Source organism: Micromonospora sp. NPDC005707, from assembly GCF_040631005.1.
In the GTDB taxonomy this organism is placed as follows: domain Bacteria; phylum Actinomycetota; class Actinomycetes; order Mycobacteriales; family Micromonosporaceae; genus Micromonospora.
Genome location: NZ_JBEXYR010000006.1, coordinates 146,501 through 202,366 on the forward strand (window position 1 = coordinate 146,501; position 55,866 = coordinate 202,366).

Below are 55,866 nucleotides of genomic sequence, written 5' to 3' on the forward strand. Positions count from 1 at the left end.
AGCCGCCGTACTGCTGGCCGGGCTGGCCGGGCTCGGGGTAGCCGCCGCCGTACTGCTGGCCGGGCTGGCCGCTCTCCGGGTAGCCGCCGTACTGCGGCTGCTGCTGGGGAGCCGGCGGGTACCCGCCGCCGTACTGGGGCTGCTGCGGCGGCTGGTAGCCGCCGGGCTGCTGCTGGGGCGGGGGGTAGGAACCGGGGTAGGGATTGGACGGCGGCTGGGACATGTTTGGCAGCTCCTGCTGAGAAGTCCGGACGCGTGATCGTAGCCAGCAGCACCGACACCGCACTGTCCGGCCACCGACGACGTGACGAAACCGGAACCGGGTCGTGACCGGGCCGGCCGGGCGATGTCCGCGCGATGTCCGGCCGTTGACCGGCCGGCGGACGGACCGCTGCCCGGAAACGGCCGATCGCGGTGGCCGGACCGTCCGGAGGGGACGGCCGGCCACCGCGATCGTGGCGGAGCTGCGGGTGGTCAGCCGCGGAGGCTGGCGACCCCGCGGGGCAGGAACCGCTTGCCGGTGACCCGCTCGGAGGTGCCGGTCCGGTCCAGGTACGGCGTGACGCCGCCCAGGTGGAACGGCCAGCCGGCGCCCAGGATCATGCACAGGTCGATGTCCTGCGCCTCGGCGACGACGCCCTCGTCGAGCATGAGCCGGATCTCCTCGGCGAGCGCGTCCAGCGCGTTCTGCCGGACCTGCTCGGCGGTGAGCGGCTGGTCGCCGACCACGAGCAGCTTGGCGACCTCCTCGTTGACCTGGTCGTCGACCACGATCGGCTGGCCCGAGTCGGCGATCCGCTTGAGGTTCTCGCTGACGCCGAACCGCTCCGGGAACGCGGCGTGCAGGGTGCCGCCCACGTGGTACGCCACGGCCGGGCCGACCAGCTGGAGCAGGGCGAGCGGGCGCATCGGCAGGCCCAGCGGGTCCAGCGCGCTGTTCGCCACGTCCAGCGGGGTGCCCTGGTCGACGGCCGCGAAGACGGTGCCGAGGAAGCGGGTGAGCAGCCGGTTGACCACGAACGCCGGGGCGTCCTTGACCAGCACGCTCGACTTCCGCAGCTGCTTGCCGACCGCGAACGCGGTCGCGAGGGTGGCGTCGTCGGTCCGCTCGCCGCGGACGATCTCCAGCAGCGGCAGCACGGCGACCGGGTTGAAGAAGTGGAAGCCGACCACCCGCTCCGGGTGCTCCAGGTCGGCGGCCATCTCCGTGATCGACAGGCTGGAGGTGTTGGTGGCGAGCACCGCCTCCGGCTTGACGATCTTCTCCAGCTCGGCCCAGACCTGCTTCTTGACGCCGAGGTCCTCGAAGACCGCCTCGATCACGAAGTCGGCGTCGGCGAAGACGGACTTGTCGACCGAGCCGCTGACCAGGCCGTACAGCTTGGCCGCCGTGCCCTTGTCCATCCGGCCCTTGCTGACGGCCTTCTCGATCTGGGTGTGCACGTAGCCGACGCCCTTGTCCACCCGGGACTGGTCCAGGTCGGTCATGACGACCGGCACCTGGAGGCGGCGGGCGAAGAGCAGGGCGAGCTGGCTGGCCATCAGGCCGGCGCCGACGATGCCCACCTTGGTGACCGGCCGGGCCAGGCCCTTGTCCGGCGCACCGGCCGGCCGCTTGGCCCGCCGCTGCACCAGGTCGAAGGCGTACAGGCCGCTGCGCAGCTCCTCGGAGAAGACCAGGTCGGCCAGGGCCTCGTCCTCGGCCGCGGTGCCGGCCGCGAAGTCGGCGTCCTTCGCGGACTCCAGCAGGTCCAGCGCCTTGTACGCGGCCGGGACCGCCCCGTGCAGCCGCTGGTCCAGGGTCTGCCGGGCGAAGTAGAGCACGCCCGCCCACATGTCCTTGTCGACCTCGGGCCGGGTCACGGTGACCTCGCCCCGGACGACGCCGGCGGCCCACTCCAGGGACCGCTCCAGGAAGTCGGCCGGCTCCAGCAGCACGTCGGCGATGCCCATCTCGGCCGCCTGCTTCGGCTTGAGCATCTTGTTCTGCATGAGCGGGTTCTGCAGGATCACCTGGGTCGCGGCCGGGATGCCGATGAGGTTCGGCAGCAGCTGGGTGCCGCCCCAGCCGGGGACCAGGCCGAGCGAGACCTCGGGCAGCGCCAGGGCCGCCGCGCCCCCCGACAGGGTCCGGTAGTGGCAGTGCAGGGCCAGCTCCAGCCCGCCGCCCATCGCCGCGCCGTTGACGAAGGCGAAGGTGGGGACGGCGCTGTCCTTGAGCCGGGCGAAGACCCGGTGCCCGAGCCGGCCGATCTCCAGCGCCTGCTCGCGGTTCTCCAGCTGCGGGAGGCTGGTGATGTCCGCGCCCACGCAGAAGATGTACGGCTTGCCGGTGACCGCGATGAACGCCGGGTCCGCCGCCAGGGCGGCGGTGATCGCCTCGTCCAGGCTGGTCAGGCCGCCCGGGCCGAAGCTGTTCGGCTTGATGTGGTCGAAGCCGTTGTCCAGGGTGATGAGGGCGGCGGGACGGTCCAGCCCCGGTACGTTCACCTGGCGCAGCAGCGCCTTGGTGACGACCTCGTTCGGTGCGGCGAGCGCGCTCACTTGTTGTCACCCTTCCAGTGCGGGTTCTCCCAGATCACGGTGCCGCCCATGCCGATGCCGATGCACATGGCGGTGACGCCGTAGCGGACCTCGGGGTGCTCGGCGAACTGCCGGGCGAGCTGGGTCATCAGCCGGACGCCGGAGGAGGCGAGCGGGTGACCGATGGCGATCGCGCCGCCCCACGGGTTGACCCGCGGGTCGTCGTCGGCGATGCCGAAGTGGTCGAGGAAGGCGAGCACCTGCACGGCGAACGCCTCGTTCAGCTCGAACAGGCCGATGTCGTCGATGCTCAGGCCGGCGATGCGCAGCGCCTTCTCGGTCGACGGGATCGGGCCGACACCCATGACCTCGGGCTCGACGCCGACGAAGCCGTACGACACCAGCCGCATGCCGATCGGCAGGCCCAGCTCGCGGGCGGTCTCCTCGGCGACCACCAGCGCGGCGGTGGCGCCGTCGTTCAGGCCGGCCGCGTTGCCCGCGGTGACCTTGCCGTGCGGGCGGAACGGGGTCTTGAGGGTGGCGAGCTTCTCCAGCGAGGTCTCCCGGGGAGCCTCGTCGGTGGTGGCCAGGCCCCAGCCGGCCTCCGGGTCGCGGATCGCCACCGGCACGAGGTCGCCCTGGAGCTTGCCGTTGGCGTACGCCTTGGCGGTCTTCTGCTGCGAGGCGAGCGCGAACGCGTCGGTGCGCTCCTTGGTGATGTGCGGGACCCGGTCGTGCAGGTTCTCCGCGGTGGCGCCCATGACCAGCGCGGACGGGTCGACCAGCTTCTCCGCGATGATCCGCGGGTTGGGGTCGACGCCCTCGCCCATCGGGTGGCGGCCCATGTGCTCCACGCCACCGGCGATCGCCACGTCGTAGGCGCCCATGGCGATGCCGCTGGCGACGGTGGTGACGGCGGTCATCGCGCCGGCGCACATCCGGTCGATGGCGAAGCCGGGCACGGTCTTGGGCAGGCCGGCCAGCAGGGCGGCGGTGCGGCCGATGGTCAGGCCCTGGTCGCCGATCTGGGTGGTGGCCGCGATGGCGACCTCCTCCACCTTCTCCGGCGGCAGCTGCGGGTTGCGCCGCATCAGCTCGCGGATGCAGCGGATCACCAGGTCGTCGGCGCGGGTGTTGGCGTACATGCCACCCGCCTTGCCGAACGGGGTGCGGACGCCGTCGACGAAGACGACATCCCGAACTTCACGGGGCACTTGGAGCCTCCTTTTCGACCATGATTCGGCTTCCGCGCCGCGAGACGGCGCCACGGACCGAATGAGGGTCGGCCGGCACTGGCGGTTTCCCCCGGATGCTACTCGCCAGTAACCTCCGCCGACAGCACCCCCCATGTGGCCAACCCCACACCCCGCCGGGCTTCTCCGGAGGGGTCAGGAAGCCGGGAGGTGGAGGGCCTCCGTCAGGGCGGGAAGGAGGAGGCTGATCTGCCACTCCCGCGCACCGAAGGTGCGCAGGGTCTCCGCGACCGTGTCGTCGGTGATCTCCTCGGGAGGCTGCCAGGCCAGCCGGCGGATGGAGTCCGGGGCGATCAGGTTCTCCGGCGGCAGGTGGTGCGCGCCGGCGGTGCCGACCACCACCTCGCGGCAGCGGGCCAGCCGCCCGGCCGCCACCGGGTCGCGCTCCGCCCACCGGTGCGGCGGGGGCGGACCCTCCACCACGGGGCTCACCGGCAGGGCGTCGTCCGGCAGCTGGCGCGCGTCGTCCAGGGCCGCCAGCCAGGTACGCGCCAGCCGGCGCACCGAACGGCCACCGAAACCGGGAAGCGTCAGCAGGGTCTTCTCGTCCTTCGGGTCCAGCTCGGCGGCCGCCACGATGGCCGAGTCCGGCAGCACCCGGCCCGGTGCGGCGTCCCGCCGCGCGGCGATCTGGTCCCGCGCGTACCACAGCGAGCGCACCCGGGCCTGGGCCCGCGCGCCGCGCACCCGGTGGATGCCCGAGGTGCGACGCCACGGCTCGGCCCGGACCCGGGGCGGGCGGGCGCCGTTGCGCACCAGCGCGGCGAACTCCTCCGCCGCCCACGCCGACTTGCCCTGCTTGGTCAGCTCCTCGTCGAGCGCGTCGCGCAGGTCGACCAGCAGCTCCACGTCCAGCGCCGCGTACGTCAGCCAGGACTCCGGCAGCGGCCGGCTCGACCAGTCCGCCGCCGAGTGGTGCTTCTCCAGGCTGTAGCCGAGCACCTGCTCGGTCAGCGCGGCCAGACCCACCCGCTCGAAGCCGGCCAGCCGGGCGGCCAGCTCGGTGTCGAACAGCCGGCGCGGGCGCAGGCCCAGCTCGGCGAGGCAGGCGAGATCCTGGCTGGCGGCGTGCAGCACCCACTCGGCCCCGGCGATCACCGAGTCGAGGGCGGTCAGGTCGGGCAGCGGCAGCGGGTCGATCAGCGTGGTGCCGGAGCCCGCCCGGCGGAGCTGCACAAGGTAGGCGCGCTGGCTGTAGCGGTAGCCGGAGGCACGCTCGGCGTCCAGGGCCACCGGGCCGGTGCCGGCCGCGAAGCGGGCCACGACCTCGTCGAGCTCGCTCGGAGTGGCCACCGGCGCGGGCGTGCCCTCGCGCGGGGCGGTCAGCGGGACGGGCCCGCCGGCGGTGGGTTCGGTCCCCGCGTCCGCCGGCTCCGGCATGGCCGAGGACGGATGCGGCGAGGCCTCTTCCGTACGGCTTTCGGCGGCCCGACGGCGCAGGGGTGGTTCGTCGGTCACCTGACAACCCTAGTGCGCCGGGCGATCCGGCGTGCGCAGCCGGTCGGGCGCGTGTCGGCGGGATGTCCGGGAGGTGTCGTGACCGGTCGGGTTGCGCCGGGATGCCAGGGTCGGACACCGGGGGAGACAAACCCCTTTCACGCAGGTACGGTCCATCGAGCCGTGGCCCGCGAGGGCGTCGGTGCGGTCACGGGGGAGGACAGGCGATCATGACGGGCGCGTACGGGGCCGGGGACGGCGTGCCGGGGCCGGGCGGCGACGAGACTGCCGCCCCGGAGCGGGCCGGGGCCGACCGGCCTGGGCCGCTGCCGCCGCGCATCGTCCCGCCGACCGGCCACGCCACCGTTCCCGGCCAGCCGACCGGCTACCCCTCCGCGGGCCTCCCGGGCGCGCCCGCCGAGGGCTTCCCGCCGGGCAGCGCCCCGACCGGACCCGGTACCGCCTACGGCTCCGCGCCGACCGCCCCGGGCTCCGCGTCCGGCGCGGGCTACGGCTCGGTGCCGGCCCCCGGCTACGGATCCGTGCCCGCCGCCGGTGCGCCGGGCGCCGACCCCTCGGGGGCCCGAGCAACCTGGTCGGCGCCGCCGAACAGCGGCCAGTGGGGCGATCCGCCCGCGCCCACCCCGCGCACCCCCGACGACTGGCGCCCGGCGCCGCCGGACGCCGTGGCGGGGCAGCCGACCGCCCCGGCCCAGCCCTCCGCCTACCCGGCCCAGCCCACGCCCGGCCCGACCTACCCGGCCCAGCCCACCTCCGCCCCGACCTACCCTGCCCCGGCGGCCGGCGCGGCCTACCCGGCCCAGTCCCCGCCCGCCGCGGCCTACCCGGGCCAGTCCACCGCCGGTCCGGCCTACCCGGGCCAGTCCACGCCCGGCCCGGCCTACCCAGGGCAGCCCATCTCCGGTCCGGCCTATCCCGGGCAGCCGGTCGCCACGACGCTGCCGGGGTCGCCCACCGGGCAGCCGGAGCGTGGCGGGCGGGGGCGCCGGCTGCCGGTCGTGGCGCTCGTCCTGGCCGGGATCCTGGCGCTGGTGGCGGGCCTGCAGGCGTACCAGATCCACCGGCTGGACGGCCGGATCGCCGCCACCGACCGGCGGCTTGCCGAGGCGCAGGGCGCGGCCACCGGCCGGCTCGACGGCCTGGAGGAGCGGGCGGGTGTCCTGGAGAAGCAGGCCGGTGCCGCGTTCAACCCGGAGGCCGTGGCGAGCGCGGTGCTGCCCAGCGTGTTCCGGGTCCGGGCCGGCCAGTTCACCGGCACGGCCTTCGCCATCGGCAAGGCTCCGTCCGGGGGCGGCACCACGCTGCTCACCAACTTCCACGTGGTGGAGGCCGTCTTCACCGCGGGCGACCGCAAGGTCTTCCTGGAGCGGACCGACCAGCGGTTCGAGGCGACCATCGTCGAGGTCGACAAGGACAAGGACCTCGCCCACCTGCGCACCACCGCGAAGTTCACCGGCCTGGTCGCGGCACGTACGCCGGTGAAGTCCGGGCAGCAGATCGTGGTGGTCGGCGCGCCGCTCGGCCTCCAGGACAGTGTCACCACCGGCGTGGTGAGCGCGTTCCGCAAGGACGAGGGCGGCTCCGGTCCGGTGATCCAGTTCGACGCGCCGATCAACCCCGGCAACTCCGGCGGGCCGGTGATCAACGGCTCGAAGGAGGTCGTGGGCATCGCCACGGCCAAGGCCCGGGACGCCGAGGGCATCGGCCTGGCGGTGCCGATCAAGACCGCGTGCGACCGGTTCAAGCTCTGCTGACCGGCGCGCCGCCGGCGGCTTGACCGCGTACCGCACCGTCGAGGCGTGGGCCCTGCCACGCCGACCGCAGACCCCGGCCCTACGGGCCACCCCGCGGGGGACCAGCAAACCTGGAGGAAGAAGCATGTCCCAGCCACCGACCGGAGCGGGCGGCTACCCGCCCCAGCCGCCGGGGGGCACCGTCTACGGCAGCCCGTACGGGGCCCAGCCCGAGCCCCCGCAGCACGCGGCGGCCCAGCCCGAGCCCACCCTGCCGCAGCCCACCGCCCCGATTCCCGGGCAGTACGCGCCAGGCGCCGCCCCGGTCTCCGCGCCCGGGTACCCGCAGCCCATGTCGGCTCCGCCGACCTCCGGCGCGGGCGCGGCGCCCGGGTACCCGCAGCCCATGTCGGCCCCGCCGACCTCCGGCGCGCCGGGCTACCCGCAGCCGATGTCGGCCCCGCCGACGTCCGCCGCGCCGGGTTACCCGCAGCCGATGTCGGCCCCGCCGGGCTACCCGATGTCGGCCCCGCCCGGCCCGGTGCCGCCCTACGGGGCGCCCGCGGCGGGCGGCGGGAAGGGGCGAACCGCCCTCATCCTGGGCATCGTCGCCGGGCTGCTCCTGGTCCTCGGCGGCGTGATGACCGGCCTCTACGTCACCACCAACGGCAAGCTGCACAAGGCCGAGCAGCAGGTCAGCCAGCGGGACGGCACGATCACCGCGAACCGGCAGGAGATCGACAAGCTCAAGGGCGACCTCCAGACGGTGCGCGACAAGCTCGCCGACACCGAGCAGGACCTGACCGGCACCAAGAACGACCGGGACGAGCAGGCCCGGCAGAAGAAGGTCATCGGGAACTGCCTGGACAAGCTGACCGCGGCCATCGGGGCGGCGTCCCGGGGCGACAAGGCCGCCTTCGACGCCGCCAACAAGGGGCTGGACAAGGTCTGCGACGAGGCCGAGAACTACCTCTGACCCGGCTTCACCACGGGCCGCTCCGACCGTTCGGGGCGGCCCTCGCCGTGCCCGAAGCTGCGGATCTTGGCGAGTTGTCGTTCACCGCGAACGGCAACTCGCCAAGATCGCGGAAGGTGAGGTCAGGCGGCGCCGGCGGGGCGGCGGGTGTGTAGCGCCGTGACGCCGGGTGGGGGGAGGCCGGCCGTCGAGGCCAGCAGGGTGCACCAGCCGAGCAGGTGGGGGGCCAGGTCGGTGCTGAGCGGCGTCCAGGAGGCGCGGATCTCGATGTCGCCCGCGGCGGGCGGCCCGGCCAGCTCGCCGAACCGGGTGGAGAGCGTCTGGGTGACCGTGCCGCCGATGGCCCGGTAACGGGCCTCCTGCGCGTCGAGGGCGTCGGTCAGCCAGGTCCAGCCCACCCCGGGCAGCAGCGGGTCGCTGGCCAGGTCGACCTCCAGCTCGGCGGTCACGTAGGTCACCAGCCGCAGGGTGCCCTGCCACGCCTCGTGCCCGGCCGGGTCGTGCAGCAGGATGAGCCGCCCGGTGGCCACCTCGTCGCCGTCGCGCAGCACGCCGGCGGAGAGCGCGAACGCGTAGGGGGCCAGGCGCTGCGGTGCGCCGACCTCCTCCAGCACGATCTCGGGGCGGCATGTCACCGATCGCAGCCCCGCGACCGCGCGGGCGAAGGTTTCCGGGAGCGCGATCGGGGGGGCCATGACGGCAGCCTATGCCGCCCCACGCCGCCCGGTGTGACGGCACGCCGGGCGATCATCCCGATCATGCGGCCGGACCCCGTGAGAAGGGACCCGGGCGTCGACAAGGGGCTCCTCCTTTCACGTCACAAAAGGTGACGGTGGCGGCGGGAGGCGTCCGGGCGCGTGGCACGATTGCCGCGATGACCACCGACACCACGGGCACTGCCGCCCGAGACGGAGAATCCCGCCGCGGCGGGCCGGCCGACTCGCCCTTCGTCCGCGCCTGCCGGCGCGAGCCGGGCCCGCACACCCCGGTCTGGTTCATGCGCCAGGCCGGCCGGTCGCTGCCGGAGTACCGCGACATCCGGGCCAATGTGCCGATGCTGGACTCGTGCCGCCGCCCCGAGCTGGTCCGGGAGATCACCCTCCAGCCGGTCCGCCGGCACGGGGTCGACGCGGCCATCCTGTTCAGCGACATCGTGGTGCCGGTGGCCGCCGCCGGGGTCGACCTGGACATCGTGCCCGGCACCGGCCCGGTGGTGGCCGAACCGGTGCGCACCGCCGCCGACGTCGAGCGGATCAACCCGATCGGCCGCGACGAGGTGTCCTACGTGGACGAGGCCGTGCGCCTGCTCGTCACCGAGCTGGGCGACACCCCGCTGATCGGCTTCGCGGGCGCGCCGTTCACCCTGGCCAGCTACCTGGTCGAGGGCGGGCCGTCGCGGACCCACGCGAAGACCAAGGCGCTCATGTACGGCGACCCGGACCTGTGGCACGCGCTCTGCGCCCGGCTCTCCGAGGTGACGCTGGCGTTCCTGCGGGTGCAGGTCGACGCCGGGGTCTCCGCGGTGCAGCTCTTCGACTCCTGGGCCGGGGCGCTCTCCGAGGCGGACTACCGCCGCTACGTGCTGCCGCACTCGGCGTACGTGCTCGCCGGCCTGGCGGACGCGGGCGTGCCCCGGATCCACTTCGGGGTGGGCACCGCGGAGCTGCTCGGCGCGATGGGCGAGGCCGGCGCCGACGTGTTGGGCGTGGACTGGCGTACGCCGCTGGACGTCGCGACCCGCCGGATCGGTCCGGACCGGGCCGTGCAGGGCAACCTCGACCCGGCCGTGCTGCTCGCACCCTGGCCCGTGGTCGAGGCCGAGGTGCGCCGGATCCTCGACGAGGGGCGGGCCGCCCCCGGTCACGTGTTCAACCTCGGTCACGGCGTGCTGCCGGAGACCGACCCCGAGGTGCTGACCCGGGTGGTCGCGCTGGTGCACGAGCTGTCCGCGCGGCCGGCCGCGTAAGGGAGGGACGACCATGGCGCGACCGTGGCGGGTGGCGATCGTCGGTGGCGGGATCACCGGGCTGGCCGCCGCCGTCCGCCTGCGCGACCGCACTCCCGCCGGCACCGAGATCACCGTGTACGAGCAGTCCGGCCGCCTCGGCGGCAAGCTGCGCACCGGTGAGCTGGCCGGCGGGCCGGTCGAGTTCGGCGCCGAGTCGTTCCTGATGCGTGACCCGGCCGGCGGGGAGTCGGCCGTGGTGACCCTGGTCCGCCGGCTCGGCCTGGCCGGCGCGATCGTGCACCCCACCGTCGGGCAGGCGGCCCTGCTGGTCGACGGCGGGCTGCGCCCGGTCCCGGGCGGCACCCTGGTGGGCGTACCCGGGGATCTGGACAAGGTGGCGGCGGTGGCGCGGCCGGCCGCGGCGGCCGACCGGGACGGCGGTGCGCCGCTGCTGCCGCCGGAGGGCGACGTGTCGGTCGGCGCGCTGGTCCGCGACCGGCTCGGCGACGAGGTGGTGGCGCGCCTGGTCGACCCGATGCTCGGGGGCGTCTACGCCGGCCGGGCCGACGACCTCTCGCTGGTCACCACGATGCCGGCCCTGGCCCGGGCGGCCCGGGTCGAGCACACCCTGGTCGGGGCGGTCCGCGCCGCGCAGGCCGCCGCGCCCCGCGCCCCCGGCGCCCCGGTCTTCGGCACCCTGGCCGGCGGGCTGAGCACGCTCGTCGAGGCGGCGGCGCGGGAGAGCGGGGCGACCATCCGCCGGGACGCCGCGGTGCGCGAGCTGCACCGCACCCCGACCGGCTGGCGCCTGGTGGTCGGCCCCACCCGCGATCCCGAGTTCGTCGAGGCCGACGCCGTGCTGCTCGCCGTGCCGGCCCGCCCGGCCGCCCGGCTGCTCGACGGCCCGGCGCCGGAGGTCGCGGCGACCGTCGGGGGACTGGACTACGCCAGCGTCGCGCTGGTCACCATGGCCCTGCCCGAGCCGGAGCTGCCGGAGCTGTCCGGCTTCCTGGTCCCGGCCACCGAGGGGCTGCTCATCAAGGCGTCCACCTTCTTCACCACGAAGTGGGGGCACCTGCGCCGGTCCGACGGGCTCGCCCTGGTGCGCGCCTCGGTGGGCCGGTACGGCGAGGAGACCTCGCTCCAGCTCACCGACGACGACCTGGTCGCCACCGTGCACCGGGAGCTGTCGAAGGTGCTCGGCACGCCGCTGCCGGCCCCGGTGGCCCGGCACGTGCAGCGGTGGGGCGGCGCCCTGCCGCAGTACACGCCCGGCCACCTCGGCCGGGTGGCGGCGGTCCGGGCGGCGCTGCGTGCCGCCCACCCGACGCTGGCCCTGGCCGGCGCCGGCTACGACGGCGTCGGCATCCCGGTCTGCGTCCGCTCCGGCGAGACGGCGGCCGAAGAGATCATCACTGCACTGGGAGGATCGGCAGCATGACGGAGCAGACCAACGCGGCCCGGCTGCGGGAGCTCAACGAGACCATCAGCTACACCATGTGGTCGGTGTACCGGGCCACCAGCCCGCTCCCGTCGCTGCGCGAGAACGTCGTCGCCGAGGTCGAGTCGCTCTTCGAGGAGCTGGCCGGCAAGGACGTCACGGTCCGCGGCACGTACGACGTGTCGGGCCTGCGCGCCGACGCGGACCTGATGATCTGGTGGCACTCGTCCTCCAGCGACGCGCTCCAGGACGCCTACCTGCGGTTCCGGCGTACCACGCTGGGCCGCGCGCTGACCCCGGTCTGGTCGCAGATGGCGCTGCACCGGCCGGCCGAGTTCAACAAGAGCCACATCCCGGCGTTCCTGGCCAACGAGGAGCCCCGCGCCTACCTCTGCGTCTACCCGTTCGTCCGGTCCTACGAGTGGTATCTGCTGCCCGACGCCGAGCGGCGGGAGATGCTGGCGGAGCACGGCAAGATGGCGCGCGGCTACCCGGACGTGCGGGCCAACACGGTCGCCTCGTTCGCCCTCGGCGACTACGAGTGGATGCTCGCCTTCGAGGCCGACGAGCTGCACCGCATCGTCGACCTGATGCGCGACCTGCGGGCCGCCACCGCCCGCCGGCACGTGCGCGAGGAGGTCCCCTTCTACACGGGCCGCCGCCGCTCGATCGCCGACTTCGTCACCTGCCTGGTCTGACCCGTGCCGGCCGGGGCCGCGCTCCGCGACCCCGGCCGGACGGCGGTCAGGCGACCGTCGTGCAGGAGAGGATCCCGGGCACCGGGTTCGTCCCGCTCGACGTGCCGACGAACCCGAACGACGTGCTCGCCCCCGCGGCGAGGGTGCCGTTGTAGGCGACGTTGCGCGCGGTGACCAGCGTCCCGCTGGTGCTCACCGTGGCGTTCCACGCCGAGCTGACCTGCTGGCCGTTGGCGTAGTTCCAGCTCACCGACCAGCCGCGGATCGGCGAGCCGCCGTTGGTCACCTGCACCTCGGCCTGGAAGCCGCCGCCCCACTGCCCGGTGATCCGGTACGTCGCCGTGCACGCCCCGGCCGGGTTCGGTGTGGTCGGGGGCGGCGTGCTCGGCGGGGTGGCGGTCGGCGACGGCGTGCTCGGCGGGGTGGCGGTCGGCGACGGCGTGCTGGGCGGCGTGGTCGAGCCGCCGCCGAAGTCCACGTCGCTGCACAGGTAGTACGACTGGTCCAGGTGGCTGGCCTGCCAGATGGTGTAGACGACGTGCCGGCCGGTCCGGCCCGGCGCGTTCGCCGGCACCTGGATCGACACGCCCGAGGTCTCGGGCGTCCACTGGCTGGCCGGGGTGTTGCCGATCTGGCCGACCAGTTCCAGGTCGCTCCAGCGCAGCGGCGTGGTGAGCGCGTTGTAGCCCTGCTTCGTCACGTACACCCGGATGTAGTCGGCGCCGTGGCTGGCCTGGTCGTACAGCTTGATCCGAAAGTTGCTGGTCACCAGCGAGGTCTTCCAGGCGCCGACCGTGTCGAGGGCGTTGTAGCGCCCGCTGGAGGTGCGCCCGCCGCTGCAGAGCTGGCCGTCGGGGATGGCCGCCTGGTGGTTGCCGGCGACGCCCTCCCGGAACAGGCCGTTCCAGTTCCACATGGCGTTCGGGTCGGCCTGCCAGGCCTGCCAGCACATCGGGTCCTGCGTGGCCATCGCCGGGTTCTGGAAGTCGCTGCCCCAGCGCTGCCAGCAGCCGTAGTTGCGGGACGCCGGGTCGACCACCGACCCGTGCGCCGAGGCCGGGCCGGACAGGGCGGTGGTGAGCAGCGCCGCGACGACCGCGCAGACGCTCAGGATCGCCGCCACGAGTGGTGCGCGGCGGCGGTGCGGAGTGGACATGGTGAGCCTCCGGGGTGGGGATGTCGGTGCACGACGCCCGGACGGTGCGGGAGTTGCCCCCTCCCGCGGGACGGCTCGCGTGGCGGCTCCGCCTGGCACGCTGCCACAGGAAAGCGGTATCCGTCAATGTCTGCTCAGGCGGCGGCGCGGCCCTCCCGCCGCATGGGGGTGTGCGGGATGCCGTCCTCGACGTAACCGGGGCCGCTGACCGCGAAGCCGTGGCCGGCGTAGAAGTCGACCAGGTGGGTCTGCGCGTCCAGCACGCACGGGCGGTCGCCCACCGCCGCCAGGGCCTCGGTCAGGAGCGCGCCGGCCAGGCCCGCGCCGCGGGCCGCCGGGGCCACCACGACCCGGCCGATCCGTGCCACCCCGCCCGGGTCGGCGAGGATCCGCAGGTACGCCACCACGGCGCCGTCCCGGGTCAGCCAGAGGTGCCGGGTGCCGGGTTCGACGTCCCGGCCGTCCAGCTCCGGGTACGGGCAGGACTGCTCCACCACGAACACGTCGATGCGCAGCCGCAGCAGGTCGTGGAAGGTGCGCGCGTCCAGCTCGGCGAAGCCGGCCAGGTGGGACTCGGTAGGCATCCCGCGATGGTAGGCCCGTCCCGCGCGGTGCTCAGGCGGGGCGGGCGCCGACCGCGTCGCGGACCTCGGCGCCCTGGGTGCCCTCGACCGCGCGGGCGCAGTGTGCGCAGCAGAAGAAGCGGCCGGAGACCTCGACCCCGTGCCCGACGATCTTCGTCTGGCAGTGCTCGCAGATCGGCGCCATCTTCTGGATGGCGCACTCGAAGGAGTCGAAGGTGTGCGTGGCCCCGTTGACCGTGCGCACCTCGAACGCCATCCAGTAGTCGTTGCCGCAGACCTCACAGGTAGCCATACGAAACCCCCCGAAAACGGACCCGTCACCTCAGGGTCGGCCAGCGGACACGCCCCGGCAACCGAAACCGGCGAACCTGATCCGGCTCGACGGCGAGTCGCCCCCGGCGTGTCGCGCGTTAGCCCTGGTGACCGCCCTCGAACCCCGGAGGATCCGTGATCAAGCGCAACAAGCTCTTCGGCAACCAGACCCGGGTCACCTTCTGCCTGCCCCGGGACACCCCGCCCGGCACGGTCAGCGTCGTCGGCTGCTTCAACGACTGGCAGCCCGGCCGGCACGAGCTGGTCGCCCGCCGCGACGGCACCCGCACGGTGACGGTGCGGCTCGCCCCGGGCGAGTACCGCTTCCGCTACCTGGCCACGGGCGGCGTGTGGCTGGACGACGAGGCCGCCGACGCGGTCGACGAGAAGGGCAGCCGGCTGCTGCTCTGACCGGTCGGCGGCGTCGCGCCGTCAGCTCCCGCGCACCGTCAGCCCTGCGGCTCCAGCCGCACCGAGATCGAGTTCACGCAGTGCCGGGTGTCCTTCGGGGTGAAGCCCTCGCCCTCGAAGACGTGCCCCAGGTGGCTGTCGCAGCGGGCGCAGCGGATCTCGACCCGCCGCATGCCGAGGGTGTTGTCGGGGATCTCCTTGACCGCACCCGGGATGGCGTCGTCGAAGCTCGGCCAGCCGCAGTGCGAGTCGAACTTGTCCTCGCTGCGGAACAGCTCGGCCCCGCAGGCCCGGCAGTGGTAGACGCCGGGGGTCTTGGTCTCGACGTACTCGCCGGTCCACGGCCGCTCGGTGCCGGCCTCGCGGAGCACCCGGAACTCCTCGGGGCTCAGCCGGACCCGCCACTCGTCCTCGGTGCGGGGCAGTTCATTGTCGGAAAGACTCACCGCTCAACGGTACGTCGGCCGTCGGTGGCATCGCATAGTGTCGCCCAATGGCTGGCAGCAAGGCCGCAGTCGAGGAGATCGAGGTCGCTGGGCACACCGTCCGGCTGAGCAGCCCCGACCGGGTGATCTTCCCGCAGCGCGGTTTCACCAAGGCGGACGTCTTCCACTACTACCTGTCGGTCGGCGAGGGCATCATGCGGGCCCTGCGCGACCGGCCCACCACCCTCCAGCGCTTCCCGGAGGGCATCGAGGGGGAGGCGTTCTTCCAGAAGCGGGTGCCGGCCCGGGGCGTACCCCCGTGGGTGGCGACCGCGGAGATCAGCTTCCCCAGCGGCCGGAAGGCCGCCGAGCTGTGCCCGGCCGACCTGGCGCACGTGGCCTGGGCCGCGCAGATGGGCACCGTGGTGTTCCACCCGTGGCCGGTGCGCGCCGCCGACGTGGACCGCCCCGACGAGCTGCGCATCGACCTGGACCCGCAGCCCGGCACCGACTTCACCCACGCGGTCACCGCCGCCGGTGAGCTGCGCGGGCTGCTCGACGAGCTGGGGGTGACCGGCTGGCCGAAGACGTCCGGCGGCCGGGGCGTGCACGTCTACCTGCGCATCCAGCCGCGCTGGACGTTCGTCGAGGTGCGCCGGGCGACCATCGCGCTGGCCCGTGAGCTGGAACGGCGCCGCCCCGAGCTGGTGACCACCGCCTGGTGGAAGGAGGAGCGCGGCAGCCGGGTCTTCGTAGACTTCAACCAGATGGCCCGCGACCGCACCATCGCCTGCGCGTACTCGCTGCGGGCCAACGGGCGGGCCACCGTCTCCACCCCTGTTGAGTGGGCCGAGCTGCCCGACGTCGAGCCGGACGACTTCCACCTGGGCAGCGTGCCGGCCCGGTTCGCCGAGCGGGGCGACCCGCACGCCGGCATCGACGACTCCCCGTGGGACATCACCCCGCTGCTGGAGTGGGCCGAGCGGGACGCCGCCGCCGGTCAGGGCGACATGCCCTACCCGCCGGAATACCCGAAGATGCCCGGCGAGCCGAAGCGGGTGCAGCCCTCCAAGGACCGCGACCGGCCGCGCGCCTGACCGGCCGGCGAACGCTTACACCGCGGCAGCTCCGGGCCGCGTGATAACGATCACGTAACGCGCGCGAACCTTTCCCGCCCCCCGATGGGTCTTCCTGGTCATCGGCCCGCCGGGGCCAGGAGAGGACGTCGGATGAAGCTGGTGTGGAGGCGGGCGGTCGAGGCTCGTGGACTGCTGCTCGCCGCCGCGGTCGCGGCCCTGGTCGCGGTCGCGTTGGTCACCGGGCTCTCCGACTACAACCGCCGGGCGGTGGACGCCGGCGCCCGGGCGGTGCTGGACGCCGCCCCGGCCGACGAGCGCAGCCTGCTGGTCAGCGGCTCCGGGGGGCGCGACGCCGCCGAGTACGCCGACCGGGACCGGGCGGTCCGCGCCCAGTTCGCCAACGGCCTCGGCGGCGCCCCGGTCTCCGTGGCCACGGCCCGCTACGGCACCGGGCGGGAGCTGACCGGGGACCTCGGGCCGGCCCGCACCGACGACGACCCGATGTTCGCCAGCCTCGCCACGCTGGCCGACCTGCCGGGGCACGCCGAGCTGACCGGGGGGTCGTGGCCGACGCCGGGCGCGTCGCCATTGCAGGTCACCCTCCCCGAGAAGATCGCCGGCCAGCTCGGCCTGCGGGTCGGTGAGCGGGTGCCGCTCTACGACCGCAGCGCCGAGCGGGCCGGGGCCGTGGTGCTGGCCGGCACCTGGCGGCCCCGCGATCCGGCCGACGCGTACTGGCGGCTCGCGCCGGGCGTGGGCGACAGCCAGGGCGACGCGGCGAGCGACTCGTACGGGCCGTTCGCGCTGGACCCGGCCGACTTCGCGCGTACCTTTCCGGGTTCGACCTCGGGCTCCTGGCTGGTCGCCCCCGACCTCGCCGTGGTCGAGCCGAGCCGGCTGAGCGGGGTCACGGCGGCCCTCGCCACCGTCGTCGAGGACATCCCCGACGCCACCGGCCTCGGCTCCTCCACGCAGACCGTGAGCCACCTCGACCGGCTGGTCGACCGGCTCGGCCGGGCCGACCTGGTGGGCCGGTCCGCCCTGCTCACCCCGCTGCTGCTGATCGTGGTGCTCGGCGGGTACGCGCTGGTGCTGGTCGCCGCGCTGCTCAACGAGGACCGCCGGGGGCAGACCGCGCTGCTGCGCGCCCGCGGCGCCGCCCGTGGCCAGCTCGCCGGACTCGCCGTACGCGAGGCGACCCTGGTGGTGGTCCCAGCCGTGCTACTGGCGCCGGCGCTGACCGGACAGGCCGTGCACCGTCTCGGCGGGGACCTGCGGCTGGCCGACGGCGGGGTGGCCCGGATCTGGCTGGTCGCCGTCGCCACCGCGATCGGCTGCCTGCTCGCCATGGTGCTGCCGGCGCTGCGCCGCGCCGGCACCTACGTGGCGGACATGGCGGCCCGCTCCCGTCCCACCCGGGGCGCGGCCGTGCAGCGCGCCAGCGTCGACCTGGCCCTGGTCGCGCTGGCCGTGCTCGCCTGGACCCAGCTGCGGCAGTACTCGTCGCCGCTGGCCGGGGCCGGCGGCCGGCTCGGCATCGACCCGCTGCTCGCCGCCGCGCCCATCATCGGCGTGCTGGCCGGCGCGGTGATCGCGCTGCGGCTGCTGCCCCCGGCCACCCGGGTCGCCGAACGCTTCGTGGACCGGCGGCCGTGGACGGCCACCATGTTCGGCATGTGGCAGGCCGGTCGCCGGCCGCACGCCGGCCCGGTGCTGCTGCTCGCCCTCGCCGTCGGTGGTAGCACCCTGGCCTGGTCGCTGGTCGCCTCCTGGGAACGGTCGCAGAGCGACCAGGCCCGGCACACCGTCGGCGCCGACCTGCGGCTGGTCGAGCGGAACGGCGCCGCGCCCGCCGACCGGGCCGGCCGGTTGGCCACCACGGCCGGGCTGGACCGGGTGCTGCCGGCCTGGCGGGACGAGGTCCGGCTGGGCCGCGACGACCGGCCGGCCAGCGTGGTGAGCCTCGACGCCGCCGCCGCGAGCGGGCTGCTCCGCCTCGACGACGCGGCCGGCGAGGCGTCCACCGCCGCGCTGCTGGACCGGCTGGTCAAGGGGCGGGCCGCGCCCGCCGGGCCGGTCCTGCCGGCCGGCGCGCACACCCTCGCCGGCACCGTCCGCGCCCCGGTCGACACGGAGTTCGAGGTCCCGCGGCAGACCGTGTCCGTGCTGCTCACCACCGACACCGGCGTCGCCTGGCGGCTGCCGCTGGGTGTCGCCGGAGGCGACGGCCGCCCGGTGCGCTTCGCGGTGCCACTGCCGGAGACCGGCGGCGCGCCGCTGCGGCTGGCCGGATTCGAGGCCGACGGCGGCGACGCGGTCGGTCACGCGTACCGGATGAGGTTCGACCGGCTCCGGCTCACCGACGCCGCCGGGGCGGCGCTGCCGCTGCCCCTGGACGGGGACTGGCGGGTCGCCGACACCGCGCAGGGGCCGCGCGGCCCGGCCCAGGTCACCCCGACCACCGTCGACGCCACCCACGACATCGCGCTGCCGGCCGGGGCCCTGGAGTTCGCCCGCCAGCCCTCCTCCCGGTTCGCCGTGGTGCCCGCCGTGGACGACCCGCCGGTGCCCGCCCTGGTCACCCCCGGCGTCGCCGCGGCGCTGAACATCCGCACCGGTGACACCGTGCCCCTGCAGCTGTCCGGGGTGTCGCTGCCGGTGAAGGTGGTCGGTCAGGTGACCGCCGTGCCCGGCACCACCGCCGACGGCGTGCTGCTCGACCTGCCCGCCGCCACCAACCTGCTGCTCCGCCAGCAGGGCACCATCCGGCCGGTGGCCGAGTGGTGGCTGCGCACCGACGACGGCGGGCACGCCGCCGCGGCGGAGCACCTCGCCGCCTTCCCCGGCACCACACTTCTCGACCGCCGGCAGGTCGCCGCGGAGGCGGCCCACGACCCGTACTGGCGGGGCGCCCGCACCGGGCTGCTCGCCGCCGCGCTCGGCTCCGTGCTGCTCGCCCTGGTCGGGCTGGCCGTGGACGTCTGGGCCACCACCCGGCACCGGCTCGCCGAGTTCGCGGTGCTGAACACGCTCGGCGCGAACGCCCGGCTGCTGGCCCGCGCCCTCCTCGCCGAACAGGCGTTCCTGGCCGGCATCGGCGTCGGCGTCGGGCTGCTGGTCGGGGCCGGCGTGGCGGCCACCATGGTGCCGCTGGTGATCCTCACGCCGGCCGCCGGCCGGCCGGTGCCCGAGGCGGTGTTCACGGTGCCGTGGTCGCCCGTCGGGCTGACCGCCGCCGGGCTGCTGCTGGCCGCGCTGGCCTTCGCCGCCCTCATCACCACCGGCATCCGCCGCCGGGTGGCCGCCGCACAGCTCCGGATCGGGGGAGAACGATGAGTCCGTCAGGTGCGCCGCGGCGGGTCCGGGCGTACGGGGGGCACTTCCTGCTGCTCGCCGTCCTGACCCTGGTCACCGCGCTGCTGATCACCGCGTTGCCCCGGGTCGTCGACCGGCTCACCGGGCAGGGGCTGCGGGAGCACATGGCCGCCCAGCCGGTGGCCCGGCGCGACCTGACCTACAGCACCGAGCAGGTGGTGCTGCCCCGGATCGCCGCCCGGACCGCCGCCGCCCGCGCCGACGAGCTGGCCACCGTCGAGGCGCGGATGCCCCCGGCCGTGCGGCAGGTCATCGGCGAGCGGTGGTACGCGGCCCAGACCGGCTTCTCCCGGCTCACCGGGCCGACGCTGAGCGCCGACAAGGGGCTGATCGACCTCAGCCTGCGCACCATGACCGGGCTGCCCGAGGCGGCCACCCTGGTCGACGGGCGCTGGCCGGCCGACGGCCGCGGTGCCGGCGGCGCCATCGAGCTGGCCCTCGCCGACACCGTTGTCGGGCCGCTCGGGATCCGCGCCGGCAGCACCTTCGCGCTCTCCATCCTCGACGAGAAGGGCAAGCCGGTGCAGAGCATCAGGGTGGCCCTGGTCGGGGTGTTCCGGCCCACCGACCCGCACGGCGGGATCTGGGACGGGCTGCCGTCGATGCTGCGGCTCGCCGCGCCCACGGGCGACGGACAGCCGTTCCTGTCCGCCGGGTACACCTCCGAGGCCGGCTTCGACGCGGCCGCCGCCGCCGGCTGGGCGGTCAGCTACAGCTGGCGCTACCGGGTGGGGGCCGACCGGGTCACCGCCGGGCAGCTCACCGCACTGATCGACGGGCTCGCCGAGCTGGAGCGCACCCGCCCGGCCGGGCTCACCCTGACCCAGGGCGTCGACATCGCGCTGCGCCGCTTCGCGGAGTCGCTCGCCGCCGCCCGTACGCTGCTCGCCGTCATCGCGGCCGGGCTGCTCGCCACCCTGGCCGGCCTGATCCTGCTCGCCGCCCGCCTCGCCGCGCGCCGCCGCCAGACCGAGTACGCGCTGCTGCGCGCCCGGGGCGGGGCGACGACCGCGGTGCTGGGCCGCGGCCTCGCCGAATCGCTGCTGGTGCTGCCCCTCGCCGCCGGCGTGGGCTGGCTGCTCGGCGGGCTGGTCCCCGGTGGCGGCGCCGAGCTGCGCTGGGTGCTGCTCGCCACGCTGCTGGCCACCCTCGTCCCGCCGCTCTCCGCGCTCACCGCCGGCCGGGGCGGTGGCGGCCGGACCGACCTGGTCGGCGCCCGGTCCCCGGCCGTGCGGCTCACCGTCGAGGTGACCGTGCTGGCGGTCGCCGCGCTCGGCGCGTTCCTGGTGCGCCGGCGGGGCCTCACCCTCGACGGGACGGTGGACCCGCTGCTCGTCTCGGTGCCGGTGCTGCTGGCCGTCGCCGCGGCGCTGATCGCGCTGCGTGCCTACCCGTGGCCGTTGCGGCTGCTCAGCCGGGTCGCGGCCCGGGCGAGGGGGAGCGTCGCGTTCCTCGGCGCCGCTCGCGCCGGCCGGGCCGCCGCCACCGGCCCGCTGGTCGTGGTGGTGCTGTCCGTGGCGACCGCCGCGTTCTGCGGGGTGGTCGCCACCGGCATCGAGAACGGCCGGGACCGGGCCGCCGCGGCCGCCGTGCCCGGGGACGTGCGGGTCGACGGGGACCGGTTCGCCCCGGACACCACCGACGCGTTCGCGGCGCTGCCCGGCGTCCGCGCGGTCACCCCGCTGCTCGTGGAGGCCGGCCAGCGCCCGTACGCCGACCAGGCCGGCCGTTTCGCGGAGGTCGGGGACATCCGGGTGCTGCTCGTCGACGGCGCCCGGTTCGCCGAGGTGGCCGACCGCGCGGGCGTCCCGGTGACCGTCCCCGACCCGCTGCGCGCCACCGGCGACGGCACCGCCCCGCTGCCGGCGCTGGTCTCCCCGGCGCTCGCCGACGAGTTCACCGCCGCCGGGCTGGCCGACCCGGCCGGCCGCCGCCCCGCCTGGCTGGACGTGCAGGGCAACCGGTTCCCCGTGCGCACCGCCGCCACCGTCGACGAGTTCGCGCTGGTCGACCGGGGCGTGACCCGGTTCGTGGTGCTGCCCTGGCCGGCGCTGCCGGCGGACGCCCTGCACCCGCTCGCCCCGACCGCCTTCCTGCTGGCCGGCGACCGGGTGGACCCGGCCGCGGTGGCCCGGGTGGCCGTCGAAGGGCAGGAGCGCTACCAGCGCACCGGGGTGGTGGTCGGCGGCGAACGGCCCACCCAGCCCACCGTCACCACCCGGTCCGCGGTCCGCGCCGAGCTGGGCGGCAGCGGGGTGAACGGTCTGCTGGTCTTCGGTTTCACCATGGGCGCGGCCGGGGGCGCGGCGCTGGGGCTGCTCGCGCTGGCCTTCGCCGTGCTGGCCGGGGCGCGCGGCCGCGGGCAGGTCCTGTCCCGGCTGCGCACCATGGGCCTGTCCCGCCGGCAGTGGCGCGGGCTGCTGCTGGTGGAGCTGACCCCGCTCGTGCTGGTCTCCGTGCTCACCGGCGCGGTGGTCGGCGCGCTGCTGCCGGTGCTGCTCACCCCCGTGCTCGGCCTGCCCGCCTTCACCGGCGGGGTGGCCGTGCGGGCACGTTTCGAACCCGGCCTGGTGGCCGGGGTGCTGGGCCTCGCCGTGCTGGCCCTCGGCTTCGCCGTCGCCGTCGAGGCCCTGAACAACCGTCGGATGCGCCTCGGCGAGGTGCTCCGGCTCGGAGAGGAGAGCTGAGATGACCGCGATCGCCGAGGCGTCTGCCGTACCGGATCTGGCCGCCCTTCAGCAGCGCGCCGCGGAGCGCGCCGCCGAACGGGCCGGCGGCCGGGACCGCCTGCGCGGCCACATCGTCTGCGACGGGCTGGTCCGCATCTTCAAGACCGAGGGGGTGGAGGTCGTCGCCCTCCAGGGCCTCGACCTGGTCATCGACCGGGGCGAGCTGGTGGCGATCGTCGGCGCCTCCGGTTCCGGCAAGTCCACCCTGCTGAACATCCTCTCCGGGCTGGACACCCCGACCGCCGGCATCGCCCGGGTCGCCGAGTACGACCTGCTCGCCCTGTCGAACCGGCGCCGGCTCGCCTACCGCCGCCAGATGGTCGGCTTCGTCTGGCAGCAGACCGGCCGGAACCTGCTGCCGTACCTGACGGCGCTGGAGAACGTCGAGCTGCCGATGAAGCTGGCCGGCGGCCGCTCCCGGCGGGCCCGGCGGGAACGGGCCCGCCAGCTGCTCGACATGGTCGGGGTCGGCTACTGCGCGGACCGCCGGCCGGGCCAGCTGAGCGGCGGCGAGCAGCAGCGCTGCGCGGTGGCCGTGGCGGTGGCCAACGACCCGGAGGTGCTCTTCGCCGACGAGCCCACCGGCGAGCTGGACGAGGCCACCGGCGCCGAGGTGTTCGCGGCGCTGCGCACCATCAACGCCGAGCTGGGCGTCACCATCGTGGTGGTCACCCACGACCAGGCCGTGGCCGGCCAGGTCCGCCGGACGGTCGCCATCCGCGACGGCCGGACCTCCTCCGAGGTGCACCGCACCGCCCGGGTCGCCGCCGACGGCAGCACCGAGCTGGTCAGCGAGGAGTACGCGGTGCTCGACCGGACCGGCCGGATGCAGCTTCCGGCGTCCTTCGTGGACACCCTGTCCCTGCGTGACCGGGTGCGGCTCAACCTGGAACCCGACCACGTCGAGGTGCGGCCGGGCCACCGCGCGCACGCCGAGGAGAGTGAGTGATGACCGATCAGCTGACCGTGCCGCCGGCCCGCGTCGCCGTCGACGAGGTGGTCCGGGTCGAGGGGGTGAGCCGCACCTTCGGCAGGGGCGAGCACGCCGTGCACGCCGTGCGGGACGTGTCGTTCGCCGCCGGCCGGGGTGAGCTGGTCGCGGTCCGGGGCCGCTCCGGCGCCGGCAAGACGACCCTGCTGAACCTTGTCGGCGGGCTGGACCGGCCGGACAGCGGGCGGGTGCGGGTGGCCGGGCACGAGGTGACGACCGCCAGCGAGCGGGAGTTGCTGGCGCTGCGCCGGGGCACCGTCGGGTTCATCTTCCAGACCTTCGGCCTGGTCCCGATCCTGTCGGCGGCGGAGAACGTCGGGGTGCCGCTGCGGCTGGCCAAGGTGCCGGCCGCCGAGCGGGAGCAGCGGGTGGCCGTGCTGCTGGAGCTGGTCGGCCTGGGCGGGCACGCCGCGCAGCGCCCGTACGAGCTGTCCGGCGGCCAGCAGCAGCGGGTGGCGGTGGCCCGGGCGCTGGCCAACGAGCCGGACCTGCTCATCGCCGACGAGCCGACCGGCCAGCTCGACTCGGAGACCGGCCGGTCCATCATGGACCTGCTCCGCGCCGTGGTGCACGCCCGCGGCATGACGGCCCTGGTCGCCACCCACGACCCGGCCCTCATCGACATGGCCGACCGCACCCTGACCCTCCGAGACGGCCGCCTCCTCCCCAACTGACCCCCAGGGGGCCGCCCCCTGCCCCCCACCCCCGTCGATCATGAAGTTGGCGGCAGTCGGGACCGGCGTGTCGTGCCGCCAACCTCATGATCGACCGGGTTGGGCGGGGGCGGAGTGGCGGCGGTGGTAGGACCACGTGACCGCGAGGAGGACGGGGCCCCAGAGGAGGAGGGGGGCGTAGCAGGCCACCAGGAGGGCGAAGCCCGTCGGGGTGAAGCCGAGGTCGTTGCCGTGGGTGGGGACGCCCCAGGCGGCGTACCCCCAGATCAGAGTCAGTGCGACGGCGCCGACGGTGGCGACGGTGACCGCGAACGGCGGCGGCACCCGCCGGCCGCCGACCGGCGGCAGCCACCTCGGGAACACCTCGCCCCACGGGCGGACCAGGCCGAGCGCGAGCAGCGCCAGCCCCTCGGAGACCAGGCTCAGCGAGACGATGTAGACGCTCTCGCCGGGGCCCGGATCGACCGGCGTGCCGATCGGCAGGCCGGCGACCAGGGCGATCCGCCACAGCCCGGACGGCAGGACGAGCAGCGGGATCAGGTGCGCGGCGCGGACCGCCCACGCCGGCGCGGGACGGGCGTCGCGGAGGTGGCCGATGCGGGACTTGGTGTCGCTGGTCATGGGGCCTCCCCAGTGCTGGAAACTGCGCTCCAGCCTGCCGGCCGGCCCGGCGGTCGGCCTCCCCGCGACCGGGGAATCGGCTCCCCCGACCGGGGGAGGGGGCGTCCGGCCGCGTCAACCGGCGGCGGCCGGGGTCACAGCGCCAGCTTCATGCCCTCGTGGCTGGCCACAAAGCCGAGGTTCCGATAGAAGCGGTGCGCGTCGGCGCGGCTCTTGTCGGTGGTGAGCTGCACCAGCGCGCAGCCCCGCTCCCGGGCCCGGTCGATGGCCCACACCATCATCTCCCGGCCCACGCCCCGGCCGCGCAGGTCGGAACGGACCCGGACCGACTCGATGAGGGACCGCTCGGCGCCGTGCCGGCCCAGCCCGGGGATGTAGGTGATCTGCATGCAGCCGACGAGTTCGCCGCCGGCCTCCGCGACGACCAGGTGGTTGCGCGGGTCGGCGTCGATGGCGGCGAACGCCCGCTCGTACGCCTCGTCCACCTCGGTGAAGTCGCGGGCCTTGCCCAGCACGTCGTCGGCGAGCAGGGCGATGACGGCGGGCAGATCGGCCCGGACGGCCTCCCGGAAGATCACGTCGCTCATGCCGGGCAGCCTCGCACAGTCACGCCCGACGATGCGGACGCCTCGGTTGCCGGCACCGGACATCATGTGCGCCATGGACGCCCTCCTGTTGCCGTTCCGGTGGATCTACCGGGGTCTGGTGTGGTTCGCCAACTCGCCGCGCACGCTGATCACCTCGTACCTGCTCATGATCATGATCGCCGGCGTCCTGTACAGCCAGGCCGAGAACAAGGGCGCGGCGGACTCGATCTGGTGGGCCGTGGTGACCGCCTCCACGGTCGGCTACGGCGACATCTCACCGACCTCCTTCGCCGGGCGCCTCCTCGCCGCGCTGCTCATCTCCACCATGGTGCTGCTGGTCATTCCGCTCATCACCGCCCACTTCGCCAGCCGGCTGATCGTGGACGACGACGCCTTCGAGCACGCCGAGCAGGAGGAGCTGAAGGCGGACGTGCGGCGGCTGCGGGCCCTCGTGGAGGAGATGGCCGCCCGGCAGGGCATCGAGGTCCCCGAGCCGGCGCGCCCCGAGCCGGCCACCCCGACCTCGCCCTGGGAACGGGGGCGCCGGCGCCGCCTGCGCCGGTGAGCACGCCCGCAGGTCAGGGCCGGTCGAGCCAGGTGCGCAACGCCCACCACCAGCGGACGGTGTCCGGCACCGGGCACCGCGCGCCCTCCTCGACCGGCGGCCCGCCGGTGAGTTCCCGCAGCCGGCGCAGCCGGTAGCGCACGGTGTTCGGATGGACGTGCAGGGCGGCGCCGGTCTGGTCCAGCCGCTGGCCGTGGTCCAGCCAGGCCAGCGCGGTCGCGGCCAGCTCCCGGTGGAACTCGTCGGCCGGGTCGAGGCCGCCGAGCAGGGCGCCCCGGAGCAGTTCGGCGAGAGCCGGCTGGGCGGCCAGCGCGGTCTGGACGGCGAGGTCGGTCACCAGGTGCAGCCCGTGCAGCCGCCGGTGCGCCGCCGTGCGCAGGGCGGCCAGGCAGAGCGCGTACATGGCCGGCGCCCGGTCCAGCGGCCGGACGGGGGCGACCACCAGCAGCAGGTCGACCGGGCCGGCGGCCGGCAGCCGGGGGGTGAGACCGGCCAGCCGGTCCTCGACCGTGCCGAGCAGGCCGCCGCACCCGGAGAACTGCCGGTGCAGCGCGTGGGCCCGGACCGGGTCCGGCTGCTCGGCGACGAGGCAGTGGTAGCGCCCGTCGGGACGTAGCCCGAACCGGGCCAGCTCCGCGGGCGGCACGCCCGCCGGCCCGCCGAGCAGCAGCCGACGCAGCAGCCGGGCGCGGGCCGGCGCGCCGGTGCGGGCCAGCTCCCGCTCGGCCGCCCGGTGACCGTCGACCACGGCGCGTTCCACGGCCGCGGCGTACCGGCCGATGGTGAGCAGCCCCTCCAGCAGCACCTCGTCGGGGATCCCCGCCGCCCGCCCGTGCCGGACCACCAGCTCCACCGCACGGTCCCGGCCGGCCTGCACGCCGCACAGCAGCCCGGCCACGGAGACGCCCTGCGCCGCGCGGTCGGCGCCCAGCCGGCGCGCCTCGGTGAAGTCGCGCTCACCCGGGTCCTCCCGCCGCTCCAGCGCGCCGAGCCCGCTGGTGAGCAGGAGGACGACCTGGCGGTGGACCTCGGCCGGCGGGAGCCGGGCCACCTCGGGCGAGTGGGCGCGGGCGGCCCGGACCACCTCCTCGACGGCAACCGGGTCGGCGGCCAGGTCGCGCAGCAGCACCCCGAAGGAGGGGGCGCTCCCGGTCCGGGTCATCGGCTTCCGCCGCCTCCCGTTGTCGTCGCGGCACAACCCGGCCGGCCGGGTGTTGGCGTCCGGTCCCTATCCGGTGTGGCCGGCGGGTTGCTCTCCTGATTGTTACCGCAAGGTAACACCGCCCGGCGCAGAGAGAAACGTTGATGTCGCAACCGGCCACCAGGAGGCGTCCATGACCCCCGACCCGTCCCGCCCGCCCCGTCCCCGCGGCCGCCGCGCCGCCCTCGCCGCGCTGGCCGCCCTCACCCTGGCCGTGCCAGCTCCGGTGGCGGCGGCCCCCCGGCCCGCCGCGGCCGCCACGAGCCTGCAGGAGGTGATGTTCGTCGGCAACAACTGGGAGGGCACGGCCGACGTCATCCGGTCCCGCGGCGACTACGCGCGGCTCGGCCGGATCAACGTGGTCCCGGACCGCAACGAGCGGCTGCGCGAGATCTACCTGAACCCGATCCGGTTGGCGTTCTTCCTCGGCATCCGGCAGGGCCCCGGCGAGGGGCACGACCAGCTCGTCGACGACATGTACACCACACCGGACGGAACCGCCCTGGTCGTGTCCCGGCCCAGCTTCGCCGATGTGGTCTCCATCGACCTGGCCACCGGTCAGCTCCGCTGGCGCTTCGCGGTCTCCGGCTACCGCGCCGACCACATGGCCGTGTCACCCGACGGCAGCCGGGTGGCCGTCTCGGCCTCGACCGGCAACACCGTGCACGTGCTCGACATCCGCACCGGCCAGCAGCTCGGCTCCTTCCCCACCGGGGACAAGCCGCACGAGAACATCTTCACCGACGGCGGCCGGCGGCTGTGGAACATGTCCATCGGGGAGGTGAACACCGACCTGGACGCCCCCTGGCTGGACTGGACCAAGGGGGACCGGCGGATCACCGTCGCCGACACCACCACCTTCGGCGTGGTGCGGGTGATCGACATGCGGTCGCGGCTGGACGCCGCCGGCCGCCGGGACCTCTCCGACGCGGTCCGCCCGGCGGTCTTCACCCCGGACGGGAGCCGGCTCTACTTCCAGGTCTCGTTCCTCAACGGCCTGGTCGAGTACGACGTCGCCACCGACCAGATCACCCGGGTCGCCACCCTGCCGAAGAACCCGGCCACCAGCGAGGACCGCACCACCTGGGTGAACGACTCGCGGCACCACGGCCTGTCGGTCAGCCCCGACGGCGCCCGGCTCTGCGTCGCCGGCACCATGGACGACTACGCCACCGTCGTCGACCGGGCCACCCTGCACGAGGGGACCCTGGTGCCGGCCAGCAAGCCGTACTGGGCCACGGTCAGCGGGGACGGCCGGGACTGCGTCATCTCCGAGGCCGGCGCCGACCGGGTCACCGCGATCAGCTTCGCCACCGGGCAGAAGGCGGCCAGCGTGCCGGTCGGCGACCACCCGCAGCGGGTCCGCATCGGACACGTGCCGCTCGGCTGGACGCCCCCGGCGGCCGGCTGACCGGACCGCGCACCGTCACCGGGCGGGGCAGCGCAGCCCCTCCCGGGGGACGGTGAGCGAGACCAGGTACGCGTCGACGGCACCCGTCACGCAGGCGGTCTGCGGGTAGGCCGTGTGCCCCTCACCCTCCCAGGTGAGCACCCGGCCGACGCCCAGCATCGAGGCCAGCGCGGCGGTCTGCTCGTAGGGCGTGGCCGGGTCGCCGGTGGTGCCGACCACGAGGATCGGCGGCGCGCCGGCCGCCTTCCCGGTCGGGTACGGGTCACGCCCGCCGGGCCACTCCACGCAGCCGAGCATCCCGACCGCCAGCGCCGGGCCGAACAGCGGGTATTTCTGCCGCCACTGGGACTGGATCGAGCGGATCTGCTCCCGGGTCGGCTTCTCGGTCTCGTCGGCGCAGTTCACCGCCATGTTCGCGTCGAACATGTTGGAGTAGTGCCCGTTGTCCTCGCGGCCCGCGTACGCGTCGGCCAGCTTGAACACGCCGCTCGGGTCGCCGCCCTGCAACGCGTCGACCGCCCGGGCCAACTCCTGCCAGCCCTGCTCGGTGTAGAGGGAGGAGATGACCGCGTAGAACACCCAGCCGGCGGTGGCCTCCCGGCCGTCCCGGCCCCGCACCGGCGAGACCCTGGCCTTGTCGATGGCCGTGGTCACCGCGGCCCGGGCATCGGGCGCGATCGGGCAGCGGCCGGCGTTCGCCGCGCACCAGCGGGCGAAGTTGTCGAACGCCCGCTCGAAGCCCTTCGCCTGGCTCTCCGAGCCGGCCAGGAGCTTCTGCCGCGGGTCCACCGCCCCGTCGAGGACCAGCGCCCGCACCCGCTGCGGGTAGAGCTGGGCGTAGGTCGCGCCGAGCAGGGTGCCGTAGGAGTAGCCGAGGTAGGTCAACTTGTCGTCACCGACGGCCGCGCGTACGGCGTCCATGTCCCGCGCGGCCTGCTCGGTGCCGTAGAGCGGGAGCTGGGCGCCGTACTTCGCGCCGCACCGCTGGCCGATCCGCCGGTTGAGGTCGGCGAAGCCGTCGAAGGACCCCTGGCTCTCCGGGTCGGGGTCGTAGCCGAAGCTGGCGTCCAGGTCGGCGTCGGAGATGCACTTCACCGGGCTGGAGCGGGCCACCCCGCGCGGGTCGAAGCCGACGATGTCGAACCGGTCGGTCACCGCGGCCGGCAGCCCGCCGAAACCCGGCCCGAAGGACAGGTAGACCGCCGTGTCCACGCCGGACGCGCCTGGCCCGCCCGGGTTCACCACCAGCGACCCGATCCGGTCGCGCTGCTTGTCGGAGCGGATGCGGATCAGCGCGATCTCGAAGGTCTCCCCGGCGCCCGGCCCGGCCGTCGCGCCGGTCGCCGCACCGCTGCCCCAGTCGCGGGGGACGGCGATCCGGGCGCAGTCGTAGCGCATGCCCGCCGCGCCCCGCCCGACCAGCTCGTCCGGCACCTCGGGGCAGGGTCGCCAGGTCGGCGCGGTGCCCGGAGCGGCCGCCTCGCCCTGGCTCTCGGCCCGCGGGGCGAACGCCGGGAGCGTGCAGCCGGCCGTGAGCACCAGCGCCGCGAGGAACCCGGCCAGGGTGGGCCGGCGGCGGAACCGGTCGGAGAAGCGGGTCACGTGGAGCCCTCCATGATCGTGTGGACCGCCAGGCTACGCCCGGCCGGGCCCGTCGCCTGCGGTCGCCGCCGGGTCCCCCCGCAGCACCTCGTCGACGTCGAAGCGGATCGGGCGCTCCAACTGCTCGTAGGTGCAGGAGCGGGGGTCGCGGTCGGGACGCCAGCGGACGAACTGCGCGGTGTGCCGCAGCCGGTCGCCCTCCATGGCGTCGTAGCCCACCTCGACGACCAGCTCCGGGCGCAGCGGCTCCCACTCCAGGTTCTTGCCGCCGGTCCACCGGCTCACCCCACCCGGGATGCGCTGCCCCCGCTCGTGGTCGCCGTGCACCCACGGGTGGTCGCCGCCGACCTCCCGGTAGGGCTCCAGCTCGTCCAGCAGCTCCTTTCGGCGGGCCGCGGTGAACGAGGAGCTGACCCCGATGTGGTGCAGCACCCCGGCGTCGTCGTAGAGGCCGAGCAGCAGCGAGCCGACCACCGGGCCGGACTTGTGCCAGCGGAAGCCGGCCACCACGGCGTCGGCCGTGCGCGCGTGCTTGACCTTGAACATCAGCCGCTTGCCCGGCTCGTAGGGCAGGTCGGCCGGCTTGACGATGAGACCGTCCAGCCCCGCCCCCTCGAACACGTCGAACCAGCGCCGGGCCGTCTCCGGGTCGGTGGTCACCTGGGTCACGTGCACCGGGGGCCGGACCTTGGCCAGCGCCTTCTCCAGGCGGCCCCGGCGCTCCGGGTAGGGCCGGTCGGTCAGCAGCTCGTCGTCGAGGGCGAGCAGGTCGAAGGCGACGAAGTCGGCCGGGGTGGTCTCGGCGAGCAGCTTCACCCGGGAGGCGGCCGGGTGGATGCGCTGGGCCAGCAGCTCGAAGTCGAGCCGTGGCTTTCCGCCCGGGCCGTCCCGGCGGATCACGATCAGCTCGCCGTCGACCGCGCACCGCTCCGGGAGCTGGCGGCGCGCCTGCTCGACCACCTCGGGGAAGTAGCGGGTCATCGTCTTGCCGCCGCGACTGGCCAGCTCGACCTCGTCGCCGTCGCGGAAGATGATGCAGCGGAAGCCGTCCCACTTGGGTTCGTAGGTCAGGCCGGGATCGGTGGGTAGTCGGGGCACGCTCTTCGCCAGCATCGGCTCGACCGGCGGATTGATCGGCAGGTCCACGGCGACCAGTCAATCAGACCCCACCGACGGTCGTGAGGCAGATCACCGGCGGCGCCGGGCGGCGTGTCCCGTCCCGGTCCCGATCGTCACCCGCGACCGGATGGTGAAACCGCAGGTCAGCGCTACGGTCGCGGCGTGCCGGAGTGGAGCTGCGGATGCTGCGGTCGCTGGCGGGTCAGCGTGGAACTGATCCGCGGGCGCTACCGCTACCGGCTCGTGCACCGCTACCCGTCCGAGCACGGCGGCGGCGCGAACGTCGTCGGCGAGGTGGCCTCCGTGGCCGAGCTGGAGCTGCTGCTCCGCCGGTACGCCCCGGTCGGCCTGGCCGACCTCCGCGAGGCGGCCTGACCGGGATCACCCGCCGTCGATCACCGGCGTAACCTGACCCTGATCGCATCAGGGAGGAAAGCGGCATGCGTTTCGTCGAGTCCGTCGAGATCGCGGCCGACGCCGACCGGGTCTGGGCGGTGCAGACCGACGTGGAGCGCTGGCCGGAGTGGACGCCCTCGGTGACCTCCGCACGGCGACTGGAACCCGGGCCGCTCACCCTCGGCGCGACGGCCCGGCTGGCGCAGCCCCGGCTGCGCCCGGCGGTCTGGCGGGTCACCGAGATCGACCCGCCGCACCTCTTCGTCTGGGAGTCCGACACCCCGGGCGTGCACAGCCGCGGCGAGCACCGCCTCGTGCCGCTGGCCGACGGGCGGGTCCGCGCCGAGCTGGTAATGGCCCAGACCGGCCCGCTCGCCGGGCTCGTCGGGCTGCTCGCCGGCCGGACCATCCGCCGCTACCTGCGGCAGGAGGCCGAAGGGCTCAGGCGCCGCTGCGAGCGGGGCTGACCGCGCCGGGCGCACCCGCGACGAGCTTCTCCAGCACCGCCAGGCGGTTGCCGTTCTCGTCCGGCCGGTGCGCCACGACCCGGTAGCCGCGCCGCGCGTACAGGCTCAGGTTCTCCGCGCTCTCCGCACCGGTGAACAGGGCGAACCGGGCCACCCGCCCGGCGCAGGCGCCCTCCACCGCGGTCAGCAGCCGGCCACCGATGCCGCGCCCCTGCTGGTCCGGGGCGACCGCGAGGCGGCCGACGTGGGCGGTGTCGCCGTCGACCCGGGCGCGCACCGAGCCGACCAGGCGCGGCCCGAGCCGGGCGGCCAGCACCACGGTCGGGCCGGCCAGGGCGGCGCGGACCTCGTCCAGGGTCTCGGTCAGCGGGGGCAGGAACACGTCCCGGTAGCGCTGCGCCTCCACCAGGTACGCGGCGCGCTGCACGGTGAGGATCTCGCCGGCGTCCGCGACACCGGCCGGGGCGACGGTCAACTGCTCGGTCACCCCGCAAGCCCACCACAGCCCGCCGGACCGGCGCCGGGCGGGCCACCCCGCCCGGCCGTACGCTGGCGGGGTTTCCGCGTGGAGGAGGCCGACGTGCCCGAGCTGACGTACCCCGAGGTGGGCGCGACCCGCGACGGGCGCCTGCCGGCCGGCTACGACCACCTGCGCCACCGGGTCCGGCTGCCCGACGGCGGCTTCGCCGCCGCGGCGGACGCGGTGCTCGGCTGGCGGCTGCACCGGGCGGCCGGCGTCGTCATGCGCACCGGCGCGCCGCGCGCCGCCGCGGGCGTGCGGGTCACCCCGGGGCTGGGCGTCGGCCCGCTGCGGATCTGGGGCCCGACCGAGGTGGTCTGGACCGTCGAGGAGCCCGACCGGGCCGGGTTCGGCTACGGCACCCTGCCCGGGCACCCGGAGATCGGCGAGGAGGCGTTCCTGGTCACCCGGACCGCCGACGGCGTCTGGTTCGAGGTGACCGCGTTCAGCCGCCCGGCCCGCTGGTACGTGCGCGCCGCCGGGCCGCTCAGCCGGGCCGTCCAGCGGGGGTACGCCTGGTGGCTCGGTCGGACCCTGCGCCGGCTCTGCGCCGGTCACCGGCCGGCGTCGCCGTCTCAGTAGCCGGCGAAGGAGCGGATCGGGGCGCGCGGCCCGTACTTCGGCGCCTGGATGCCGGCGGCCTCCAGCAGCACGCAGACCCGGCCGCGGTGGCCCCGGAACGGCTCCAGCAGGGCCAGCATCCGGGCGTCGTCGCCGCGCGGCTCCCCGGCCAGCGCCCAGGCCACCGTGTTCGGGACGTGGTAGTCGCCGACGCTGACCGCGTCCGGGTCCCCGTACGCGATCCGGACCACCTCGGCGGCGGTCCACGGCCCGATGCCGGCGATCGCGGTGAGCCGGCGGGTGGCCTCGGCGGCGTCGACGCAGCGTTCCAGCCGGTCCGCGACGGCGGCCGCGCGACGCAGCGTGTCGGCCCGCCGCTGCTCCACCCCGAACGGGTGGAAGACCCAGTACGGCGTGGCCGCCACCGCCGCGGCCCCGGGCGGCAGGAGCAGCGGTTGCAGCGGCCCCGGCGCCGGCTCCCGGAAGTGCCGCACGGTCGCGGAGTACGCCCGGTACGCCTCCTTGCCGGTGACCTTCTGCTCGAAGACGGCACGCAGCAGCCGGGGGAAGACCTGGCCGGTGGCGGGCATCCGCAGCCCGTGGTGCTCGCGGGCCAGCCGGGCCACCAGCGGGTGCGCGCCGGCCAGCGCGGCGAACCCGCTCAGGTCGTCGCGGAGCCCGGCCACCGCGTCGGCCCGCTCGACCACCCAGTCAGCCCCCGGGCCGTAGCCCTCGGCGACCAGCTCGCCCGCCTCGGGACGCAGCGCGAGGGTGGCCGGGCCGGCCGGGGTGCGGGTGGCCCACCAGAAGCTGCCGGCGGCGATCCGGGCGCACGGGTCGTACGGGCTGAAGGTGAGGGCGCGGACCGAGGCGGCCAGTCGGTAGCCGGCCGGGGGGCGCAGCGTCCGGCGGGCGTCGGGGGAGGTCACCCCGCCACTCTGCCATGACGTCCTCCGGTGACAGCGGACACGGCGCGGGGTGCGGCGCCGGCCCGTTTTGTTCGGGGGCCTGGCGCCGCGCGGGGTGCGGCGCCGGCCCGCATCGGGCCGGCGCCGCGCCGGGACGCGGGGCTGCCGGATGGCCACCGTCCCGGAACCACGACGGTGGCCGGCCGCGCCCTCCCCGGCTGCGACCGGCCACCGTGACCGGGGTCCGTCAGTACGAGTAGCCCGAGTCGCCGCCCGAGTCGCCCGACGCCGGCGGGGCGACGGCCTTCGGGGTGCCGGTGGGCAGGCAGGTCAGGTTCTTCTTGCCGTTCGGGTCGACGACGAACCACGTGCCGCCGACGCCCTGGCCCTTCCACTGACCGGGCTTCTTGTCCCCGATGTAGCGGTAGACCGGCCAGCCCCCGATGGTGATCTGCCGGGTGCCGTCCTGCCGGGTGACGGTGCCGACCTTGTCGTCGGAGACGCCCTGGAGCTGCGGGTTGCCGTCGGTCAGCGCGGGCGGCCAGACCTGGGCGCACTTGTCGACGCAGTTGGACTGCGCCGGGTCGGCCGAGTCCTTGTCGAACCGGTACAGCACCCAGCCGTCCTGGTCGGTGACGACCTTGCCCATCCGGGGCAGCTTCTTGCCGACCAGTTCGTCGGTGAGTTGCACGTCGGACGGGGGCGCCTTGTCGTCGGCGGCCGCGTCCGGGGACGCGGAGGCTTCCGGTTCGGCCGACGCGGTGGGTTCGGCCGCGGCGACGGCGACCGGCTCGGCCGCGCTCGAGTTCGCCCCGTCGTAGCCCGCGGGGGCGCAGGCCGTTAGTGCGACCATCGCGCTCGCGACGATGACGGTCGTCCGCTTCAGGTGTGCCACGTGCCCTCCTCGTTCTTGGCAGTTCGCCGAGTAGTACGGGCGGTGCGCTGTCAAGGTTGAAGGGAAAAAGGTGCTCCATTTCACAGTGGATCGGTTGAACCGATCCGGCCGGCGGCGCGTGGGGGAGCACATCGGGCCGGTGTCCCCGGGAACGACGGAACGGCGCCGGGCGATGTCGCTGCCCGGCGCCGGCGTTCCGGCGGGATCAGAGGTCGCTCACCGTCACCAGCGGGCTGGCGATGCCGTTGACGTCGACCGACTGGACCTGGATCTTCTCGATGTCCTTGAGCGGGGCCGACGTGGACGCGCTCAACTCCAGCGGGAGCTGGTTGGTGTTCGTGCCGTAGCCGCCGCCCGGCACCGACCAGGTCGAGACCACCTCGCTCGTGGCGTTCTTGCGGACGACGACCAGCCGGCACGTGCGCGGCCCGGGCAGGCGGGTCAGCTGCAGGTCGATCTGGGTGCCGTACTCCTTCGACGCCAGCCACATGGTGGTCTTCACGCCGGTGCCCGGGTCGACCGCGTTGTGCTGGTCGCCCTCCTGCTCGTTGCCGCCGACGTTCGGGTCGTTGGGGTCGGACGGCTCGCTGTTCGGCGGAGCGGTGACGGGCGCCGTGAGGGTCGGCCCGGCCTGCGGGAGAGGCTTGTCGTCGCCGCCGCCGAACACCCCGGCCATGCCGACGCCGCTCAGGCCGCCGAACACCACGACCGCGGCCGCGGCGGCGAAGACCTGCCGCATCCGGGTCCGCCGCCGGTCGCGGCGCACCGCCACGAGGGTACGGTCCAGCAGCGCCGGATCGGTGTGCGTCTGCTCCAGCGCGGCCATCGCCTCGCCGTCGATGCCGGAGAGCATCCCCACCACCGGGACCATCGTCTCCAGCTCCGCCGCGCACGCCCAGCAGGTGGCGAGGTGCTCCTCGAACCGCTCCGAGTCCTGCGGGTCCAGCACGCCGAGCGCGTACGCGGCGACGTCCATGTGGTCCGCGCGGCTCATTCCGTCACCCCCCTCTCCTGCAGAGCCGTGCGCAGCGCGCGCAGCGCGTAGTAGACCCGCGACTTGGCGGTGCCGAGCGGAAGGCCCAGCTCCTCGGCCGCCTCGGGCACGGTACGCCCCCGGAAGTACGTCGCCACCAGGATCTCCCGGTGCGACTGGCTCAGCGTACGCAGCGCGTCCGCCACGGTCATCGTGCGCAGCACCCGGTCGGTGCTGTCCGCCTCGGCGAACGCGGTCAGGTCCCGGTCGTACGTCTCCGCCGGGCGGGCCTGTTCGCTGCGGTGCTCGTCGATGGCGATCCGCCGGGCCACCGTGACCAGCCAGGGACGCAGCGACCCCTGACCGTGGGTGCCCAGCCGGTGCGCGTTGCGCCAGGCCCGCAGCAGCGTCTCCTGCACGATGTCCTCGGCGCGCTGCCGGTCGCCGCCGGTCAGCCGCATCACGAACATCAGCAGGGGCCCGGCGTGCTCGGCGTAGAGCAGCCGGATCAGCTGGTCGGAGTGGCTCGCCTCGGTGGACGTGGCCTGGTGGCGTCCGGGCGCCGGTCGCGGCGTCACCGGATCATTCTGGCGATCCGAGGGGCAGGCGTCGACCCCCCGGCCCGACCTCGACGCGCGCGACCGGGGCTGTGCCCGGGCGAACATCCACTCGGGCCTCGCCACCTCGCCGTGCCAGCCGGCCGCCACCGCATGCATGCAAGACCTCCGGTGTCCAATGACTCAGCCGACCCCCCACGGGCATGGCCGCCCGGTGATACGCACCGGCCCGCCGAGCGGATCAACGCCGGACGGAAAAAATTCCGGGCGGGGGCGGGGTGGAGTCCGTGGCGTCGGCGTCGTGGACCACCGGAGCGCCCCCGACGAAGCGGTCCAGCTCGGCGCCGGACAGCACCCGGCCGGGGAACCAGTCGCCGGCGGCCCGCCGGGTCAGCTCGGGCACCGGCGGCTCCACCCGGGACGCCACGAGCACGAGGTTGCCGTAGCGCCGGCCACGCAGCACCGCCGCGTCGCCGACCACGCAGGCGCGGGGCAGCACGGTGCGCACCGTGGCGACCTGCCCGCGGGCGTGCCGCAGCGGCGGGCCGTCGGCGATGTTCGCCAGGTAGCAGCCGTCGGGCCGGAGCACCCGGGCCACCTCGGCGGCGTACTCGGCCGAGGTCAGGTGGGCGGGGGTGCGGGCGCCGGCGAAGACGTCCGCGACCACCACGTCGTAGCTGCCGTCCCGGCTCGACGTCAGGGTGGCCCGGGCGTCGGCGACCCGGACCCGCAGCCGGGGGTCCGCCGGCCAGGGCAGCTCCCGGCGCACCAGCTCCACCAGCGCGCCGTCCACCTCGGACACCCGCTGGGTCGAGCCGGGGCGGGTGACCTGGACGTAGCGGGGCAGGGTGAGCGCGCCGCCGCCCAGGTGCAGCACCCGCAGCGGCGCGCCGGCCGGCGCCACCAGGTCGATCGCGGCGGCCAGCCGCCGGACGTACTCGAACTCCAGGTGGCCGGGGTCGTTCAGGTCCACATGGGACTGCGGGGCGCCGTCGAGCAGCAGCGTCCAGGAGCCCGGCCGGTCCGGGTCGGGCACCAGCTCGGCCTGCCCCGTGTCGACCTGCGTGACCTCCCGGTCCGCGCCGCGTCGCCGGCCCATCAGCGCCGGATCCCCCGGGCCGCCGCGGTGAGCACCCGGTGCAGCAGGCGGGCGTCGCCGAGCATCCCGCGCAGCCGGCGCTCCAGGCCGGCGATGGGGATGAGGTTCTGCGGGGCGCGCGGGTCCTTGTAGGGAGTGGAGGCGAACCGGGGCAGCGTCACCAGGGACAGGTCGGCCAGCCCGATGGCCTCGGCCTCGGTCAGCTCGGCGGAGCACTCGACCCGCACGATGCCGGCCCACGGGGCGCCGCCGGCCACCGGCAGCCGCAGGTACCACGAGTAGCCGCCCCACGCGGTGCCCAGCCGGAACACGGGGCAGCGCTGCCCGGGGGCCAGCCCGGTGACCACCGCGGTGAGCCGGCCGTCCAGGTACTGGCTGTGCTGGGTCTTGATGTAGCCGAGGGTGCGGGGCAGGTTCCGCCGGCTGCGCAGCGGCCCGTCCACCACCAGCAGGTCGCCGTCGGCCCGTACCGTCTCGGAGACCGCCACCTCCAGGGCGGTCAGCGGGCCCTGCACGGCGGCGGGGAGCTTGCTCAGCTCGCCCGTGCCGCTCACCCGGTGCACCGGGTAGTGGATCGCGCCGGCCACCACGTCCTGCGCCGAGGGGCTGGCGGTGAACAGGCCCCGGCCCACCCGCGAACCGGCCAGCTCCGCCGCGCCCCGCTCCAGGTCGCAGCGGACCACCCCCGCCGCGTACGAGGCGGCGATGCCGGGGAACGAGCCGCCGTCGTCCTCCGCCGTCCAGACGCTGGCGTCGATCCGGCGTACCCCGTCGACCAGCAGCACCACGTTCGGGGCGGCGACGTCGCGTCGCGCGTCGACGGCCCGCCAGTCGGTGGCGGGCAGCTCGACGTCGGCGTCGACCTGGGCGCTGCTCGGCGCCGCCGGCCCGCCCCCCGCCTCGAACGACGCCCCGTAGGCCGGGTCCCACGCGTCGACGAAGAACCGGGCTCCCGCCCTCGACGGTCCCGTCACGCCGCGCTCCTCACAGGCCGGTCCGTTCGACGCGGGCCGTGCGGGCGTCCTTGCGGACCTCGAAGCGGACCGGGATCCGCTCGGCGAGCGCCGGCACGTGGGTGACCACACCGACCATCCGGTCGCCCCGGGCGGCCAGGTTCTCCAGGGTCGCCGCCACCGTGTCGAGGGTGGCCGCGTCCAGCGTGCCGAAGCCCTCGTCGAGGACGATCGACTCCAGGCTGGCCGCGCTCGTGGACATCCCGGCGAGCTGCTCGGAGAGGGCCAGCGCCAGGGCCAGCGACGCCTGGAACGTCTCGCCGCCGGAAAGGGTGCGCACCCCGCGCCGCAGCCCGGCGTCGTGGTGGTCGACCACGAAGAACTCGCCCTTGTCGTGCACGAGGTCGTACTGGCCGCCGGAGAGCTCGCGCAGGATCCGCGAGGCGCCGTCGACCAGCAGGTCCAGGGCCTCGGCCAGCAGCCAGCGTTCGAAGTTGTTGGCCCGCAGGTGCCCGGCGAGGGCGCGGGCCACCCGGGCCTCCCGCTCGTGGCCGGCCCGCTGCTCGCGCAGCTCGGCGGCCTGCTCGCGGCGCTCGTCCAGCCGGCGCAGCTCCGCCTCGGCCCGCTCCACCGCCACGGCGGCGTCGCGCTGCGCGTCCCGCGGTGCGGGCAGCCCGGCGGCGTCGAAGAGCCCGCCGATCCGCTGCGCCACCTCGCCCGCCGCGGCCTCGGCGGCGTCGACGGCGGCGGCCAGCCCGTCCCGGTCGGCGCGCCGCCGCCCGGCCTGCTCGCCGGCCCATCCGGCGAGGGCCGTCCAGGCGGCGGCCACGTCGTCGCGATCGGCGGCGGGCGGACCGAACCGGGCCAGCCCGTCGCGGACGGTGTCGAAGTCGCGCCAGGCCCGGCGCAGCCGATCCTGCGCCCCGTCGAGGGAGCTGCGGGCCCGGCGCGCGGCGTCGCGGCCGGCGCGGACCGCACCCGCCGCCTCCTCCAGCGCCCGGCGCAGCCGGGCGTGCTCGGCCAGGGTCCCGCGCAGCGCCTCCGGGGTGGCGGCGCCGGCGAGCTGCCCGTCCAGCTCGGCCAGCCGGGTCGCGAGCTGGTCGTGCTCGGCCCGGGCGCGCAGCAGCACCCGGTCCAGCTCGCGGGCGGCCGCGTCGCGCTCCTGCACCACCCGCTTGGCGGCCTCGCTGGCCGCCCGGGCCGCCTTGCCGGCCGCGAGGGCCCGGGTCACGGCCGACCCCTTCGGCACGGCCGGCACCCGGGGGACCGGCTGCTCGCAGACCGGGCAGGGGGCGCCGTCGACCAGGTGCGCCCGCAGCGCCACCGCCTGGTCGGTGGCCTTCGCCTCCTCGTGCGCGCGGAACGCCGCCTCCAGCTCCGCCTCGGCCCGTTCGGCCTCGGCCCGGGCCGCGGTGAGCGCGCCGGCCGCCGTGTCGTGCTCGGCCTGGGCCGCGTCCACCGCCGCGCGGACCGCCGCCGCCTCACCGGTCAGCCGCTCCCGGTCGGCGTAGGCCTTGAGCTGGAGGCGCAGCGCGCTCTCGTCGCCGGCCGCGGCAAGCTCGCCGCGCAGCTTCTCCTCGCGCTCCTCGGCCAGCCCGACGGCGGCGGTCGCCTCGTCCGCGGCGGTCCGCGCGGCGGACACCGCCCGGGCCAGCTCGGCGGTCCCGTCCGGCGGCCGGACCCCGGCCAGCACGGTCAGCTCGGCGTCGAGCGCCGCGAGCGCCGCCGCCTGCTCGCGCGCCGTCGCCCGCGCCCGCTCCAGCTCCGGTACGGCCGCCGCGACCGCCCCGGCCAGCTCGCGCATCGCCTCGACCCGCTCCCGGGCGGCGACCAGGCTCTCCTCGTCGACGTCGGCGAGGCCGCCGAGCACCTTGTCGACCGCCTCCAGCTTCGCCTCGGCCTGCCCGGCGCGCTCGGTGGCCTTCTTCTGCACCTCCTCGTAGATGCCCAGCCCGAGGAGGTTGACGAGGATCTGCTGCCGGGTGGCCGGCTTGGCGTGCAGGAAGTCGGCGAACTGCCCCTGCGGCAGCACGACGCAGCTGGTGAACTGCTCGTACGGCAGCCCGACCGCGTCCAGCACCGCCTGCTCCATCTCGGCCGGGGTGCCGGCCACCACCTCGCCGAGATCCTCCGGGCTGAGCCCGGTGTCGAGCTTGGTGACGTCGAACCCGGGCGGCATGAGCTCCAGCCCCGCGTTGGCGGTCTTCACCGTGCCCCGGCCGTCCCGGCGGACCACCCGGGTGGCCACGTAGCGGTCGCCGGCGGACTCGAAGACCAGCCGCACCCGCGCCTCGGTGGCCGACGGGGCGAGGGCGTTGGCCAGGCCCCGCGTGCCGCCCCAGCGGGGGACCGTGCCGTAGAGCGCGAAGCAGATCGCGTCGAGCACCGTCGACTTGCCCGAGCCGGTCGGCCCGACCAGCGCGAAGAAGTCCGCGTCGGTGAAGTCGACGGTGGTCTCCTCGCGGAAGACGGTGAAGCCCGCCATGTCCAGCCGCATGGGCCGCATCAGTGCTCCACCTCCTCGAGCAGCTCGTCGAAGAGCTCCCGGACGTCCTCGTCGGCGTGGCCCCGGCTGCCCAGGTAGTCGGCGAACAGCTCGCGCGGCGAGCGGCCGGCGCGCTGGGCCGTGCGGGTGCCGCTGCCCGGGGCGGGCACCAGCTCCGGGTCGATCCGGATCTCCAGCGCCCGGGGGAGCAGCTCCTGCACCTCCTCGCGCAGCCCGGCGCGGGGCTGCTCGCGGACGTAGACCCGCAGCCAGCCGTCGGGCACGTCGATCTCGGCGAGCTGGGCCAGGGTGCCGCGGACCGTGCGCAGCGGGACGGCCCCGGGCACCGGCACCTCCCGGATCTGCGCGGCGGTCGTCGCGGTCACCTCGACGATCGTCACCGACCCGACGTTCTCCTGCTCGCCGAAGTCGACGGCGAGCGGGCTGCCGCTGTAGCGGACCGGGCAGGGGCCGATCACCCGCTGGGAGCGGTGCAGGTGGCCCAGCGCCACGTAGTGCGCGTTGCCCGGGAACACGGTCGCCGGCACCGCGTAGCCGAGCACGGTGTGCGCGTCCCGCTCGCCGCCGCCGGTGCTCGCACCGACCACGGTGAGGTGGGCGGTGACCAGGTGCACCCGGTCCGGCTCGGTGAACCCCTCGGCCAGCCGGGCGAGCACCCGGCCGAGGTGGTCGGCGTAGGTCTGGTTGGCCTCGGCCGGGGTCAGCTCGTACATCTCCACGGCGCGTACGGCGTAGCGCTGGGAGAGGAACGGCAGCGCGGCGACCTGCCAGCGTTCGCCGTCGCGGGTGGTGCCGTCGATGACGTGCTCGGCCGGATTCTCCCGGACGCTGCCCCGCAGCGTGATCCCGGCGGCCTCGGCCCAGGGGCGCAGCGCGTCGAGCGCCGCGCCGTTGTCGTGGTTGCCGCCGATCGCCACCACGTCCGCCCCGGTGCGGCGCAGCGCGGTGAGCGCCCGGGTGACCAGCCGGGTCGCCTCCGGGGTGGGCGCCGCCGTGTCGTAGAGGTCGCCGGCCACGATCACCAGGTCCGGCCGCTCGACCCGGGCGATCTCGATCACCTGGGCGAGCACCTGCTTGTGCTCCTCGGCCCGGGACTGCCCCTTGAGGACCTTGCCGACGTGCCAGTCGGAGGTGTGCAGGATCTTCATGTCAGCCCTCTAGAACGGGATGTCGTCGTCGGAGGTGCCCGAGCCGACCACCGCGAACGGGTCGGCCGCCTGGGTGATCGAGCGCAGCGTCTCCGAGGGCGCCCGGCCGGCCTCGGAGACCCGGGTGGCCCAGGCCGGGAAGGGGAACTCCAGGCAGAGCGGGACCGGGATGTCGGGCTGGTTGACGAACATGGTGCCCGGCTTGGCCAGCAGGGCCCGCTGCCGCTGGGCGGGCGGCAGGAAGCCGTATTCCGGGCGGGACGCCTCGGCCGGGTCGAGCCGGCCGACCACCCGGATCGCCGAGTTGGTGACGATCCGCCGCTCCACCTCGCTGGCGGTCTGCTGGGCGCCGACCAGGATCACCCCGAGCGAGCGGCCCCGCTCGGCGATGTCGAGCAGCACCTCCTTGATCGGGGAGGAGCCTTCCCGGGGGGCGTACTTGTTGAGCTCGTCGAGGACGACGAAGAGCAGCGGCTTCGCGGTGCCCGCCTTCTCCTTGCGCTCGAACTCGCTCTTGAGCGTCACGCCGACCACGAAGCGCTGCGCCCGGTCCGGCAGGTTGTGCAGGTCGACCACGGTGACCTGGGCGGACTCGGCGGTGTTGATCGAGTGCGGGCGGCGGGTGGCCAGGTCGCCCCGGATCAGCCGGCCCAGGTCCTTCTTGCTGCCGATCAGCCGGCGGGCGAACGCGTTGACCGTGCCGAGGCCGACCGCGCTGCCCGCCCACTCGCCCCGGGTCTCGTCGTCGTTGAGCTGCGCGACGACGTGGTCGACCAGGTCGGCGTAGGACCCCAGCCGCACCCCGTCGATGCTCACCCCGCCGTCGGCGGGCTGGGCGTATCGGGCCAGGTGGGCGGCGACCGAGTGCACCACCATCGTGTATTGCTGCCGCTCGTCGTCGGCGTCGGCGAAGACGTAGGGCAGCAGGCGGTCGGCGCAGAACTCGCTCAGCGTCCAGTAGAAGCTGTCCACCCCGGTGAGCCGGCTGCTCACGTCGGGGGTGCCGGACGAGTCGCCGACCCGGGGCGGCGCGTAGACCCGGACGTCGGGGAACGCGCCCGCGTCGAGCCCGAGCTTCGCGTAGCCGGCCCGGGTGGCGTCGTCGAGCCGGGTGTTGGGGTGGTCGAGGAAGAGCAGGTCCTCGCCCTTGACGTTGAAGATCAGCGCCTTGGCGTTGACCGCGTCGCCGCCGAGCACGCCGGAGCGGAAGACCGAGTAGAGCAGGAAGGTGGCGAAGCTGGTCTTGGTGGCCACGCCGGAGATGCCGGAGATGGAGACGTGCGCGCCCCGGGTGCCGTCGAGGAAATCGGCGTTGAGGTAGACCGGGACGCCGTCGCGGCCCATGCCCATCGGGATGCGCCGCTCCATCCGGTCGAAGTGCAGCGCCCGGGCCCGGGCGTCGCCCTCGGCCCGGTGCACCACGGCGCCCGGGGTGGGCGGCACGTAGAACTCGGGGTCGACGCGGGTGGTGGTGACCTCGGCGGCCTCCTGCACCTGCGCGGGCAGGGTGCCGTCGGCGATGGCGAACACGTCGGAGTCGAACTGCGCGCCCTCGTGCCGGGCGCGCACCTGCGTGACCACGCCGGCGATGGTGACCGGCTCCCGGTCGGGCAGCTCGCGGCGGGTCACCACGACGTCGTCGAGTTGGAGGTAGCTGCCGGGGGCGACGGCGGTCCAGAAGGTGAGCGGGGTGGCGTCGGCGGTGCCGAGCACGCGGCCGACCCCGTCGCCGGGGCCGTCGAGCAGGTCGTCGGTCATCGGCGGTCTCCGGTCGGCTGGTCGTCCCGTTCACGGCGCACGTCGTGCATCCTGCCCGAGGGATGCGACAGGTTGCCACGCGACGCGGCGGACGCCACCTCGCCGGTCCGCCGGCCGTGCGCAGCGGGACCGGCCGCTGACTCTCCGTACGCCCCGGTCGGCCATTCCGGCACCGCCGGGCCGGATCACGGGGGATCCTGCAAGGGGCCGGTGGACGGAAGGCACGAGGAGCGGCGGTGGAAGCAGTCCGGAGCCGGACGGCGTGGCTGCTGGCGCTCGCCGTGCTGCCGCCGGTCCTGCAGGCGGCCGTGCTCGTGGGCATCGGCTTCCACGGCGCCCGAGGGCTGGCGCCCCAGGTGACCGCGGTCTGGCCGTACGACTCGTTCCACGACCTGCGGTGGCTGCTGGTCTACCACGACTCCTGGTGGAACTTCGGCCTCGGGCTGGTGCTGCTCACCGTGTTCCGCGGGCTGCTCTCCGCCGGGCTGACCGCGCTGGCCTGGCCCGCGCGGGCGGCGCGTCCCCCGTTCGGCTGGCTGGTCCGGCGGAACCTGGAGGTGGCCGCCCTCGCCCTGGTCATCATCTCGCCGTGGGCCGCCATCTCGGTGGCCTTCTCGGCGGTCGCGCTCTCGCTCTACCTGTTCGCCTCGCTCGCCCCGATGCTGGTGCTCGCCCCGTTCCTCCAGCGCGCCGGGGTGGTCGGGAACTGGTGGCGCGGCCTGCCCACCATCGAGCTGCTCGGCTGGTCGGTGCTCAACTTCGTGGTGCTCACGGTCGCGGGCGCCGTCATCTCCAGCACGTCGGGCTGGTGGGCGGTCCTGGTGGCCGCGCTGGCCGGCCTGGCCAACGGCCTGCTCTGGCAGCGCACCGTGTCGGCGGCCGTGCTGCCGGCCCGGATCCGCCTGGCCCGGACTCCCGTGGCGCCGGTGGCCATCGCCCTCACCATGGCCGCGGCGGTCGGGTCGCAGTCTCTCGTCGGCCTGGCGACGGGTCCACCGGCGGAGTGGCTGCCCCCGCTGCTCACGCAGCGGCTGCCCGACCGGGTGCCGCACGCGGTGATCGCCATCGCCGGACACGACTCGCAGTGGAACGGCCGGCCACCGGCGGACCCCCGGGTGGAGCGCTTCTCCTACCGGGGGCTCGACCGGCAGGGGCGGCCGCTGCCGTACGGGCCGGAGACGACCCACCAGTCCCTGGACGCCAGCGCGGTGCTGCTGGCCGCGCAGATCGACCGGTTGCACCGCCGGACCGGCCGGCCGATCGGCCTGCTCGGGTTCAGCGAGGGCGCCATGGTGGCCCGCACCTACCTGGACAAGTGGGCGCAGCCCCTGCCGGTGGAGGCGGTGCTGCTGTTCAGCCCGCTCGTCCAGCCCGGCCGGGCCTACTACCCGCCCCCCGGCTACAGCGGGTGGGGCGTGGCCGCCGGTTGGGAGCTGCGCGGGATCTTCTGGCTGGCCAACCTGGGCCGCCGGGTGAAGAGCACCCCGGACGAGCCCTTCGTCCGCTCGGTGCTGGTCAACGCGCCCTTCTACCGCAACCGCACGCTCTGTCCGGTGGCCGGGGTCCGCGTGATCGCCTTCCTGCCCACGGTCAGCGCGGCGGAGGCGCCGCCCGGCGAGTACAGCCGTATCCCGGTGTTCCAGATGCCCGCCCTGCACGGCGGCCTGATCGGCCAGCGGCTCGCCGAGGAGCGGGTGGTCGACTTCCTGGCCGGCGGCCGGGTCGACGAGCCGCGCCGGGAGTACCGCCTGCTCCAGCGGCTGGGCGCCGCCTGGCAGGCCCCGCCGCTCGCGCTGGCCGTCAATCCGGTGTGGGCGGCCGCCCGGGAGGGCGACCCGGCCTTCTCCGGCCGGATCTGCGAGCCCCGCTGACCGGCGGCCTCACACCGCCCGGCCGGTGGCCCGGCGGTGCCGGAGCAGCAGCCGGATCGCCGCCGCGTCGACGGCGGCCACGATGAGCAACCGGATCGGCGCGTACGGCAGCATGAGCAGGTCCAGGGCGATCGCCAGCGCCGCGCAGCCGATCGCGACCGCGGCGGCGTCCCGCCGGCCGGTGAGCGCCACCAGCCCGGCGACCGCGACGGCGGCCCCGATCGTCAGTTGCAGCCAGGCCCAGAAGGTGAGGTCGACCTGGTGCATGCCGCCCTCGCCCACCACCACGAAGACCCCGGACCGGAGCATGCCGAACCCGGCCAGCACGTCGGTCAGCCCGGTGGCGACCAGCAGCCCACCGGCGAGCACCGGCCGACCGGTCCGCTCCGGGGCCGTCCCGGTCGCCTGCGGAGTACGCATTCCCCGAGGTTACGGCGCTGATCAACGGCGGGTTCGCGAGACGGCGCAGCCCGACCCGGCGGGGCGCGGGTTCCGGCGCCGGAGCACCGCACCCGCGCCCCGCGTCGTGCCTCAGCCGCCGGCGAGCACCTCGCGCAGCCGGGCGGCGAAGGCCGGCGGGTCCTCGGCGAAGCCGACGTGGCCGCCCGGGAACATCGCCGGCGCTGTGCCCAGCGCCGCCGCGAGCGCCCGCGAGGTGCGGTCGCAGACCTCACCGGTCGACCGCTCACCGAGACCGACGACGACCCGGGTCGGGCCGTCGCGCAGGGCGTCCACGTCGGGCCGGAAGCGGGTGGTCCCCCGGATCATGTGCAGGTATTGGAAGTGCTCGTCGGCGGCCGCCTGCGGGTCGGGCTCGCCGCCGAACATGCCCAGCACCACCTCCTCCGGCAGGTGGATGTTCGCGGTGGCGAGGAACTGGCGTCCGGCGCCGAGCCGGTCGCCGGAGCGGTAGGTGGCGATCATCTCGTCCTCGCGGGCCAGCAGGTCCGCCCGGTCGGGCAGCAGGCCGAGCAGCGGCGGTTCGTGCGCGACGACCGTGTGCACCCGCTCGGGAGCCGCCTGGGCCAGGGCGAGGACGGTCACCGCGCCGCCGCTGGAGCCCAGCACGGCGGCCGGACCCGCGTCGACGTGGGCGAGGAGCCGGGCCACGTCGTCGGCGCGCAGTTCGGGGGTCGAGTCCTGGTGCGGGTCGTGCAGGACGCTGCGGCGGATCCCGCGCGGGTCGGTGGTCAGCACGGTGTGCTCCGCGGCCAGCAGGTCGGCCAGTGGCACGAAGGCGTCGGCGTCCATCGGGGCGGCGACCAGCGCCACGAGCGGGCCCCGGCCGCGTACCTCGTAGTAGAGCCGCCCGTCGGGCACCGCCAGGGTGCCGGTGGTGACGGGTGCGGTGGACATGCTGCTCATCGGGTCCTCCAGGGTCGTGACGGGCGAGCCGTTCACCTTCCTGACTCCGGCGCTGCGGCAGAATCGTCGTCGTGAGCGTCAGTTCCCCGGCCGCCGCCGGATCCCCGGACCGCGCCCCCGTCGACGAGGCCGACTTCACGGCGCTCGTCGCGCCACTGCGCCGGGAGCTGCACGCCCACTGCTACCGGATGCTCGGCTCGGTGCACGACGCCGACGACGCCCTCCAGGACGCGCTGCTGCGGGCGTGGCGCGGGCTGCCCACCTTCGCCGGGCACGGCTCGCTGCGCTCGTGGCTCTACACCGTGGCGACCCGGGTCTGCCTCGACGCCATCGCCGGTCGCGCCCGGCGGGCCCTGCCGGTCGACCTCGGCCCGGCCAGTGACCGCGCGGTGCCCGACAGCGGCCCGGTCCACGAGGTCGCCTGGCTCGGCCCGTACCCGGACACCGGCCTCGCGCCCGGCCCCGTCGCTCCGGGCGCGCGGTACGAGCAGCGCGAGGCGGTCGAGCTCGCCTTCGTGGCCGCCGTGCAGCACCTGCCGGGCAACCAGCGGGCCGCGCTGCTGCTCTTCGACGTCCTCGGCTACTCCGCCGCGGAGATCGGGGTCATGCTGGGCACCTCGACCACGTCGGTGAACTCGGCCCTCGCGCGGGCCCGCCGGGTGCTGGCCGAGCGGGCCCCCGCCGCGACGCAGCAGCGCACCCTGCGGATGCTCGACGACGCCCGGCTGCGCGAGGTCGTCACCGGCTACGCCACCGCCCTGGAGAACGGCGACGCGGACGCCCTGGTCGCCCTGCTCACCGAGGACGTCACCTGGTCCATGCCGCCGATGCCGCACTGGTACCGGGGCGTCGCGGCCGTGCTGGACTTCGCCCGGTCGGCGCCGCTCGGCCCCTGCGGCAGCTGGCGGCACCTGCCCGCCGGCGCGAACGGCCAGCCCGCGGTCGCCGGCTACCTGCGCCGGGCCGGGACCGGCCCGTACCTGCCGTGGTCGGTCGACGTGCTGACGCTGCGGGGTGACCGGATCGCCGGGATCACCTCGTTCGTGGGCGCGGAACACGCCGCGGCGTTCGGGCTGCCGGACTCGCTGCCGGGGGCGGCCGTTCCGCCGACCCGGTGACCCGTGGCCGCCGGCCGCCGGCCGCCCGCTCCGCCCTGGCCGGGCGAGGCTGTCCGCGTATCCCCTTTTGCCCTTGACGGACGGTGCGGTCAGGCGGCCGGTGCGGCGCCGGCGGGCGGCGCCTCGCCGGGGTCCCGGGCGTAGCGCAGCATCAGCACGCCGTCGGCGGCGGCCAGCACGTGGCGCAGCGGCAGGTGCCGCGGCGCGCTGCCGGCCCCCGCGGTGATCCGGCCCGGGCCGGCACCGGCGAGCAGCGGCGCGACGGTCAGGCACAGCTCGTCCACCAGGTCGGCCGCGGTGAGCGCGCCGAACAGGTGCGGCCCGCCCTCGCAGAGCACCTGGCCCAGCCCGCGCCGGCGCAGCTCGGCCAGGCCGGCGGCCAGGTCGACCCGCTGCGCGCCGCAGCGGACGAGGTCGGCCACCTCGGTCAGCCCGGGCGGCGGGTCGGCGGCCGCGTGGGTGAGCACGAGCGGCCGGACCGGCGCGTCGGCGAAGCACGCCTGGGCCGGGTCGAGGTCGAGCGAGCCGGAGACCACCACGAGGGTCGGGTATTCGGCCAGGCCCTGCTCGCGGCGCCAGGCGCGGCGCTCCTCGCCGAGCCGCAGCGCCCGGTAGCCCTCGTGGCGCAGCGTGCCGGCGGCCACCACGAGCCCGTCGCAGAGCATCCGCAGCAGGCCGAAGACGCGCTTGTCCGGCTCGCCGGAAAGCCCGGCGGAGTAGCCGTCCAGGGTGACCGCGCCGTCGGCGCTGGCCACGAAGTTCACCCGCAGGTGGGGACGGGGGACGCGGCCGTAGAGCGCGGCCAGCTGCGGGTCGGTCAGCGGCCCGGTGACGGGCGCCGGCCAGACCCGTTCGATCGGGGTTCCGACGCTCATTCGCCGGCCGGACCGGTGACCGGAGGGGTGGGTTCGGGGGTACGGTGCTGGCAGTCGCACCACTTCCGGCCTGGACAGTCGTCGTGCCGCCGCTCCCGGCACGCTCGGCAGATCATGTGGGCAGCCTATGCCGAGGAAGGATGGGACAGCATGTCGCGTCAGATCTTCCAACTGAAGGTCTCGCTCGCCGGGGTCCGGCCGCCGGTGTGGCGGCGGGTGCTGGTGCCCGGCGGCTACACCCTGGACCGGCTGCACCGGGTGGTCCAGCACGCGATGGGCTGGCGGGACTGCCACCTGCATTCGTTCGACGTCGACGGCCGCCAGTACGGCGAGCCCGATCCGGACGGCGAGCTGGCCCTCCGCGACGAGCTGGACGTCCGGCTGGACGCGGTGGTGGGCAAGGGGGACCGGTTCCGCTACACCTACGACTTCGGCGACTGGTGGGAGCACGACCTGGTGGTCGAGGACGTGTGCACGGCCGACCCGGACGAGCGCTACCCGGCCTGCGTCGAGGGGGAGCGCGCCTGCCCGCCGGAGGACGTCGGCGGCCCGGCCGGGTACGCCGTCCTGCTGGCCGCGCTGGCCGACCCTGGGCACCCCGAGCACCGGATGATGCGGGAGTGGGCCGGCGCCGGCTTCGAGCCGGAGTTCTTCGCCGCCGATCGGGCCACCACCCTGCTGCGTCGCTTCTGCTGACCGCCCTTCCGGGACTGCGCCCGGGAGCCACGCGGTAACGATCTGGGAACGCTCCCAGCGGTCTATTGACACTCCTGACACGTGCCGGCAATCTCATGGGAGCGCTCCCGCAGGTGTGTCCCAAGCCACATCGCTCCTCGCGGCGGCGCCCCCAGAACCAAAGCCTCACCACGCGACCTGCCCGGCCGACGAGCGGGCGCGAGTCAGAACCCACCACACGAGTTACCCACCTGAGAGGGGTCAGGGATGAGCGTCATGAGGCGCCGGCTCCGGATTGCCGCGGCCGCCGTGCTCGCCGCGGGCGTTGCTCTCGGCAGCGCCGGGTGCAGCAAGAAGAACGACGACGAGGGGTCCGGCGAGGGCGGCCAGGTCAAGCTGGTCCTGCAGACCTTCCAGAACTTCGGCTACGACCAGGCCATCAAGGACTTCGAGGCGGCCCACCCGAACATCAAGGTCGAGCACCAGAAGATGGGCGAGCTGCGCGACTTCCAGCCGAAGCTGGTGCAGTGGCTCGCCGCCGGCAGCGGTGCCGGCGACGTGGTCGGTCTGGAGGAGGGCGTCCTGCTCGGGTACGTCCAGAACCCCGACAAGTTCGCCAACCTGCTCGACCTGGGCGCCGGTGAGGTGAAGGCCAACTTCCCCGAGTGGAAGTGGAACAACGCCCTCACACCGGACGGCAAGAAGCTGATCGGGCTCGGCACCGACGTCGGTGGACTCGCCATGTGCTACCGCAAGGACCTGTTCCAGCAGGCCGGTCTGCCCACCGACCGGGACGAGGTCTCGAAGCGGATGACCACCTGGCAGGACTACATCGCGCTGGGCAAGGAGTTCAAGGCCAGCGGCAAGGTCAAGGCTGCCTGGCTGGACAGCGCGACCAGCCTGATGCAGCCGTACGTCATGCAGAACTCGCAGACGTTCTTCTTCGACAAGGACAACAAGTTCATCGGCGACACCAACCCGGTCATCAAGCAGACCTGGGACATGGGCCTGCAGATGGCCAAGGACGGGCTGACCGCCAAGACGCAGCGGTGGAGCGCCGACTGGGACGGGGCCTTCAAGAACTCCGCGTTCGCGACGCTGCCCTGCCCGGCCTGGATGACCGAGGGCGTCATCGCCCCGAAGTCCGGCCCGGCGAACTCCGGCAAGTGGGACATCGCCAACATCCCCGGCGGCGGCGGCAACTGGGGCGGCTCCTACCTGGCCGTCCCGGCGCAGACGAAGCACCCGAAGGAGGCGTACGAGCTGGCCAAGTACCTGACCAGCAAGGAGGGCCACCTGGCGGCGTTCAAGGAGGCGGGCGCGATGCCGTCCGACATCGCCGGCCTGGACGACCCGGCGTTCAAGGACAAGACGAGCGAGTACTTCAGCGGTGCGCCCACCGGCAAGATCTTCGGTGAGAGCGTCAAGAACATGAAGCCCGTCTTCCTCGGTGCCAAGCACCAGCAGGTCTGGGAGACCATCTTCGAGCCGCAGATGCAGGCGGCCGAGCGTGGCCGGCTCAGTTCGGATGCCGCCTGGAAGAAGGCGGTGGACGAGGCCAAGAAGGCGACCAGCTGAGTCGCCGGTGACCGGCCGAGCCCACGGGGATCCACTGCCCGTGGGCTCGGCGGCGGCGCCCACACCCGCCCCAGGGGTGTGGGCGCCGCGGCGAGGTCGCCGCCGCCCCACCTCCCGGAAGGACCTGCAATGAGTTCGACTGTCGGCGCGGTGCCACCATCGCGCGCCGCTTCGCCGCCCCCGTCCGCCCCGCTGCACCGCCGCCGGTCGTACCGGCTCGGCCGCTGGGACCTCAAGTACTCCCCGTACCTGTACGTGGCCCCGTTCTTCGTCCTCTTCGGGGTCTTCGGCCTCTTCCCGGTCCTCTACACGGTCTACGTCTCGCTCTTCGACTACGAGCTGCTGAGCGGAACCAAGGAGTACGCGGGGCTGGAGAACTACCGCCTCCTGATGCAGGACGCCCAGTTCTGGAACGCGGCCTACAACACCCTCGGCATCTTCCTGCTCAGCACCGTGCCGCAGCTCATCGTGGCGCTGATGCTCGCCAACCTGCTGAACCGGCAGATGAAGGCCCGCACGCTGCTGCGGATGGGTGTGGTCATCCCCAACATCACCTCGGTGGCCGCGGTCGGCATCATCTTCGCGCTGATCTTCGCGGACCGGTACGGCCTCATCAACTGGTTGCTCGGCACGGTGGGCTTCGACCCCATCGCCTGGCGGGACAACCGCTTCGCCTCCTGGTTCGCCATCGCCTTCATGGTCGACTGGCGGTGGACCGGCTACAACGCGCTCATCTACCTCGGTGCCATGCAGGCCATCCCCAAGGACCTGTACGAGTCGGCGTCGCTGGACGGCGCCTCGACCTGGCGGCAGTTCTGGGCGATCACCGTGCCGCTGATCCGGCCGACGATCCTCTTCACGATCATCATCTCCACCATCGGTGGCTTCCAGATCTTCACCGAGCCCCTGATGTACGGGAACGGGCTGGTCCGCGGCGGGGTGGACCACCAGTTCCAGACCCTGGCCATGTACATCTACGAGAAGACCTTCACCGGGAACTCCGAGTACGGGTACGGCTCCGCGATGTCCTGGCTGCTCTTCATGATGATCATCATCTTCGCGCTGATCAACTTCGTGCTGGTACGCCGGACGGTGAAGGGGGACAAGAAGTGAGCACCACGCAGACCCTGCCCCGCCCGGTCACCCCGCCGCCGGTGCCGTCCCGCCGCCGCGGCCGCGGCCGGCTGCCCGGCGCCCAGCTCTGGCAGGCCAGCCCGCTGACCTACCTCGCGCTCATCCTCGGCGGCGTACTGTCGATCTTCCCGATCATCTGGTCGTTCATCATCGCCTCGCGGGACAACAGCGCGGTCTACGAGATGCCGCCGACCCCCGGCGACCAGCTGTTCACCAACATCGACCGGATGCTCGCCAACGAGGACGCCGCGTTCGTCTACGGTCTGGTCAACTCGGCCGTCGTGTCGACCGTCGTCACCATCTCGGTGATCTTCTTCTCCAGCCTGGCCGGCTTCGCGTTCGCCAAGCTCAAGTTCCGGGGCAGCAACGCGCTGCTGCTGATCATCATCATGACCATGATGGTGCCGACCCAGCTCGGTGTCATCCCGCTCTACCTGATGATGGTGGAACTCGGCTGGACGGGCACCCTGCAGGCGGTCATCGTGCCGTTCCTGGTGCAGGGCTTCGGCGTGTTCATGATGCGCCAGTACGCGATGTCCGCGATCAGCGACGAGCTGATCGAGGCGGCCCGGCTCGACGGCTGCTCCACCTGGCGGATCTACTGGAACGTGGTGCTGCCCGCGCTGCGGCCGGCGGCGGCGGTGCTCGGCCTGCTGACCTTCATGCAGACCTGGAACGAGTTCCTCTGGCCGTTCATCGTGCTCACCCCGGACACCCCGACGGTGCAGTACTCCCTGAAGATCCTCTCGTCCGGGCTCTACCAGACGGATTACGTGGCACTGTTCGCTGGCACCGCACTGGCGACCCTGCCACTGTTGATCGTGTTCATCATCTTCGGCCGCCAGATCATCGGCGGAATCATGGAAGGCGCCGTCAAGTCGTGAGCAACCCAGCCAGCCCGCCCGCCGTCGGCGTCCTCGACCAGGGTGCGGCAGCCACCTTCCCGCCCGGCTTCCTCTGGGGCGCGGCGACCGCCGCGTACCAGATCGAGGGCGCGGCGACGGAGGGCGGCCGCGGCCCGTCGATCTGGGACACCTTCAGCCACACCGAGGGGCGGACGGTGGCCGGGCACACCGGCGACGTGGCCTGCGACCACTACCACCGGATGCCCGACGACGTGCGGCTGATGGCCGACCTCGGGCTGAAGTCCTACCGCTTCTCCGTCTCCTGGCCGCGGGTGCAGCCCGGCGGCGCCGGAGCGGTCAACGCCGAGGGGATGGACTTCTACCGGCGCCTCGTGGACGAGCTGCTGGGCCACGGCATCGAGCCCTGGCTGACCCTCTACCACTGGGACCTGCCCCAGCCGCTGGAGGACGCGGGCGGCTGGCCGGCCCGGGACACGGCCGGCCGGTTCGCCGACTACGCCCAGCTGGTCGCCGACGCCCTCGGCGACCGGGTGAAGTACTTCACCACGTTCAACGAGCCGTGGTGCTCGGCCTTCCTCGGCTACGGCTCCGGCGTGCACGCGCCGGGCCGGTCGGACGGGGCGGACGCGGTCCGGGCCGGGCACCACCTCATGCTCGGGCACGGGCTGGCCGTGCAGGCCCTGCGGGCGTCCCGCCCGGACGCGCAGCTCGGCATCACCGTCAACCTCTACCCGGTCACGCCGGCCACCGGGTCGCCGGAGGACGCCGACGCCGCCCGCCGGATCGACGCGCTGGCCAACCGGTTCTTCCTCGACCCGGTGCTGCGCGGGGCGTACCCGGCGGACCTGGTCGCCGACCTGCGCGAGGTCACCGACTTCGGGCACGTCCGGGACGGCGACCTGGCGGTCATCTCGACCCCCCTGGACATGGTGGGGGTCAACTACTACAGCCGGTACGTGGTCGCCGCGCCGGCGGAGACCGGCCCGGCCGAGGCGTACTGGCGGGCGCCGTCGTGCTGGCCGGGCAGCCAGGACGTCCAGTTCGCCACCCGGGGCGTGCCGGTGACCGACATGGGCTGGGAGATCGACGCCCCGGGCCTGGTGGAGACGCTGGAGCGGGTGCACAAGGACTACACCGACCTGCCGCTCTACGTCACCGAGAACGGCTCCGCGTTCGTCGACGCGGTGGTCGACGGCCGGGTCGACGACCCGGACCGGCTGGCGTACTTCGACGCGCACCTGCGCGCCGCGCACGCCGCGATCAGCGCCGGGGTGCCGCTGAAGGGATACTTCGCCTGGTCGCTCATGGACAACTTCGAGTGGGCGTGGGGCTACACGAAGCGCTTCGGCATGGTCTACGTCGACTACGACAGCCAGGCCCGGATCCCGAAGTCCAGCGCCAGGTGGTACGCCGATGTGATCCGACGCAACGGCCTGGCCGCACAATAGGCTGGGCCAGCCAGTGACGGGCGGCCCGGCGCCGGCGCCGGTACAGGTGCCGGGTCGCCCGATGTCGGAGGAGCACAGACGATGACAACGCAGCGCACACGGTCGCTCGGGCGCCCGACCCTCGACGCGGTCGCGGCCCGCGCAGGCGTGGGGCGCGGCACGGTCTCCCGGGTGGTCAACGGCTCGCCGCAGGTCAGCCCCGAGGCCCGGGCCGCCGTCCAGGCGGCCATCGCCGAGCTGGGGTACGTGCCCAACCGCGCGGCCCGGGCGCTGGTCACCCAGCGGACCGACTCGGTGGCGCTGGTGGTCTCCGAGTCGGGGGAGCGCGTCTTCACCGAGCCGTTCTTCGCGGGCATCGTCCGGGGCGTCAGCTCCGCGCTGCTGGAGACCCCGATGCAGCTCTGGCTGGCCATGGCGCAGTCGCAGATCGAGCGGGAACGGGTCGAGCACCACCTGACCAACCAGCACGTCGACGGCGTGCTGCTGCTCTCGCTGCACGACGCGGACCCGCTGCCCACGCTGCTGGAGGAGCGCGGCCTGCCCACCGTGCTCGGCGGCCGGCCGGCCCGGATGCTGCACCCGAACGCCCAGCCGGCCTGGTTCGTCGACGTGGACAACGTCGGCGGCGCCCGGCAGGCGGTGGAGCACCTCTTCGCCCGCGGCCGGCGGCGGGTCGCCACCATCGCCGGCACCCAGGACATGGGCGCCGGCCTGGCCCGGTTGTCCGGCTACAAGGAGGCGGTCCGGGCCGCGGGCGGCGACCTCAACCCGGACCTCATCGCGTACGGGGACTTCAGCGAGGGCAGCGGCACGGCCTGCATGCGCCGGCTGCTGGAGGTCTGCCCCGACCTGGACGCCGTCTTCGTCGCCTCCGACCTGATGGCCTTCGGCGCCCTGCGCGCGCTGCGTGAGGCCGGCCGCCGGGTGCCCGAGGACGTGGCGGTGATCGGCTTCGACGACGCCCCGATCGCCCGGCAGGCCGAGCCGCCGCTGACCACGGTCTTCCAGCCGGTCGAGGAGATGGGCCGGCAGATGGCCCGGCTGCTGGTCTCCCGCATCCGCGGCGAGGACCTGCCCAGCCCGCACGTGCTGCTGGACACCAAGCTCATCCACCGCGCCTCGGCCTGAGGGCTCAGGCCCAGCGGCGCAGTTCCCGCTTCGCCAGGGACGCCCGGTGCACTTCGTCGGGCCCGTCGGCCAGGCGGAGGGTGCGGGCCTGCGCCCAGAGGGCGGCGAGCGGGGTGTCCTGGCTGACGCCGGCCCCGCCGTGCGCCTGGATGGCCTTGTCGATGACCCACTCGGCCATCGCCGGCGTGGCGATCT

General features: G+C 74.9%; 52 protein-coding genes (2 of these 52 only partly in view). 24 read left to right on the top strand and 28 right to left on the bottom strand.

Features of this window, described 5'->3' with window-relative positions; genetic code table 11:
- The 4 genes from ABZ452_RS13600 to ABZ452_RS13615 all read right to left on the bottom strand — a co-directional run.
- Window positions 1–223, bottom strand: partial view of a hypothetical protein gene (locus tag ABZ452_RS13600; protein WP_357942253.1) — the 5' portion only. Its footprint begins 635 nt before the window's first position; the window shows 223 of its 858 coding nt (coding positions 1–223); the start codon lies at window positions 221–223; its stop codon lies off the left edge, out of view.
- Between the two features lie 251 nt (window positions 224–474).
- Complete coding sequence (locus tag ABZ452_RS13605; protein ID WP_357942255.1) at window positions 475–2,544, bottom strand: 3-hydroxyacyl-CoA dehydrogenase NAD-binding domain-containing protein; 2,070 nt, start codon at window positions 2,542–2,544, stop codon at window positions 475–477.
- The gene (locus tag ABZ452_RS13610; RefSeq protein WP_357942257.1) at window positions 2,541–3,737 is read right to left on the bottom strand and encodes a thiolase family protein; all 1,197 of its coding nucleotides are present in this window, start codon (window positions 3,735–3,737) and stop codon (window positions 2,541–2,543) included. Before ABZ452_RS13610 ends, ABZ452_RS13605 begins: the two co-directional genes overlap by 4 nt.
- A 174-nt stretch (window positions 3,738–3,911) precedes the next feature.
- Window positions 3,912–5,234: a ribonuclease D gene (locus ABZ452_RS13615; protein ID WP_357942259.1), complete on the bottom strand. Its 1,323-nt coding sequence runs from the start codon at window positions 5,232–5,234 to the stop codon at window positions 3,912–3,914.
- 209 nt (window positions 5,235–5,443) lie between these two features.
- On the opposite strand from ABZ452_RS13615, the gene ABZ452_RS13620 reads away from it, so the two are divergent.
- Together ABZ452_RS13620 and ABZ452_RS13625 are read left to right on the top strand one after the other, a co-directional pair.
- Window positions 5,444–6,988 (top strand): trypsin-like peptidase domain-containing protein, encoded by a 1,545-nt coding sequence (locus ABZ452_RS13620; protein ID WP_357942261.1) that lies wholly within the window; start codon window positions 5,444–5,446, stop codon window positions 6,986–6,988.
- A 124-nt stretch (window positions 6,989–7,112) separates the two neighbouring features.
- Window positions 7,113–7,943 (top strand): hypothetical protein, encoded by an 831-nt coding sequence (locus ABZ452_RS13625; protein ID WP_357942263.1) that lies wholly within the window; start codon window positions 7,113–7,115, stop codon window positions 7,941–7,943.
- A 122-nt stretch (window positions 7,944–8,065) separates the two neighbouring features.
- Here the strand turns inward: ABZ452_RS13625 and ABZ452_RS13630 are convergent, their stop codons facing one another.
- The gene (locus tag ABZ452_RS13630) at window positions 8,066–8,638 is read right to left on the bottom strand and encodes a DUF3000 domain-containing protein (RefSeq protein WP_357942265.1); all 573 of its coding nucleotides are present in this window, start codon (window positions 8,636–8,638) and stop codon (window positions 8,066–8,068) included.
- A gap of 179 nt (window positions 8,639–8,817) precedes the next feature.
- Here ABZ452_RS13630 and hemE point away from each other — a divergent pair, with 179 nt between their 5' ends.
- From hemE to hemQ, 3 genes are read left to right on the top strand one after another with little or no spacing between them, the layout of a single operon-like run.
- Entirely contained in the window at window positions 8,818–9,909 is a 1,092-nt protein-coding gene (hemE, locus tag ABZ452_RS13635) for a uroporphyrinogen decarboxylase (RefSeq protein ID WP_357942267.1), read from the top strand.
- A gap of 13 nt (window positions 9,910–9,922) precedes the next feature.
- Window positions 9,923–11,332 (top strand): protoporphyrinogen oxidase, encoded by a 1,410-nt coding sequence (gene hemG / locus ABZ452_RS13640; RefSeq protein ID WP_357942270.1) that lies wholly within the window; start codon window positions 9,923–9,925, stop codon window positions 11,330–11,332.
- Complete coding sequence (gene hemQ, locus ABZ452_RS13645; RefSeq protein ID WP_357942273.1) at window positions 11,329–12,030, top strand: hydrogen peroxide-dependent heme synthase; 702 nt, start codon at window positions 11,329–11,331, stop codon at window positions 12,028–12,030. Before hemG ends, hemQ begins: the two co-directional genes overlap by 4 nt.
- Before the next feature lie 46 nt (window positions 12,031–12,076).
- On the opposite strand, the gene ABZ452_RS13650 is transcribed toward hemQ, so the two are convergent.
- The 3 genes from ABZ452_RS13650 to ABZ452_RS13660 form a co-directional block, all read right to left on the bottom strand.
- Window positions 12,077–13,186, bottom strand: a complete 1,110-nt coding sequence (locus ABZ452_RS13650; protein ID WP_357942275.1) for a lytic polysaccharide monooxygenase — start codon at window positions 13,184–13,186, stop codon at window positions 12,077–12,079.
- 134 nt (window positions 13,187–13,320) lie between these two features.
- Window positions 13,321–13,770: a GNAT family N-acetyltransferase gene (locus tag ABZ452_RS13655; RefSeq protein WP_357942277.1), complete on the bottom strand. Its 450-nt coding sequence runs from the start codon at window positions 13,768–13,770 to the stop codon at window positions 13,321–13,323.
- A gap of 31 nt (window positions 13,771–13,801) precedes the next feature.
- Entirely contained in the window at window positions 13,802–14,062 is a 261-nt protein-coding gene (locus ABZ452_RS13660; RefSeq protein WP_357942279.1) for a Prokaryotic metallothionein, read from the bottom strand.
- A 155-nt stretch (window positions 14,063–14,217) separates the two neighbouring features.
- Between ABZ452_RS13660 and ABZ452_RS13665 the strand changes: the two genes are divergently transcribed.
- Window positions 14,218–14,493 (top strand): isoamylase early set domain-containing protein, encoded by a 276-nt coding sequence (locus ABZ452_RS13665; protein WP_357942281.1) that lies wholly within the window; start codon window positions 14,218–14,220, stop codon window positions 14,491–14,493.
- A gap of 38 nt (window positions 14,494–14,531) precedes the next feature.
- On the opposite strand, the gene msrB is transcribed toward ABZ452_RS13665, so the two are convergent.
- A complete protein-coding gene (gene msrB / locus ABZ452_RS13670; protein ID WP_357942283.1) occupies window positions 14,532–14,939 on the bottom strand; it encodes a peptide-methionine (R)-S-oxide reductase MsrB in 408 nt (135 codons plus the stop codon).
- Window positions 14,940–14,986: 47 nt separating this feature from the next.
- On the opposite strand from msrB, the gene ligD reads away from it, so the two are divergent.
- The 5 genes from ligD to ABZ452_RS13695 all read left to right on the top strand — a co-directional run bounded on the left by ligD (window position 14,987) and on the right by ABZ452_RS13695 (window position 23,766).
- Complete coding sequence (gene ligD / locus ABZ452_RS13675; RefSeq protein ID WP_357942285.1) at window positions 14,987–16,015, top strand: non-homologous end-joining DNA ligase; 1,029 nt, start codon at window positions 14,987–14,989, stop codon at window positions 16,013–16,015.
- 132 nt (window positions 16,016–16,147) lie between these two features.
- A complete protein-coding gene (locus tag ABZ452_RS13680; protein ID WP_357942287.1) occupies window positions 16,148–19,333 on the top strand; it encodes an FtsX-like permease family protein in 3,186 nt (1,061 codons plus the stop codon).
- Entirely contained in the window at window positions 19,330–22,059 is a 2,730-nt protein-coding gene (locus ABZ452_RS13685) for an FtsX-like permease family protein (protein WP_357942289.1), read from the top strand. Before ABZ452_RS13680 ends, ABZ452_RS13685 begins: the two co-directional genes overlap by 4 nt.
- A 1-nt stretch (window position 22,060) precedes the next feature.
- The gene (locus tag ABZ452_RS13690) at window positions 22,061–23,050 is read left to right on the top strand and encodes an ABC transporter ATP-binding protein (protein ID WP_357942291.1); all 990 of its coding nucleotides are present in this window, start codon (window positions 22,061–22,063) and stop codon (window positions 23,048–23,050) included.
- The gene (locus tag ABZ452_RS13695) at window positions 23,050–23,766 is read left to right on the top strand and encodes an ABC transporter ATP-binding protein (protein WP_357942293.1); all 717 of its coding nucleotides are present in this window, start codon (window positions 23,050–23,052) and stop codon (window positions 23,764–23,766) included. The genes ABZ452_RS13690 and ABZ452_RS13695 overlap by 1 nt, the downstream gene beginning before the upstream one ends.
- 84 nt (window positions 23,767–23,850) lie before the next feature.
- On the opposite strand, the gene ABZ452_RS13700 is transcribed toward ABZ452_RS13695, so the two are convergent.
- Together ABZ452_RS13700 and ABZ452_RS13705 are read right to left on the bottom strand one after the other, a co-directional pair.
- On the bottom strand, window positions 23,851–24,387 hold the full coding sequence (locus tag ABZ452_RS13700) for a hypothetical protein (protein ID WP_357942295.1): 537 nt from the start codon (window positions 24,385–24,387) through the stop codon (window positions 23,851–23,853).
- 134 nt (window positions 24,388–24,521) lie between these two features.
- Window positions 24,522–24,974, bottom strand: a complete 453-nt coding sequence (locus ABZ452_RS13705) for a GNAT family N-acetyltransferase (RefSeq protein ID WP_357942297.1) — start codon at window positions 24,972–24,974, stop codon at window positions 24,522–24,524.
- Between the two features lie 73 nt (window positions 24,975–25,047).
- Here ABZ452_RS13705 and ABZ452_RS13710 point away from each other — a divergent pair, with 73 nt between their 5' ends.
- Window positions 25,048–25,539 carry an ion channel gene (locus ABZ452_RS13710; RefSeq protein ID WP_357942299.1) on the top strand — a complete coding sequence of 164 codons (492 nt, stop codon included), beginning with the start codon at window positions 25,048–25,050 and terminating at the stop codon, window positions 25,537–25,539.
- A gap of 13 nt (window positions 25,540–25,552) precedes the next feature.
- Here ABZ452_RS13710 and ABZ452_RS13715 read toward each other — a convergent pair whose 3' ends face one another.
- A complete protein-coding gene (locus ABZ452_RS13715; RefSeq protein ID WP_357942301.1) occupies window positions 25,553–26,701 on the bottom strand; it encodes a helix-turn-helix domain-containing protein in 1,149 nt (382 codons plus the stop codon).
- A gap of 172 nt (window positions 26,702–26,873) precedes the next feature.
- On the opposite strand from ABZ452_RS13715, the gene ABZ452_RS13720 reads away from it, so the two are divergent.
- A complete protein-coding gene (locus ABZ452_RS13720) occupies window positions 26,874–28,151 on the top strand; it encodes a YncE family protein (RefSeq protein ID WP_357942303.1) in 1,278 nt (425 codons plus the stop codon).
- Between the two features lie 15 nt (window positions 28,152–28,166).
- Here the strand turns inward: ABZ452_RS13720 and ABZ452_RS13725 are convergent, their stop codons facing one another.
- Together ABZ452_RS13725 and ABZ452_RS13730 are read right to left on the bottom strand one after the other, a co-directional pair.
- Window positions 28,167–29,753, bottom strand: a complete 1,587-nt coding sequence (locus ABZ452_RS13725) for an alpha/beta hydrolase (protein ID WP_357942305.1) — start codon at window positions 29,751–29,753, stop codon at window positions 28,167–28,169.
- A 33-nt stretch (window positions 29,754–29,786) separates the two neighbouring features.
- Window positions 29,787–30,899, bottom strand: a complete 1,113-nt coding sequence (locus ABZ452_RS13730) for an ATP-dependent DNA ligase (protein WP_357942307.1) — start codon at window positions 30,897–30,899, stop codon at window positions 29,787–29,789.
- Between the two features lie 135 nt (window positions 30,900–31,034).
- Here ABZ452_RS13730 and ABZ452_RS13735 point away from each other — a divergent pair, with 135 nt between their 5' ends.
- Both ABZ452_RS13735 and ABZ452_RS13740 read left to right on the top strand, forming a co-directional pair.
- Entirely contained in the window at window positions 31,035–31,247 is a 213-nt protein-coding gene (locus ABZ452_RS13735) for a hypothetical protein (protein WP_357942309.1), read from the top strand.
- Between the two features lie 65 nt (window positions 31,248–31,312).
- Window positions 31,313–31,735 carry an SRPBCC family protein gene (locus ABZ452_RS13740; protein WP_357942311.1) on the top strand — a complete coding sequence of 141 codons (423 nt, stop codon included), beginning with the start codon at window positions 31,313–31,315 and terminating at the stop codon, window positions 31,733–31,735.
- Here the strand turns inward: ABZ452_RS13740 and ABZ452_RS13745 are convergent.
- Window positions 31,710–32,222 (bottom strand): GNAT family N-acetyltransferase, encoded by a 513-nt coding sequence (locus tag ABZ452_RS13745; RefSeq protein WP_357942313.1) that lies wholly within the window; start codon window positions 32,220–32,222, stop codon window positions 31,710–31,712. The two genes, ABZ452_RS13740 and ABZ452_RS13745, sit on opposite strands and share 26 nt — an antisense overlap.
- Before the next feature lie 78 nt (window positions 32,223–32,300).
- On the opposite strand from ABZ452_RS13745, the gene ABZ452_RS13750 reads away from it, so the two are divergent.
- Complete coding sequence (locus ABZ452_RS13750; protein WP_357942315.1) at window positions 32,301–32,837, top strand: DUF1990 domain-containing protein; 537 nt, start codon at window positions 32,301–32,303, stop codon at window positions 32,835–32,837.
- On the opposite strand, the gene ABZ452_RS13755 is transcribed toward ABZ452_RS13750, so the two are convergent.
- The 9 genes from ABZ452_RS13755 to ABZ452_RS13795 form a co-directional block, all read right to left on the bottom strand.
- Window positions 32,831–33,745: a DNA-3-methyladenine glycosylase 2 family protein gene (locus ABZ452_RS13755; protein ID WP_357942317.1), complete on the bottom strand. Its 915-nt coding sequence runs from the start codon at window positions 33,743–33,745 to the stop codon at window positions 32,831–32,833. The genes ABZ452_RS13750 and ABZ452_RS13755 overlap by 7 nt on opposite strands.
- Before the next feature lie 226 nt (window positions 33,746–33,971).
- Window positions 33,972–34,619, bottom strand: a complete 648-nt coding sequence (locus ABZ452_RS13760) for a hypothetical protein (RefSeq protein WP_357942319.1) — start codon at window positions 34,617–34,619, stop codon at window positions 33,972–33,974.
- A gap of 205 nt (window positions 34,620–34,824) precedes the next feature.
- On the bottom strand, window positions 34,825–35,613 hold the full coding sequence (locus tag ABZ452_RS13765; RefSeq protein ID WP_357942321.1) for a zf-HC2 domain-containing protein: 789 nt from the start codon (window positions 35,611–35,613) through the stop codon (window positions 34,825–34,827).
- A complete protein-coding gene (locus ABZ452_RS13770; RefSeq protein ID WP_151465193.1) occupies window positions 35,610–36,308 on the bottom strand; it encodes a sigma-70 family RNA polymerase sigma factor in 699 nt (232 codons plus the stop codon). Before ABZ452_RS13770 ends, ABZ452_RS13765 begins: the two co-directional genes overlap by 4 nt.
- An 82-nt stretch (window positions 36,309–36,390) precedes the next feature.
- Window positions 36,391–37,248, bottom strand: coding sequence for a fused MFS/spermidine synthase (locus ABZ452_RS13775; protein ID WP_357942324.1), 858 nt, complete (start codon window positions 37,246–37,248; stop codon window positions 36,391–36,393).
- Window positions 37,248–38,222 carry a hypothetical protein gene (locus ABZ452_RS13780; protein ID WP_357942326.1) on the bottom strand — a complete coding sequence of 325 codons (975 nt, stop codon included), beginning with the start codon at window positions 38,220–38,222 and terminating at the stop codon, window positions 37,248–37,250. Before ABZ452_RS13780 ends, ABZ452_RS13775 begins: the two co-directional genes overlap by 1 nt.
- A 10-nt stretch (window positions 38,223–38,232) precedes the next feature.
- Window positions 38,233–40,707: an SMC family ATPase gene (locus ABZ452_RS13785; RefSeq protein WP_357942328.1), complete on the bottom strand. Its 2,475-nt coding sequence runs from the start codon at window positions 40,705–40,707 to the stop codon at window positions 38,233–38,235.
- Complete coding sequence (locus tag ABZ452_RS13790; protein ID WP_357942330.1) at window positions 40,707–41,855, bottom strand: exonuclease SbcCD subunit D; 1,149 nt, start codon at window positions 41,853–41,855, stop codon at window positions 40,707–40,709. Before ABZ452_RS13790 ends, ABZ452_RS13785 begins: the two co-directional genes overlap by 1 nt.
- Window positions 41,856–41,864: 9 nt before the next feature.
- Window positions 41,865–43,613, bottom strand: coding sequence for an ATP-binding protein (locus ABZ452_RS13795; RefSeq protein ID WP_357942332.1), 1,749 nt, complete (start codon window positions 43,611–43,613; stop codon window positions 41,865–41,867).
- Window positions 43,614–43,849: 236 nt separating this feature from the next.
- Here ABZ452_RS13795 and ABZ452_RS13800 point away from each other — a divergent pair, with 236 nt between their 5' ends.
- Window positions 43,850–45,484 (top strand): hypothetical protein, encoded by a 1,635-nt coding sequence (locus ABZ452_RS13800; protein ID WP_357942334.1) that lies wholly within the window; start codon window positions 43,850–43,852, stop codon window positions 45,482–45,484.
- A gap of 9 nt (window positions 45,485–45,493) precedes the next feature.
- Here the strand turns inward: ABZ452_RS13800 and ABZ452_RS13805 are convergent, their stop codons facing one another.
- Together ABZ452_RS13805 and ABZ452_RS13810 are read right to left on the bottom strand one after the other, a co-directional pair.
- Entirely contained in the window at window positions 45,494–45,904 is a 411-nt protein-coding gene (locus tag ABZ452_RS13805) for a hypothetical protein (protein ID WP_357942336.1), read from the bottom strand.
- 111 nt (window positions 45,905–46,015) lie between these two features.
- Window positions 46,016–46,849: an alpha/beta hydrolase gene (locus tag ABZ452_RS13810; protein WP_357942338.1), complete on the bottom strand. Its 834-nt coding sequence runs from the start codon at window positions 46,847–46,849 to the stop codon at window positions 46,016–46,018.
- 71 nt (window positions 46,850–46,920) lie between these two features.
- Here ABZ452_RS13810 and ABZ452_RS13815 point away from each other — a divergent pair, with 71 nt between their 5' ends.
- On the top strand, window positions 46,921–47,967 hold the full coding sequence (locus ABZ452_RS13815; protein ID WP_357942340.1) for a sigma-70 family RNA polymerase sigma factor: 1,047 nt from the start codon (window positions 46,921–46,923) through the stop codon (window positions 47,965–47,967).
- An 89-nt stretch (window positions 47,968–48,056) separates the two neighbouring features.
- Here ABZ452_RS13815 and ABZ452_RS13820 read toward each other — a convergent pair whose 3' ends face one another.
- Window positions 48,057–48,842: a pyrimidine reductase family protein gene (locus ABZ452_RS13820; protein WP_357942343.1), complete on the bottom strand. Its 786-nt coding sequence runs from the start codon at window positions 48,840–48,842 to the stop codon at window positions 48,057–48,059.
- 150 nt (window positions 48,843–48,992) lie between these two features.
- Between ABZ452_RS13820 and ABZ452_RS13825 the strand changes: the two genes are divergently transcribed.
- The 6 genes from ABZ452_RS13825 (at window position 48,993) to ABZ452_RS13850 (ending at window position 55,671) form a co-directional block, all read left to right on the top strand.
- Window positions 48,993–49,538, top strand: coding sequence for a plasmid pRiA4b ORF-3 family protein (locus tag ABZ452_RS13825; RefSeq protein WP_357942345.1), 546 nt, complete (start codon window positions 48,993–48,995; stop codon window positions 49,536–49,538).
- Between the two features lie 255 nt (window positions 49,539–49,793).
- Window positions 49,794–51,095 carry an extracellular solute-binding protein gene (locus tag ABZ452_RS13830; RefSeq protein ID WP_357942347.1) on the top strand — a complete coding sequence of 434 codons (1,302 nt, stop codon included), beginning with the start codon at window positions 49,794–49,796 and terminating at the stop codon, window positions 51,093–51,095.
- A gap of 129 nt (window positions 51,096–51,224) precedes the next feature.
- The gene (locus ABZ452_RS13835; RefSeq protein WP_357942349.1) at window positions 51,225–52,208 is read left to right on the top strand and encodes a sugar ABC transporter permease; all 984 of its coding nucleotides are present in this window, start codon (window positions 51,225–51,227) and stop codon (window positions 52,206–52,208) included.
- 71 nt (window positions 52,209–52,279) lie between these two features.
- Complete coding sequence (locus ABZ452_RS13840) at window positions 52,280–53,113, top strand: carbohydrate ABC transporter permease (protein WP_229791451.1); 834 nt, start codon at window positions 52,280–52,282, stop codon at window positions 53,111–53,113.
- Window positions 53,110–54,543, top strand: coding sequence for a GH1 family beta-glucosidase (locus tag ABZ452_RS13845; RefSeq protein WP_357942351.1), 1,434 nt, complete (start codon window positions 53,110–53,112; stop codon window positions 54,541–54,543). The genes ABZ452_RS13840 and ABZ452_RS13845 overlap by 4 nt, the downstream gene beginning before the upstream one ends.
- A gap of 81 nt (window positions 54,544–54,624) precedes the next feature.
- Entirely contained in the window at window positions 54,625–55,671 is a 1,047-nt protein-coding gene (locus tag ABZ452_RS13850; protein WP_357942353.1) for a LacI family DNA-binding transcriptional regulator, read from the top strand.
- Between the two features lie 4 nt (window positions 55,672–55,675).
- On the opposite strand, the gene ABZ452_RS13855 is transcribed toward ABZ452_RS13850, so the two are convergent.
- Window positions 55,676–55,866, bottom strand: the final stretch of a protein-coding gene (locus ABZ452_RS13855) for an acyl-CoA dehydrogenase family protein (protein WP_357942355.1). 1,021 nt of this gene lie beyond the right edge of the window; the window shows 191 of its 1,212 coding nt (coding positions 1,022–1,212); its start codon lies off the right edge, out of view; its stop codon occupies window positions 55,676–55,678.

Coding starts and splice junctions, on each gene's coding strand:
- ABZ452_RS13620 (WP_357942261.1), top strand. CDS start 5,444: ATGACGGGCGCGTACGGGGCCGGGGACGGCGTGCCGGGGCCGGGCGGC.
- ABZ452_RS13625 (WP_357942263.1), top strand. CDS start 7,113: ATGTCCCAGCCACCGACCGGAGCGGGCGGCTACCCGCCCCAGCCGCCG.
- ABZ452_RS13630 (WP_357942265.1), bottom strand. CDS start 8,638: ATGGCCCCCCCGATCGCGCTCCCGGAAACCTTCGCCCGCGCGGTCGCG.
- hemE (WP_357942267.1), top strand. CDS start 8,818: ATGACCACCGACACCACGGGCACTGCCGCCCGAGACGGAGAATCCCGC.
- hemG (WP_357942270.1), top strand. CDS start 9,923: ATGGCGCGACCGTGGCGGGTGGCGATCGTCGGTGGCGGGATCACCGGG.
- hemQ (WP_357942273.1), top strand. CDS start 11,329: ATGACGGAGCAGACCAACGCGGCCCGGCTGCGGGAGCTCAACGAGACC.
- ABZ452_RS13650 (WP_357942275.1), bottom strand. CDS start 13,186: ATGTCCACTCCGCACCGCCGCCGCGCACCACTCGTGGCGGCGATCCTG.
- ABZ452_RS13655 (WP_357942277.1), bottom strand. CDS start 13,770: ATGCCTACCGAGTCCCACCTGGCCGGCTTCGCCGAGCTGGACGCGCGC.
- ABZ452_RS13660 (WP_357942279.1), bottom strand. CDS start 14,062: ATGGCTACCTGTGAGGTCTGCGGCAACGACTACTGGATGGCGTTCGAG.
- ligD (WP_357942285.1), top strand. CDS start 14,987: ATGGCTGGCAGCAAGGCCGCAGTCGAGGAGATCGAGGTCGCTGGGCAC.
- ABZ452_RS13680 (WP_357942287.1), top strand. CDS start 16,148: ATGAAGCTGGTGTGGAGGCGGGCGGTCGAGGCTCGTGGACTGCTGCTC.
- ABZ452_RS13685 (WP_357942289.1), top strand. CDS start 19,330: ATGAGTCCGTCAGGTGCGCCGCGGCGGGTCCGGGCGTACGGGGGGCAC.
- ABZ452_RS13690 (WP_357942291.1), top strand. CDS start 22,061: ATGACCGCGATCGCCGAGGCGTCTGCCGTACCGGATCTGGCCGCCCTT.
- ABZ452_RS13695 (WP_357942293.1), top strand. CDS start 23,050: ATGACCGATCAGCTGACCGTGCCGCCGGCCCGCGTCGCCGTCGACGAG.
- ABZ452_RS13700 (WP_357942295.1), bottom strand. CDS start 24,387: ATGACCAGCGACACCAAGTCCCGCATCGGCCACCTCCGCGACGCCCGT.
- ABZ452_RS13705 (WP_357942297.1), bottom strand. CDS start 24,974: ATGAGCGACGTGATCTTCCGGGAGGCCGTCCGGGCCGATCTGCCCGCC.
- ABZ452_RS13710 (WP_357942299.1), top strand. CDS start 25,048: ATGGACGCCCTCCTGTTGCCGTTCCGGTGGATCTACCGGGGTCTGGTG.
- ABZ452_RS13715 (WP_357942301.1), bottom strand. CDS start 26,701: ATGACCCGGACCGGGAGCGCCCCCTCCTTCGGGGTGCTGCTGCGCGAC.
- ABZ452_RS13720 (WP_357942303.1), top strand. CDS start 26,874: ATGACCCCCGACCCGTCCCGCCCGCCCCGTCCCCGCGGCCGCCGCGCC.
- ABZ452_RS13740 (WP_357942311.1), top strand. CDS start 31,313: ATGCGTTTCGTCGAGTCCGTCGAGATCGCGGCCGACGCCGACCGGGTC.
- ABZ452_RS13765 (WP_357942321.1), bottom strand. CDS start 35,613: ATGAGCCGCGCGGACCACATGGACGTCGCCGCGTACGCGCTCGGCGTG.
- ABZ452_RS13770 (WP_151465193.1), bottom strand. CDS start 36,308: ATGCATGCGGTGGCGGCCGGCTGGCACGGCGAGGTGGCGAGGCCCGAG.
- ABZ452_RS13775 (WP_357942324.1), bottom strand. CDS start 37,248: ATGGGCCGGCGACGCGGCGCGGACCGGGAGGTCACGCAGGTCGACACG.
- ABZ452_RS13785 (WP_357942328.1), bottom strand. CDS start 40,707: ATGCGGCCCATGCGGCTGGACATGGCGGGCTTCACCGTCTTCCGCGAG.
- ABZ452_RS13790 (WP_357942330.1), bottom strand. CDS start 41,855: ATGAAGATCCTGCACACCTCCGACTGGCACGTCGGCAAGGTCCTCAAG.
- ABZ452_RS13795 (WP_357942332.1), bottom strand. CDS start 43,613: ATGACCGACGACCTGCTCGACGGCCCCGGCGACGGGGTCGGCCGCGTG.
- ABZ452_RS13805 (WP_357942336.1), bottom strand. CDS start 45,904: ATGCGTACTCCGCAGGCGACCGGGACGGCCCCGGAGCGGACCGGTCGG.
- ABZ452_RS13810 (WP_357942338.1), bottom strand. CDS start 46,849: ATGAGCAGCATGTCCACCGCACCCGTCACCACCGGCACCCTGGCGGTG.
- ABZ452_RS13820 (WP_357942343.1), bottom strand. CDS start 48,842: ATGAGCGTCGGAACCCCGATCGAACGGGTCTGGCCGGCGCCCGTCACC.
- ABZ452_RS13825 (WP_357942345.1), top strand. CDS start 48,993: ATGTCGCGTCAGATCTTCCAACTGAAGGTCTCGCTCGCCGGGGTCCGG.
- ABZ452_RS13830 (WP_357942347.1), top strand. CDS start 49,794: ATGAGGCGCCGGCTCCGGATTGCCGCGGCCGCCGTGCTCGCCGCGGGC.
- ABZ452_RS13835 (WP_357942349.1), top strand. CDS start 51,225: ATGAGTTCGACTGTCGGCGCGGTGCCACCATCGCGCGCCGCTTCGCCG.
- ABZ452_RS13850 (WP_357942353.1), top strand. CDS start 54,625: ATGACAACGCAGCGCACACGGTCGCTCGGGCGCCCGACCCTCGACGCG.